The sequence below is a fragment of the Micromonospora sp. NPDC051924 genome (assembly GCF_055586005.1).
Window position 1 is genome coordinate 57,672 of the sequence record NZ_JBVJJA010000023.1, and the last position, 56,374, is coordinate 114,045.

General features: G+C 74.2%; 52 protein-coding genes and 1 riboswitch (2 of these 53 only partly in view). Of the genes, 31 read left to right on the top strand and 21 right to left on the bottom strand.

Translation table 11 applies throughout. The features are described from left to right. Positions 1 to 1,092, top strand: the 3' portion of a protein-coding gene (locus ACZ6S5_RS19400) for an SDR family NAD(P)-dependent oxidoreductase (RefSeq protein ID WP_466002225.1). It extends 420 nt beyond the left edge of the window; the window shows 1,092 of its 1,512 coding nt (coding positions 421–1,512); its start codon lies off the left edge, out of view; the stop codon is at positions 1,090 to 1,092. 17 nt (positions 1,093 to 1,109) lie between these two features. Next, a complete protein-coding gene (locus ACZ6S5_RS19405) occupies positions 1,110 to 2,825 on the top strand; it encodes a CDP-glycerol glycerophosphotransferase family protein (RefSeq protein ID WP_466002227.1) in 1,716 nt (571 codons plus the stop codon). 39 nt (positions 2,826 to 2,864) lie between these two features. On the opposite strand, the gene ACZ6S5_RS19410 is transcribed toward ACZ6S5_RS19405, so the two are convergent. Next, positions 2,865 to 3,701 carry an IS5 family transposase gene (locus tag ACZ6S5_RS19410; protein WP_466002229.1) on the bottom strand — a complete coding sequence of 279 codons (837 nt, stop codon included), beginning with the start codon at positions 3,699 to 3,701 and terminating at the stop codon, positions 2,865 to 2,867. 315 nt (positions 3,702 to 4,016) lie between these two features. On the opposite strand from ACZ6S5_RS19410, the gene ACZ6S5_RS19415 reads away from it, so the two are divergent. Both ACZ6S5_RS19415 and ACZ6S5_RS19420 read left to right on the top strand, forming a co-directional pair. Next, positions 4,017 to 4,652 (top strand): class I SAM-dependent methyltransferase, encoded by a 636-nt coding sequence (locus ACZ6S5_RS19415; RefSeq protein ID WP_466002231.1) that lies wholly within the window; start codon positions 4,017 to 4,019, stop codon positions 4,650 to 4,652. Between the two features lie 16 nt (positions 4,653 to 4,668). Next, complete coding sequence (locus tag ACZ6S5_RS19420; RefSeq protein WP_466002233.1) at positions 4,669 to 5,286, top strand: GyrI-like domain-containing protein; 618 nt, start codon at positions 4,669 to 4,671, stop codon at positions 5,284 to 5,286. 48 nt (positions 5,287 to 5,334) lie between these two features. On the opposite strand, the gene ACZ6S5_RS19425 is transcribed toward ACZ6S5_RS19420, so the two are convergent. The 5 genes from ACZ6S5_RS19425 to ACZ6S5_RS19445 all read right to left on the bottom strand — a co-directional run bounded on the left by ACZ6S5_RS19425 (position 5,335) and on the right by ACZ6S5_RS19445 (position 10,381). After that, positions 5,335 to 6,087: an alpha/beta fold hydrolase gene (locus tag ACZ6S5_RS19425; RefSeq protein ID WP_466002235.1), complete on the bottom strand. Its 753-nt coding sequence runs from the start codon at positions 6,085 to 6,087 to the stop codon at positions 5,335 to 5,337. Positions 6,088 to 6,205: 118 nt separating this feature from the next. Further along, positions 6,206 to 7,039, bottom strand: coding sequence for a C39 family peptidase (locus ACZ6S5_RS19430; protein ID WP_466002237.1), 834 nt, complete (start codon positions 7,037 to 7,039; stop codon positions 6,206 to 6,208). A gap of 195 nt (positions 7,040 to 7,234) precedes the next feature. Beyond that, positions 7,235 to 7,375, bottom strand: a riboswitch (cyclic di-AMP (ydaO/yuaA leader). Positions 7,376 to 7,662: 287 nt separating this feature from the next. Continuing rightward, entirely contained in the window at positions 7,663 to 8,448 is a 786-nt protein-coding gene (locus tag ACZ6S5_RS19435; protein ID WP_466002239.1) for a hypothetical protein, read from the bottom strand. 154 nt (positions 8,449 to 8,602) lie between these two features. Continuing rightward, on the bottom strand, positions 8,603 to 8,959 hold the full coding sequence (locus ACZ6S5_RS19440; protein WP_466002241.1) for a hypothetical protein: 357 nt from the start codon (positions 8,957 to 8,959) through the stop codon (positions 8,603 to 8,605). 243 nt (positions 8,960 to 9,202) lie between these two features. After that, entirely contained in the window at positions 9,203 to 10,381 is a 1,179-nt protein-coding gene (locus ACZ6S5_RS19445) for an acyltransferase family protein (RefSeq protein WP_466002243.1), read from the bottom strand. A gap of 180 nt (positions 10,382 to 10,561) precedes the next feature. Between ACZ6S5_RS19445 and ACZ6S5_RS19450 the strand changes: the two genes are divergently transcribed. The 4 genes from ACZ6S5_RS19450 (at position 10,562) to pseI (ending at position 14,641) form a co-directional block, all read left to right on the top strand. After that, complete coding sequence (locus ACZ6S5_RS19450; protein ID WP_466002334.1) at positions 10,562 to 11,887, top strand: polysaccharide pyruvyl transferase family protein; 1,326 nt, start codon at positions 10,562 to 10,564, stop codon at positions 11,885 to 11,887. A gap of 89 nt (positions 11,888 to 11,976) precedes the next feature. After that, on the top strand, positions 11,977 to 13,092 hold the full coding sequence (locus ACZ6S5_RS19455; protein WP_466002245.1) for a glycosyltransferase family 2 protein: 1,116 nt from the start codon (positions 11,977 to 11,979) through the stop codon (positions 13,090 to 13,092). Beyond that, positions 13,089 to 13,592, top strand: a complete 504-nt coding sequence (locus ACZ6S5_RS19460; protein WP_466002247.1) for a GNAT family N-acetyltransferase — start codon at positions 13,089 to 13,091, stop codon at positions 13,590 to 13,592. The genes ACZ6S5_RS19455 and ACZ6S5_RS19460 overlap by 4 nt, the downstream gene beginning before the upstream one ends. Then, positions 13,589 to 14,641: a pseudaminic acid synthase gene (gene pseI, locus ACZ6S5_RS19465; RefSeq protein ID WP_466002249.1), complete on the top strand. Its 1,053-nt coding sequence runs from the start codon at positions 13,589 to 13,591 to the stop codon at positions 14,639 to 14,641. The genes ACZ6S5_RS19460 and pseI overlap by 4 nt, the downstream gene beginning before the upstream one ends. Positions 14,642 to 14,740: 99 nt before the next feature. Here the strand turns inward: pseI and ACZ6S5_RS19470 are convergent, their stop codons facing one another. From ACZ6S5_RS19470 to ACZ6S5_RS19490, 5 genes are read right to left on the bottom strand one after another with little or no spacing between them, the layout of a single operon-like run. Beyond that, positions 14,741 to 15,964, bottom strand: a complete 1,224-nt coding sequence (locus ACZ6S5_RS19470) for an acyl-CoA reductase (protein ID WP_466002250.1) — start codon at positions 15,962 to 15,964, stop codon at positions 14,741 to 14,743. Continuing rightward, on the bottom strand, positions 15,961 to 17,010 hold the full coding sequence (locus ACZ6S5_RS19475; protein ID WP_466002252.1) for a LuxE/PaaK family acyltransferase: 1,050 nt from the start codon (positions 17,008 to 17,010) through the stop codon (positions 15,961 to 15,963). The genes ACZ6S5_RS19470 and ACZ6S5_RS19475 overlap by 4 nt, the downstream gene beginning before the upstream one ends. After that, positions 17,004 to 18,398 carry an AMP-binding protein gene (locus ACZ6S5_RS19480; protein WP_466002254.1) on the bottom strand — a complete coding sequence of 465 codons (1,395 nt, stop codon included), beginning with the start codon at positions 18,396 to 18,398 and terminating at the stop codon, positions 17,004 to 17,006. Before ACZ6S5_RS19480 ends, ACZ6S5_RS19475 begins: the two co-directional genes overlap by 7 nt. Then, entirely contained in the window at positions 18,395 to 19,147 is a 753-nt protein-coding gene (locus ACZ6S5_RS19485; protein ID WP_466002256.1) for an SDR family NAD(P)-dependent oxidoreductase, read from the bottom strand. Before ACZ6S5_RS19485 ends, ACZ6S5_RS19480 begins: the two co-directional genes overlap by 4 nt. Next, positions 19,128 to 19,370, bottom strand: coding sequence for an acyl carrier protein (locus ACZ6S5_RS19490; protein WP_466002258.1), 243 nt, complete (start codon positions 19,368 to 19,370; stop codon positions 19,128 to 19,130). The genes ACZ6S5_RS19485 and ACZ6S5_RS19490 overlap by 20 nt, the downstream gene beginning before the upstream one ends. A gap of 222 nt (positions 19,371 to 19,592) precedes the next feature. On the opposite strand from ACZ6S5_RS19490, the gene pseB reads away from it, so the two are divergent. The 6 genes from pseB to ACZ6S5_RS19520 are packed head-to-tail and all read left to right on the top strand — an operon-like array spanning position 19,593 to position 26,186. Then, positions 19,593 to 20,576 carry a UDP-N-acetylglucosamine 4,6-dehydratase (inverting) gene (gene pseB / locus ACZ6S5_RS19495; protein ID WP_466002260.1) on the top strand — a complete coding sequence of 328 codons (984 nt, stop codon included), beginning with the start codon at positions 19,593 to 19,595 and terminating at the stop codon, positions 20,574 to 20,576. Between the two features lie 2 nt (positions 20,577 to 20,578). Next, the gene (locus ACZ6S5_RS19500; protein WP_466002336.1) at positions 20,579 to 21,727 is read left to right on the top strand and encodes a DegT/DnrJ/EryC1/StrS family aminotransferase; all 1,149 of its coding nucleotides are present in this window, start codon (positions 20,579 to 20,581) and stop codon (positions 21,725 to 21,727) included. 11 nt (positions 21,728 to 21,738) lie between these two features. Beyond that, positions 21,739 to 22,581 (top strand): hypothetical protein, encoded by an 843-nt coding sequence (locus tag ACZ6S5_RS19505; RefSeq protein ID WP_466002262.1) that lies wholly within the window; start codon positions 21,739 to 21,741, stop codon positions 22,579 to 22,581. Beyond that, positions 22,571 to 24,406 carry a class I SAM-dependent methyltransferase gene (locus ACZ6S5_RS19510; protein WP_466002263.1) on the top strand — a complete coding sequence of 612 codons (1,836 nt, stop codon included), beginning with the start codon at positions 22,571 to 22,573 and terminating at the stop codon, positions 24,404 to 24,406. The genes ACZ6S5_RS19505 and ACZ6S5_RS19510 overlap by 11 nt, the downstream gene beginning before the upstream one ends. Continuing rightward, the gene (locus ACZ6S5_RS19515) at positions 24,403 to 25,134 is read left to right on the top strand and encodes a cytidylyltransferase domain-containing protein (RefSeq protein WP_466002265.1); all 732 of its coding nucleotides are present in this window, start codon (positions 24,403 to 24,405) and stop codon (positions 25,132 to 25,134) included. The genes ACZ6S5_RS19510 and ACZ6S5_RS19515 overlap by 4 nt, the downstream gene beginning before the upstream one ends. Continuing rightward, positions 25,131 to 26,186: a PseG/SpsG family protein gene (locus ACZ6S5_RS19520; protein ID WP_466002267.1), complete on the top strand. Its 1,056-nt coding sequence runs from the start codon at positions 25,131 to 25,133 to the stop codon at positions 26,184 to 26,186. The genes ACZ6S5_RS19515 and ACZ6S5_RS19520 overlap by 4 nt, the downstream gene beginning before the upstream one ends. A 109-nt stretch (positions 26,187 to 26,295) precedes the next feature. Here ACZ6S5_RS19520 and ACZ6S5_RS19525 read toward each other — a convergent pair whose 3' ends face one another. Further along, positions 26,296 to 28,266: a hypothetical protein gene (locus tag ACZ6S5_RS19525; protein WP_466002269.1), complete on the bottom strand. Its 1,971-nt coding sequence runs from the start codon at positions 28,264 to 28,266 to the stop codon at positions 26,296 to 26,298. 166 nt (positions 28,267 to 28,432) lie between these two features. Between ACZ6S5_RS19525 and ACZ6S5_RS19530 the strand changes: the two genes are divergently transcribed. The 4 genes from ACZ6S5_RS19530 (at position 28,433) to ACZ6S5_RS19545 (ending at position 33,379) form a co-directional block, all read left to right on the top strand. Beyond that, a complete protein-coding gene (locus tag ACZ6S5_RS19530) occupies positions 28,433 to 29,065 on the top strand; it encodes an alpha-ketoglutarate-dependent dioxygenase AlkB (RefSeq protein WP_466002270.1) in 633 nt (210 codons plus the stop codon). Positions 29,066 to 29,233: 168 nt separating this feature from the next. Continuing rightward, positions 29,234 to 30,691 (top strand): hypothetical protein, encoded by a 1,458-nt coding sequence (locus ACZ6S5_RS19535; protein WP_466002272.1) that lies wholly within the window; start codon positions 29,234 to 29,236, stop codon positions 30,689 to 30,691. A 2-nt stretch (positions 30,692 to 30,693) separates the two neighbouring features. Next, on the top strand, positions 30,694 to 31,917 hold the full coding sequence (locus tag ACZ6S5_RS19540) for a glycosyltransferase family 2 protein (RefSeq protein ID WP_466002274.1): 1,224 nt from the start codon (positions 30,694 to 30,696) through the stop codon (positions 31,915 to 31,917). Positions 31,918 to 32,032: 115 nt separating this feature from the next. Next, positions 32,033 to 33,379 (top strand): uracil-xanthine permease family protein, encoded by a 1,347-nt coding sequence (locus ACZ6S5_RS19545; RefSeq protein ID WP_466002276.1) that lies wholly within the window; start codon positions 32,033 to 32,035, stop codon positions 33,377 to 33,379. 91 nt (positions 33,380 to 33,470) lie between these two features. On the opposite strand, the gene ACZ6S5_RS19550 is transcribed toward ACZ6S5_RS19545, so the two are convergent. Further along, positions 33,471 to 35,960, bottom strand: a complete 2,490-nt coding sequence (locus ACZ6S5_RS19550) for a DNA gyrase/topoisomerase IV subunit A (protein WP_466002278.1) — start codon at positions 35,958 to 35,960, stop codon at positions 33,471 to 33,473. 31 nt (positions 35,961 to 35,991) lie between these two features. Further along, the gene (locus tag ACZ6S5_RS19555) at positions 35,992 to 38,049 is read right to left on the bottom strand and encodes a DNA gyrase/topoisomerase IV subunit B (protein ID WP_466002280.1); all 2,058 of its coding nucleotides are present in this window, start codon (positions 38,047 to 38,049) and stop codon (positions 35,992 to 35,994) included. Positions 38,050 to 38,241: 192 nt separating this feature from the next. Here ACZ6S5_RS19555 and ACZ6S5_RS19560 point away from each other — a divergent pair, with 192 nt between their 5' ends. Next, positions 38,242 to 38,898: a class I SAM-dependent methyltransferase gene (locus tag ACZ6S5_RS19560; RefSeq protein WP_466002282.1), complete on the top strand. Its 657-nt coding sequence runs from the start codon at positions 38,242 to 38,244 to the stop codon at positions 38,896 to 38,898. 89 nt (positions 38,899 to 38,987) lie between these two features. Here ACZ6S5_RS19560 and ACZ6S5_RS19565 read toward each other — a convergent pair whose 3' ends face one another. Beyond that, complete coding sequence (locus tag ACZ6S5_RS19565) at positions 38,988 to 39,428, bottom strand: RrF2 family transcriptional regulator (RefSeq protein WP_466002284.1); 441 nt, start codon at positions 39,426 to 39,428, stop codon at positions 38,988 to 38,990. Between the two features lie 162 nt (positions 39,429 to 39,590). On the opposite strand from ACZ6S5_RS19565, the gene ACZ6S5_RS19570 reads away from it, so the two are divergent. Beyond that, positions 39,591 to 40,799: a globin domain-containing protein gene (locus ACZ6S5_RS19570; RefSeq protein ID WP_466002286.1), complete on the top strand. Its 1,209-nt coding sequence runs from the start codon at positions 39,591 to 39,593 to the stop codon at positions 40,797 to 40,799. Between the two features lie 223 nt (positions 40,800 to 41,022). On the opposite strand, the gene ACZ6S5_RS19575 is transcribed toward ACZ6S5_RS19570, so the two are convergent. Both ACZ6S5_RS19575 and ACZ6S5_RS19580 read right to left on the bottom strand, forming a co-directional pair. After that, positions 41,023 to 41,823, bottom strand: a complete 801-nt coding sequence (locus tag ACZ6S5_RS19575; RefSeq protein WP_466002288.1) for a YwiC-like family protein — start codon at positions 41,821 to 41,823, stop codon at positions 41,023 to 41,025. Next, the gene (locus tag ACZ6S5_RS19580; protein ID WP_466002289.1) at positions 41,820 to 42,149 is read right to left on the bottom strand and encodes a cupin domain-containing protein; all 330 of its coding nucleotides are present in this window, start codon (positions 42,147 to 42,149) and stop codon (positions 41,820 to 41,822) included. The genes ACZ6S5_RS19575 and ACZ6S5_RS19580 overlap by 4 nt, the downstream gene beginning before the upstream one ends. A 196-nt stretch (positions 42,150 to 42,345) precedes the next feature. Between ACZ6S5_RS19580 and ACZ6S5_RS19585 the strand changes: the two genes are divergently transcribed. From ACZ6S5_RS19585 to ACZ6S5_RS19610, 6 genes are all read left to right on the top strand, one after another. After that, positions 42,346 to 43,998, top strand: coding sequence for a carbamoyltransferase family protein (locus ACZ6S5_RS19585; protein ID WP_466002291.1), 1,653 nt, complete (start codon positions 42,346 to 42,348; stop codon positions 43,996 to 43,998). 5 nt (positions 43,999 to 44,003) lie between these two features. Then, entirely contained in the window at positions 44,004 to 45,032 is a 1,029-nt protein-coding gene (locus tag ACZ6S5_RS19590) for a glycosyltransferase family 2 protein (RefSeq protein WP_466002338.1), read from the top strand. Positions 45,033 to 45,147: 115 nt separating this feature from the next. Beyond that, positions 45,148 to 46,365 (top strand): glycosyltransferase, encoded by a 1,218-nt coding sequence (locus ACZ6S5_RS19595; protein ID WP_466002293.1) that lies wholly within the window; start codon positions 45,148 to 45,150, stop codon positions 46,363 to 46,365. A gap of 83 nt (positions 46,366 to 46,448) precedes the next feature. Beyond that, positions 46,449 to 47,306: an alpha/beta hydrolase family protein gene (locus ACZ6S5_RS19600; RefSeq protein ID WP_466002295.1), complete on the top strand. Its 858-nt coding sequence runs from the start codon at positions 46,449 to 46,451 to the stop codon at positions 47,304 to 47,306. A gap of 79 nt (positions 47,307 to 47,385) precedes the next feature. Further along, positions 47,386 to 48,057 carry a hypothetical protein gene (locus ACZ6S5_RS19605; RefSeq protein WP_466002297.1) on the top strand — a complete coding sequence of 224 codons (672 nt, stop codon included), beginning with the start codon at positions 47,386 to 47,388 and terminating at the stop codon, positions 48,055 to 48,057. 139 nt (positions 48,058 to 48,196) lie between these two features. Beyond that, on the top strand, positions 48,197 to 48,583 hold the full coding sequence (locus ACZ6S5_RS19610) for a hypothetical protein (RefSeq protein ID WP_466002299.1): 387 nt from the start codon (positions 48,197 to 48,199) through the stop codon (positions 48,581 to 48,583). 116 nt (positions 48,584 to 48,699) lie between these two features. Here the strand turns inward: ACZ6S5_RS19610 and ACZ6S5_RS19615 are convergent, their stop codons facing one another. Both ACZ6S5_RS19615 and ACZ6S5_RS19620 read right to left on the bottom strand, forming a co-directional pair. Continuing rightward, positions 48,700 to 48,900, bottom strand: a complete 201-nt coding sequence (locus ACZ6S5_RS19615; RefSeq protein WP_466002301.1) for a GTPase activator — start codon at positions 48,898 to 48,900, stop codon at positions 48,700 to 48,702. Positions 48,901 to 48,972: 72 nt separating this feature from the next. Beyond that, complete coding sequence (locus ACZ6S5_RS19620; protein ID WP_466002302.1) at positions 48,973 to 49,875, bottom strand: DUF72 domain-containing protein; 903 nt, start codon at positions 49,873 to 49,875, stop codon at positions 48,973 to 48,975. Positions 49,876 to 49,996: 121 nt separating this feature from the next. On the opposite strand from ACZ6S5_RS19620, the gene ACZ6S5_RS19625 reads away from it, so the two are divergent. Both ACZ6S5_RS19625 and ACZ6S5_RS19630 read left to right on the top strand, forming a co-directional pair. Continuing rightward, a complete protein-coding gene (locus ACZ6S5_RS19625) occupies positions 49,997 to 50,503 on the top strand; it encodes a DinB family protein (RefSeq protein ID WP_466002304.1) in 507 nt (168 codons plus the stop codon). Positions 50,504 to 50,599: 96 nt separating this feature from the next. Then, positions 50,600 to 51,385, top strand: a complete 786-nt coding sequence (locus tag ACZ6S5_RS19630) for a hypothetical protein (protein ID WP_466002305.1) — start codon at positions 50,600 to 50,602, stop codon at positions 51,383 to 51,385. Positions 51,386 to 51,464: 79 nt separating this feature from the next. Here the strand turns inward: ACZ6S5_RS19630 and ACZ6S5_RS19635 are convergent, their stop codons facing one another. Then, on the bottom strand, positions 51,465 to 52,682 hold the full coding sequence (locus ACZ6S5_RS19635; RefSeq protein ID WP_466002306.1) for a S8 family peptidase: 1,218 nt from the start codon (positions 52,680 to 52,682) through the stop codon (positions 51,465 to 51,467). A gap of 291 nt (positions 52,683 to 52,973) precedes the next feature. Here ACZ6S5_RS19635 and shbA point away from each other — a divergent pair, with 291 nt between their 5' ends. The 3 genes from shbA to ACZ6S5_RS19650 all read left to right on the top strand — a co-directional run bounded on the left by shbA (position 52,974) and on the right by ACZ6S5_RS19650 (position 55,707). Continuing rightward, complete coding sequence (gene shbA / locus ACZ6S5_RS19640) at positions 52,974 to 53,546, top strand: RNA polymerase sigma factor ShbA (RefSeq protein ID WP_466002307.1); 573 nt, start codon at positions 52,974 to 52,976, stop codon at positions 53,544 to 53,546. Beyond that, complete coding sequence (locus tag ACZ6S5_RS19645; protein WP_466002308.1) at positions 53,543 to 54,856, top strand: DNA polymerase III subunit gamma/tau domain-containing protein; 1,314 nt, start codon at positions 53,543 to 53,545, stop codon at positions 54,854 to 54,856. The genes shbA and ACZ6S5_RS19645 overlap by 4 nt, the downstream gene beginning before the upstream one ends. A gap of 161 nt (positions 54,857 to 55,017) precedes the next feature. Further along, a complete protein-coding gene (locus tag ACZ6S5_RS19650; RefSeq protein WP_466002310.1) occupies positions 55,018 to 55,707 on the top strand; it encodes a Pr6Pr family membrane protein in 690 nt (229 codons plus the stop codon). Between the two features lie 101 nt (positions 55,708 to 55,808). Here the strand turns inward: ACZ6S5_RS19650 and ACZ6S5_RS19655 are convergent, their stop codons facing one another. Next, positions 55,809 to 56,374: the 3' end of an amylo-alpha-1,6-glucosidase gene (locus ACZ6S5_RS19655; RefSeq protein ID WP_466002312.1), read on the bottom strand. Its footprint extends 1,492 nt past the window's final position; only the last 566 of its 2,058 coding nucleotides appear in the window; its start codon lies off the right edge, out of view; the stop codon is at positions 55,809 to 55,811.

Sequence of the window (56,374 nt, forward strand, 5' to 3'; positions counted from 1 at the left end):
AACGCGCTCTGGACGTACTCGGCGGTCGACGTGGCGATCGCCTCCGCGGACACGATCATCCAGGTCGACGAGGAGGACTGCATCGTCGACATCCCGGTGCGGTCGACCCTGCGACGCGGGCAGACCCCGCAGGCGTTCCGCTCCGGCACCATTCGCGAGGCCTACCGCCTCGCCGAGGGCGACCCGAACTTCGCCGCCACCGACGACTGCGGCGTGGTGCTGCGCTACCTGCCCGGCACCCCGATCAAGGTGATCGACGGCTCCGACGAGAACATCAAGGTCACCCACCCGGTCGACGTGCACCTGGCGGACAAGCTCTTCCAGCTCGCCGCCGCCCAGGCGCCGCGGCTGAGCGACCACCGCAGCTACACCGAGGAGCTGGCCGGCCGCACCGTGGTCATCTTCGGCGGCAGCTACGGCATCGGTCACGACCTGGCCGAGCTGGCCCGCCGCTACGGCGCGCAGGTCTTCCCGTTCAGCCGGTCCAGCACCGGCACCCACGTCGAGCGCGCCCAGGACGTCGACGCCGCGCTGAAGACCGCCTTCGAGGCGACCGGCCGGATCGACTACGTGGTGGTCACCGCCGGCATCCTGGAAAAGGGTGCGCTGGCCGAGATGGACCAGGACACCATGGACCGGGTGCTCCAGGTCAACTTCGTCGGCCCGGTCATCGCCGCCCGGCAGTCCCTGCCGTACCTCCAGCAGACCAAGGGCCAGCTGCTGCTCTACACGTCCAGCTCGTACACCCGGGGCCGGGCCGAGTACGCGCTCTACTCCGCCACCAAGGCCGCGCTGGTCAACCTGACCCAGGCGCTCGCCGACGAGTGGGCCGAGTTCGGCGTACGGGTCAACTGCGTCAACCCGGAGCGCACCGCCACCCCGATGCGGACCAAGGCGTTCGGCGCGGAGCCGGAGCACACCCTGCTGTCGGCCGAGGCCGTCGCCCAGGCCTCCCTGGACGTGCTGATCTCCGAGCTGACCGGCCAGGTGATCGACGTACGCCGGGCGCCGGGTGAGCCGGTCGTAGCGGTGCCGGCCCAACCGACCGGCGGCGCGGACGACGAGCTCTCCAGCGGCGTCGACGCCGGCTGACGGAGGCGACCGGCGACATGCGTGGTGACCTGGTCCGGAAACTGCTCGCCCGGGTGCTGACCACCGGGCTGGCGGTGCTGGCGTTCCTCGTCGTGGCCCTCACCGGGGCGACCGGCTGGGGTCTGGCGATCGCCGTCGCCGCGCTGGCCGCCGCCGCGGTCGAGCGCCGGATCCGGCCGAACGCCGACGCCGTGGCCGAATCGGTCCTGATCGCCGCCGGCATCCTGGTCGGGTACGCGCGCCGGGTCGACCACACCTTCGACCCGGCGCTGGCGCTCGCCGCACCCGTCCTGCTCGGCCTGGTGCTGCTGGCGGGACCGCTGCGCGCCGCCGGCGCGCTGGAGATCCGGGCGGCCAACCTCCCGGTCCGCTCCTGGGCCCCCCGGGTCGCCGCCCGACTCGACGACGCGCTGCTCGGGCTGCTCGCCGTGGTGGCGGTGGCCGCTGGCCTCGACCTGCCGGCCTGGGTGGCGCTGGCCGCCGTCCTGCTGGTCGCGGCCGGCTGCGGCGCGACCGGGCTGGACCTGGCCCGGCGCCGGTTCCGGCCGCCGGCCGGGGGCGGCCCGGTGGGCCGGGCGCTGCGCCGGCATCAGCCGGAGTTCGTGCTCTACTTCTCCGCCCCACCCGGGTCGGAGTACCAGGTCACCATGTGGCTGCCCTACCTGGAGCGGATCGGCCGGCCGTTCATGGTCCTGGTCCGGGAGCCGGAGTACCTGTCCGTCATCGCCGCGGCGACCCGGGCGCCGGTGGTCTTCTGCCCGACACTCAAGGCCATGGACGAGGCGCTGGTGCCGAGCCTACGGGTGGCGTTCTACGTCAACCACGGCGCGAAGAACAGCCACTGCGTCCGCTTCTCCCGGCTCACCCACGTGCAGCTGCACCACGGCGACAGCGACAAGGCGCCCAGCGCCAACCCGGTCTCCGGCATCTTCGACAGGATCTTCGTCGCCGGCCCGGCCGCGATCGAGCGGTACGCCCGGGCCGGTGTGGAGATCCCGGCCGAGAAGTTCGTCGTCGTCGGCCGGCCACAGGTCGAGGCGATCGAGGTACGCCGGGAGCCGGCGCGCGGCCTGACCGCCCCGACCGTCCTCTACACCCCGACCTGGACGGGGCACCACGCCGACGCGAACTACTGCTCGTTGCCGGTGGCCGAGACCATGGTGCGCCGGCTGCTCGACCGGGGGGCCACGGTGATCCTCCGGGCCCACCCGTACACCGCGCAGAACCCCGCCTCGGCGCGACAGCTCGCCCGCCTCACCGAGCTGCTCACCGCGGACCGGGCCCGGTCCGGCCGGGCCCACCTGTGGGGCGCCGCGGCCGCCCGCGAGCTGACCCTGGCCGAGTGCGTGAACCGCTCCGACGCGTTGATCTCGGACGTCTCCGGGGTGATCTCCGACTACCTCTACTCCGGCAAGCCGTACGCGGTGACGGACATGGACGCCGACGGCACGGACTTCGTGGCGCGGTTCCCGCTCGCCGGCTCCGGCTACGTGCTGCGCCGGGACCTGTCCAACCTGGACGAGGTGCTGACCGACCTGCTCGACACCGACCCGAAGGCGGCGGACCGCTGGGTCACCCGGGCCCGCTACCTCGGCGACTTTCCCGACGACTCGTACGCCGAGGCGTTCCTCGACGCCGCCCGGCGGGAGCTCGAACCGCGCTGGAACCCGCCCACGCCGCGCGCCGCCGACGCGGTCACCCCGGACGGCTCGCCGCTCTTCCCGACCGCTTAGAGGGCGTCTGATTCACGTATTTTGCGAGTGATGCTGCCTTCAGTCGTGTCGCCAGGTTGGGGTGGTTTCGTTGGTGACGCGTTTGGTGAGGTTGTCGATCATGGCGATGCGGATCATGCTGGCGGAGTTGTCGGGTAGGGCTTCGTAGTCGCGGGCCAGGCGGCGGTGCAGCATGATCCAGCCGAGGGTGCGTTCGATGACCCATCGGCGTTTGACCACCGAGAATCCTTTGATGTGCGGGTCTTTGGCGACGACCTCGACGTCGATGCCGAGGGTGGCGCCGTGTTCGATGACCTTGTTCTTGAAGCCGGCGTCGACCCAGGTCTTGGCCAGGGCGGGATGAGCGGCTTTGGCCTGGTCGAGGAGGTTGATGCCGATGGTGTTGTCGCTGGCGCTGGCGGCGGTGACGATGACGGCGAGGAGCAGGCCGAGGGTGTCGGTGACGATGCCGCGTTTGCGTCCGACGATCTTCTTGCCGGCGTCGATGCCCTGGCTGGCCAGTGGTGCGTTGGTGGAGGTCTTCACGCTCTGGGTGTCGATCACGGCGGCCGTTGGTTGTGGGGTGCGTCCGGCCTTGGCGCGGGCCAGGCCGGTGAGGTCGTAGTTGAGCTGGGTGAAGAGGTCGTCGCCTGTCCAGGCGGTGAAGTAGCCGTAGACGGTCTGCCAGGGCGGGAAGTCGTGGGGCAGGTAGCGCCAGGCGATGCCGGTGCGGTTGACGTAGAGGATGGCGTTGAAGATCTCCCGCAGGTCGTGGGTGGCGGTACGTCCGCCGATCCCGGCGTCGGTGCGGGCCTGGCGCCAGGCGGTCAGCCGTGGTGCGATCAGCGCCCAGCGGGCGTCGGACAGGTCGGAGGGGTAGGCGGGTCGCTCGGCCACACGCCATGTCTACTGTGGACCACGGAGTGGATCGCAGTTGGGTCCGACGATTCCCGAACTTTCTGAACCAGACACGATCTGCGGATCAAAGCAGGGCATCTCGCATCGACATCAATCAGGTGAACCTGGTCCCAAAGGTGATCATTCGACCCTGCCGACGTCTCGCCGGCCAGACCCACGAAAGCAGCAATACGTAGTGGGAGTGATCAAAACGCCCAGTTAGGGCGCGTCTCACCGGACTTGTCGAGGCGAGCGCGGTGAAAGTCGTGCCGGGGCGGTCGCGGCGGGACACGCGACCGGTCCGTCCCGTTGATAATGATCGACATGACCGCGCGATACGACGAGGTGCTCGGCCCGCTGCGTGAGGCGTACGACGCGCGGGCGGCCGAGCGGGACGGGCTGATCAAGGAGCCGTGGAAGCTGGCGGAACGGCAGGCGTTCCGTGACCGGCTGGCGCCGGGCGCGCAGCTGCTGGAGATCGGCGCCGGCACCGGGCAGGACAGCGCCTACTTCCAACAGGAGGGCTTCGCCGTCGTCGCGGCTGACCTCTCGCCGGTGATGGTCGAGCACTGCCGGGCCAAGGACATCGAGGCCCACGTCATGGACTTCCTGCACCTGACCTTCCCGGCCGGCTCGTTCGACGCGGTGTTCGCGATGAACTGCCTGCTGCACGTGCCCAACCACGACCTGCCCGCAGTCCTGGCGGCGATCCGGGCGGTGCTGCGCCCCGGCGGGCTCTTCTTCGCCGGCATGTACGGCGGCAACGAAACCGCCGAAGGTCCCATCGACGGCGACGAGTACGTGCCACCGCGCTTCTTCTCGTGGCGCACCGATGAGCAGTTACTCGGCTTCGCCACCGCATGGTTCGACGTCGTGGACTTCCACCCCGTCGACGTCGGTCGCGGCCACCGGTTCCAGTCGCTGACGCTGCGCCGCCCGGACCCCGCATAGCGGAGTGGAGAGGACCATGGCGAAGTCGGACATCAAGCGGGATCGTAAGGACCTCTATGCCGCCCGCGCCGGCAGCTTCCAGCTCGTGGATGTGCCCGAGCTGCCGTTCCTGATGGTCGACGGCGAGGGCGACCCCAACACGTCAAAGTCCTACCAGGATGCGCTGGCAGCGTTGTACGCCGTTTCGTACGCGCTGAAGTTCGCCAGCAAGCAGCGGCTCGGCCGGGACCATGTCGTCGCTCCGCTGGAGGGCTTGTGGTCAGCCGATGATCCGGCCGCCTTCGTGACTCGGGCCAAAGGCGAGTGGCGATGGACCATGATGATCACACAGCCTGGGTGGATCACCGCTGACGTGGTGGACGAGGCGGTCCGGCTGGCCGCCACCAAGAAACACCTGCCGGCAGCGAACCAGATACGGTTCGAGCGGTACGCCGAGGGATTGTCCGTGCAGGCCCTGCACGTCGGCTCGTACGACGACGAGGGTCCCGTGCTCGAGCGCCTCCACCATGAGTTCATGCCGGCCAACGGCCTCACGTTCAACGGGCCGCACCACGAGATCTATCTCAGCGACCCGCGGAGGACCGAGCCGGCGAAGCTGCGGACCATCCTGCGCCAACCCGTGGCCCGTCGCTGACCACCACGCACGCGTTCCACCTCGGCCAGGTGCGACTGCATCAGGTCCTCACAGGTACGGGTCGAGCAGGGTGAGCACCGCCTCCGGGTCCTCGACGTGGGCGTTGTGGCCGAGCCCCGGCAACGTGGCGACCGGCACGCCCAGCTCCTTGAGCTGCGCGTCGGACACCATCGGATCCTGCTCGCCCCGGGCCAGCAGCACCGGCACGTCGGTCGCGGCGAGCAGGGCGGGCAGCCGCGGCTCCCCCACCGCGAAGGCGGCCGGGTCCATGGCCAGCCGCCAGCGGCCGTCCTCCCGGCGCAGCCCGGCGTCCACCACCGGATGGTCCGGGGCGAACAGCCCGGCCAGCCCGGAGACGCGCAGGTAGCGCCGGGCCGCCTCGTCCCGGCTGGCGAACCAGGTCACCGGCCGCCCGGCCAGCTCGCCGGCCTTCGCCAGCTCGGCCGGGGACCAGACGACCTTGATGCCCAGCCCCACCACGGCGTCCACCGGCAACCCCCGGGACCGCGCCGCCAGGGCCAGCGCCACCACTCCGCCGAGGGAGTGCCCGAGCACCACGAGGCGGTCCCGGGCACCGAGCCGTTCGGCGACCGGGCCGAGCCCCTCCAGCACCCGGCGGGCGAGGGCTTCGAAGGAGTATTCGGGCAGCGGCGGGGACCAGCCGTGGCCGGCCAGGTCGGGGGCGAGCCAGCGGCCCGCCCAGCGGCGCTCCAACAGCGGCGCCCAGGGCAGCCACACCTCGCCGGTGGCGCCCATGCCGTGCAACAGCAGCAGATGGCGGGTACCCGTCGCGTCACCCATACGGCGCAGTGTGCCATCGGACGGACACGACGCGCGAGACGGGACGGCCGTGGAGTCCGACAGACGACGTCGGGCCCCGGCTCGGGGGGGAGCCGGGGCCCGACGGGGCGGGGTGCGATCAGGCGGAGTAGCCGCGGGTGGCCATCCAGTTCGCCAGGTCGATGGTGCTCATCCAGTACGCCGGCACCGACGGGTCGGCCGAGTCGGCGATCCGGACGGTGCGGCCGTCGTTCTTGTAGCCGACCACCGCGATGTAGTGGCCGCCGGAGAAGGAGTGCCAGCCGCCGTCGGTGTCGGTGGCGTCGCCGACGATGTTGGCGACCACGCCACGGCCGTCGGTGACGGCCTTGACCACGTCGGCCTGGAGCTGGTCCATCTGGGCCGGGGTGGGGCTGCCGGGGATCATGTGGGTCCGCCACGGGTTGCCCTTGAGCATCTGGTTGAGCCCGCGGGTGGTGTCCTCGGCGGAGTTGGTGCCGTTCTCGCCGGCGTTCAGCGGGGCGACCATCGCGTCCTGGGTGGTCTCGACGCCGCTCGCGCTGAGCGCGTTGCGCACCGCGGCCGGGCCGCAGTTCCAGTAGGCGGTCTGCGCCTCGTAGGTGTAGTCGAGGACCTTGGTCGACGGGGGCTTCGGCTTGGCCTTCTTCGTGACGTCCGGGTCGGCCTTGGCGGTGCTGGCCTTCGCCGTGGGCGACGCGCTCGGCGAAGCGGACGGCGACGATGGTGCGGCGATCTTGGCCTCGGCGGCGACCTGACCCAGCTGCGGGGCCAACTCGGCGACGGCGGCGGTGTGCTGCTGGCGCACCGGCGAGTCGTTGGTGGCAGCCAGGGCGGCGCCGGTGCCGCCGGCCAGGACGAGCGCCGCGGCCGAGCCGGCGACGATCTGGTACGGGCGCTCGGTCGCGAGGCGGCGCAGCTGTCGCTTCAGGTGGTGCTTCACGTGTTCCTCCACGGGGGGCCGGAGCGGCACACGCCCGCCCGCCGCGCGGAGGAACTCACGCGCGTTCGTGGGGCGGGGTGGCCGCGGGAAGGGAAGCGCCCGGAGTGGCCGGGCTGCCGGGGGTGCTTGGACGCTGTCAGGCGAGCGCCGGCACCGGTGCGCCGTGGAGGCGGGGAGAGGATCGGGGGGTGGTCGGCACGAGGATGGGACTCCTTCCTACACCGCCTACCGGGTTAGCTGACGGATTCGGGCGGGAAGTACGCCCTACCGCGGCCGAAGCTCGCGGATTCACCCCGGTGTTGCACTGGGTCCCCGGTTCGTGAGATCACGATTGAGCGGGTCGGCACGGCGTCGCCTCTTGCGATCGAAAACCGCACCGGACGCGCCGACACTACCGGCGGGTACGCCACCTGCCAAGCGTCCCCACCTGCGTAAACCTCGAACATCATTACTCTGACCGGAACAGCCGATCACTGACGTTACTCAATGGGACGAGCAGTTATGTCGGAACTGTCGGGCAACAATCGGACATCGGGTAGCGAGCGGCCCGGAATTGCGGGAGTCGATCGCCCGAGCTGTTCCCGATGACCGTTTCGGGCATCCCGTGACGGGGCTCACCACATTCGGGTAACGATTCAGCCCACCCGGGCCGGGCGCCAGCGCGCACGGGTGGTCACGGCCGGGGCGGCCGGCACCGGAGCGGGCTGCCGGGTCACCGGCTCGGCCGACCGCGCCGGCACCACGCCCGGACGCAGTGCCGTGGCGGCCGCGTACGCCTCGGCGGCCAGGACGCGAGCCGCGTCGGCGGCCAACTCGGCGTCCCGCCACGCCCGCTGCTCCCGCTCGGCGGCGGTCCGCCAGCCGGAGCGCCGGTGCTCGCGTACCGCCCGGGCCAGGACGATCTCCTGCCCGGCCGGGTGCCGGCGGGGGTCCCAGCCGTTGCGGTGGGCGAGCACGTCGGCCAACTGCCGGGCGGTCAGGTCGCCCCGCCAGTGCGCCGCCATCGCGGCGTGGTGCAGCCAGCGCTCCCGGGCCGCGTACTCGGCCGGGGTGCGGGGTGTACGCGGCTCGGGCAGCGCGGCGGCGCCGGCGAGGCGGCGGGCGAGGACCTCGGCCTCGTCGTACGCCCGCCAGGCCTGCCCGACCTCGCCCTGGGCGGCGAGCCACTGCTCGCGGCGGCGGCGGGCGGTCTGCGCGGCCCCGGCGGCCGCCACCGCCACCTCGTCGGCGTACCGGCTCAGGTCGGCGCGGCGGGCGGCCTCCTCGGCGGCCGGATCGGGGGCCACCTCGGGCGGGGTGTCCCGCTCCGGCCGGGCGACCAGCACGGCGAGGACGCCGAGGGCGAGCAGGAGCAGCGCGGACCAGATGGCGGTGGCCTCGGGAACGGTGGTGAGGAAGTGGTGGAGAACGGTCTTTTCCATGATCGGCACCTCACGGGGAACGTCGTGGTGGAGAGGTCCGCACGGCCGGTGGCGCGGGGCGCGACCGTCGGGGATGCGCCGCCGGGCCGCCGCCGGGCGGGTGCGGGGGTGAGGTTCGGTGGTACGGCGAGGGTGGGCCGGAGCCGCCCGACGTTCAGCGGGCGGGCGGGGCCCGGGAGCCGACGGTCGCCGGGACCGCCCCGACCAGGACCTGCTCCCGGTCGACCGGGACCACCCGGACCGGGCGCTGCGGCGACGCCGGCACGCCGGCCGGGACGGTCGCGGCCAGGTCCGATCCCACGGTCCGTCCGACGGGGTCGGACCGGCGGATCACCGACCGGTGGGCGGCGCCGGGAAGGGCGGAACCGCCCTGGACGACGTGCTCGGCCGGGACACCGGATGGCCGGGGCGCGGCGTGCGCGGTCGCGCCGACGGGCAGCGAGGCGGCACCGAGCGAGAAGGCGACGACCACGGCCAGGCTGGCCAGCATGCGGGCGGTCCAGCGCGCCACCCACCACACGGGACAGGTGAGCGCAATCGGGAGCACGGCTCCAACCTACCGCCGCCGCCGCCACGCTCGCACCGTCGAACGGCGTGTCGCGCCACCCTCGTCCACCACACCGCCCACTGTGGACATCACCCCGCCGCACGCAGGTTCCGAGGCGCCTCATTCACGGAAAGAGTGGCCTCCGGGCGTGGAATGGCCACGCTTTCCGTGAATCAGTGCCCATCTTGGCGCGGCGGCGGGCTCCGCTCAGGCCCGGTCGCGCCGGCCGGCGTACTCGACGGGGCGCGGCGGGGCGGGGAGCGCGACCGGCCCGGCGGGGGCCGGGACCGACGGCGCGGCGGCCCGCGCGCGGACCCGACGGGACGATCCCAGTCGGCGCATGATCGGTAGCTCCACCCACCGGTGCAGGGCGGCGGCGAGCAGCAGGTTGACCAGCAGGAAGCCGAGCGCGAAGAGCGGCCCCCACCAGCCGCGCAGGCCCTCCCCCCAGTCGCCGGTGAGCCGCAGCACGGTCCGCATCACCAGGACGTGCACCAGGTAGAAGGCGAACGAAACCTCACCGAGCCAGACCATCGGGCGGGACCGCCACGGCGTCCGCCGACCGCGCACGTCCGCGTCCGCGGCGGCGGTGATGACCAGGAGGTACGCGACCGCGAGCAGGGCCGCCCAGAACTCGGCGCGGATCCACTGCGCGGCCACCGCCCAGGTGACGACGAAGAGCAGGCTGGCCACGGTCAGGTTCGGCCCCCGCCAGCGGCCCCGACGCATCAGCTCGGCCGCGGCGACGCCCATCCAGAACTCCAGCGACCGGACGACCGGGAAGATCTGGGTGAACCACCACCGGCCTTCCTCCGGCACCAGCAGCTGGCCGGGCCAGAGGGCCAGGATGAGCAGGGGTGCGGCGACCACCGCCGCCCACAGCAGGCCGGTCCGGGCGCGGCGCAGGTGCGGCAGCACGAACGGCAGGCAGAGGTAGAAGGCCAGCTCGCAGGAGAGCGACCAGCTCACGTTGTTGACGCTGTAGAAGTAGCCGTCGAGCGGGATCCAGGCCTGCAGCAGGAAGAGGTTGCCGAGCGCGGCCCACGGCGGGACCGGGTCGGCGAACCAGAACGCGACGGCCAGCGCCACCACGAACGTCACCAGGTGGTTCGGGTAGATCTTGGCCAGCCGGCGACGCAGGAAGGTCCGCCGGGGCTCGCCGTCCCGGTACGACCAGACCAGCACAAAGCCACTGAGGACGAAGAAGAACTCCACCCCGGACAGGCCGAGGGCGAACACCTTGTCCACCACCGCCTTGACGTCGGGCTCGGCGATGATCCGCATGGTGCCGACGTGGAAGCCGAAGACCAGCAGGGCGGCGATCCAGCGCAGCCCGGTCAGCGAGGGCAGCCGGGCCGGACGGGCCGGCGGCGGGGCAGCGGTCATTCCGGCGACCCTACCGGCGTGCCGTCCGAACCGGGAAAACTCATCCGCGCGGGGGAGCCGCCGGGGGGTGTCGATGCACTACACTCCCTGTTTCTTGCGTTTTTCTTGCAGTTCAGCACGACACGGGGGGCGGTCCGCCGGCCGCTCGCACGGTGCCCAGGACGAGAGGTGGACACCGCCATGCACCAGCGGATCCTGCTGCGTGCCCGGAAGGGCCCGTTCGACGTGGTCAGCCCCGAGGAGACCTTCGAACGGAACTGGATCGGCGACAACAACGGCAACCTGGTCTTCGGCCACGCGGCCCACAAGTTGCTCGCCACCTCGACCGCGGAGATCACCCCGACCGAGTTCCGGGCCGACTCGTACGACCCGCGGGAGCTCAACGAGCGGTACGACGTCTTCGTGGTGCCGCTGGCCAACGCGTTCCGGCGCAGCTACGTCGACCGACTCCAGTCGATGACCCGGATGATCGAGAAGCTGAAGATACCGGTGGTGGTGCTCGGCGTCGGCGCGCAGACGAACGTGCACGGCGACCGGGAGTACCTGCGGCCGATCGACGACGCGGTGAAGGCCTTCTGCCGGGCGGTGCTGGACCGCTCGCACACCATCGGCGTACGCGGCGAGGTCACCGAGGACTACCTGCGCGCGCTCGGCTTCTCGGCGGTCGAGCAGATCGGCTGCCCGTCGATGTTCCTGCACGGCGACAGCCTGCGCATCGAGAAGGGCAAGGCGGCGCTGGACCGGGAGGACCGGGTCGCCCTGACCATCTCGCCGTACGTCAAGTCGATGGCCAAGATCGTCACGGCCCACCACGAGCGCTACCCGAACCTGCGCTACCTCCCGCAGGACCTGCGGACCCTGGGCACCCTGCTCTACGGGGACGCCCTGGAGCACCGGGGCAAGAGCAGCGCCATGCCGGTGCACAGCACCCATCCGCTCTTCCTCGAGGACAGGGTGCGGATGTTCGTCGACCCGTGGACCTGGATCGACTACCTCTCCGGTTTCGACTTCGCGTTCGGCACCCGGATCCACGGCACCATCACCGCGCTGCAGGCGGGCACCCCCGGATACCTCTTCGCCCACGACTCCCGCACCCTGGAGCTGGCCCGCTACTTCGGCATCCCCCACCGGATCATGGGGGACGTGCCGGCCGACGTCGACGCCGCCGAACTCTACGCGGAGGCCGACTACACCGCGCTCAACGACGGGCACAAGGCCCGCTTCGAGGCGATGATCCGTTTCCTCGACCGGCACGACCTGGGCAACGCGTTCGCCGACGGGGACAGCGCGGCCCGCTTCGACCGGCAGGTCCGGGAGACGTCGTTCCCGCCGGCGGTCCGGCCGCTGCACACCCTCGGCTGGGACGAGCTGCAGACCCGCCTGCAGTGGCTGCGCGACCAGCACACCGATGCCCAGCGGGAGGTCGCCGCGCTGCGCGGGATCCGCCTGCACACCCGGGTCAAGGAGGCGGTGAACGGCCGGGTGCGGCGGTTGCTCGGCCGTTAACCCGCCGCTGGGAGGGTGTTCAGCCAGCTCACCTCCGGGGGCAACGTCAGGTTTCGGGCCCGTCCACCCGGAGCCTCGATCGTGTCCGGGTGGTCACCGAGACTCGACACCCACTGCTGAGTGTCGTCGTGCCCGTGCACGGCGTGGAAGCGCACCTGCACCAGTGCCTCGACTCGATCCTCGGCGGCCTCGGCGCCGCCGACGCGGCCGACGTCGAACTGGTCGCGGTCGACGACGCCTCGCCCGACCGGTGCGGGGAGATGCTGCGGGCGTACGCCGCCCACCGGCCGGCGGTGCGCATCGTGGCGCTGCCGCACAACGTGGGCCTCGGCCTGGCCCGTAACGCCGGCCTGGACGAGGCGACCGGCCGGTACGTCTGGTTCGTGGACAGCGACGACTGGCTGCCGCCGGGCTCGGTGCCGGCGGTGCTGGCCCGGCTGCGCGCCGACCGGCCGGACGTGCTGCTGCTGGACCACCTCCGGGTGCACCACGACGGCCGGCTGGAGCCCGACGCCAGCAGCCCGCTGCTGCGCGGGGTGGACGGCTGCGTGGGGCTGACCGAGCGGCCCGAGCTGCTCCGGGTCCAGCACACCGCCTGGAACAAGGTGGTCCGCCGGGCCTTCCTGACCGAACTGGGCCTGCGCTTCCACCCCGGCTGGTACGAGGACATCCCGTTCAGCCACCCGCTGCTGATCGCGGCGGAGCGGATCGCGGTGCTGGACCGGATCTGCTACCGCTACCGCCAGGGCCGGCCCGGCGCGATCACCTCCACCCGCAGCGACCGGCACTTCGACGCGTTCGACCAGTACGACCGGCTCTTCGGGTGGCTGTCGGCCACCCACCCGGCCGACGCCGGCCTGCGGGCCGAACTGTTCGCGCTGATGGTCAGCCACCTGCTGGTCGTGGTCGGCAACGACCACCGGATGCCGGCGGAGCTGCGCCGCCCGTTCTTCCGGCGGCTGGCCGGGCACTACCGCCGCTACCGGCCGGCGGGCGGCTATCCGCGCCCCGGCGGGGTGGGCGGGCTCAAGCACCGCCTGGTCGCGGCGGACAGCTACCTGGCGTACGCGGCGCTGCGGGCGGCGCACCGGATCGCCGGCCGGCTGCGCCCCGCCCGGCCGGCACCCGCCACGACGGCGTCGACGGAGCCGGCGGCGGTGGCCGTGCCCGCGGGGCAGCCCGGCGCGCTGGCGGGGCGGCAGTGACCGCGACGCTGCGCCCGGCCGGGACCGGGGACCTCGACCGGATGCGCCGCTGGCGCAACCATCCCCAGGTGCGCGGGGTGAGCCTGACCCGGCACGAGATCGGCCCGGAGGAGCACCTCGCCTGGTGGGAGGCGGTCCGCGTGGACCCGGACCGGCGGGTGCTCGTCCACCTGCACCACGGCCGCCCGGCCGGCGTGGTCACCTTCACCGGCGTGACGTCGGCGGAGAAGACGCTGACCTGGGGCTTCTATCTCGACATCGACGGTCTCGAGGAGCGCGGCGAGCTGCTGCCGGCGTGGCTGGGGTTGCAGCGGGCGGCGATCGCGCACGCCTTCGAGGTGCTCGGGGCCCGGACCCTCGGCGGGGAGACCCTCGCCGACAACACGCCGGTGCTGGCGCTGCACCGGCGCTTCGGTTTCCGGATCGTCCGCCGTTACCAGCGGGAGATCGACGGTACGCCGCACCAGGTGGTGTGGACGGAAGTGAGCAGGGGAACATGACCAGCACAGTGAAGATCGGGCCGCACCTGGTAGGCCCCGGCGAGCCGCCGCTCGTGGTTGCCGAGATGTCCGGCAACCACAACGGCGACCTGGACCGGGCGCTGCGGATCGTGGACGCGGTGGCGGAGAGCGGCGCGCAGGCGCTCAAGCTGCAGACGTACACCCCGGACACGATCACCATCGACCACGACGGCCCGGCCTTCCGGATCTCCGACGGGCACGACCTGTGGGGCGGGGAGAACCTCTACCAGCTCTTCCGGCGCGCGCACACGCCGTACGAGTGGCACGGGCCGATCTTCGAGCGGGCCCGCCGGCACGGGCTGACCGTCTTCTCGTCGCCGTTCGACCACACGGCGGTGGCGCTGCTGGAGGAGCTGGGCGCGCCGGCGTACAAGATCGCCTCGTCGGAGCTGGTGGACCTGCCGCTGATCCGGCTGGTGGCGAGCACCGGCAAGCCGCTGGTCATCTCCACCGGCATGGCCACCCTGGCCGAGATCGACGCCGCCGTCCGGGCGGCCCGGGAGGGCGGCGCCGACGGCGTGGTGCTGCTCGCCTGCACCGCCTCCTATCCGGCGCCGCCGCAGGACAGCAACCTGCGCCGGGTGCCGGTGCTGGCCGACGCGTTCGGCCTGCCGGTCGGGCTCTCCGATCACACGCCGGGCATCGGCGTGCCGGTGGCCTCGGTGGCGCTGGGCGCCTGCCTGATCGAGAAGCACGTCACCCTGTCCCGGGCCGACGGCGGCGTGGACTCGGACTTCTCGCTGGAACCGGCGGAGCTGGCCGCGCTGCGGGTGGAGACCGAGCGGGCCTGGGCCGCGCTGGGCAGCGCGGTGGTCGGCCCCACCCCGACGGAACGGGAGGGCCTGCGGTTCCGCCGCTCGCTGCACGTGGTCGCCGACGTCCGCGCGGGCGAGCCGGTGACCGGCGCGAACGTCCGGTCCATCCGGCCGGCCGGGGGCCTGCACCCGGACGAGCTGGACCGGGTGCTGGGCCGGACCTTCACCCGCGACGTGCCCCGCGGCACCCCGCTGTCCTGGGACCAGATCTGACCGGCGCGATACGGGGGCCCGGGACGGCGTGCGCCTTCCCGGGCCCTCGTCGTCGGTGGCCCCGGCCGGCACACCGCTCCGGCCGGGACCGCCCGGCGGTCAGCCGTCGACGGTGACCAGCCGGACGAACTCCCGCAGCAGGTCGTGCCCGTCCCAGACCGGCGCGAAGGTCAGCGCGGCGCCGAACGGCACGATCCGGTCCACCCCCCGGCCGCCGAACCGGCGGGCCAGCTCCACCAGCTCGTCGCGGACGAAGCCGAAGTGGGTGAGGGTCTGGTCGCGCCGCCGCACGAACGGCACCAGGTCCGCCAGCTCGGGCACGGTGACGAAGGGGAAGGTGCCGGCGCCCAGCCAGTGCCGGGGGGTGGCCGACACGTCGGTCAGCTCCAGTGTGGCCAGCGCGTTGCGGTGGAACTGCATCCGCCGCACTCCCCCGTCGGCGGCCAGCCCGTACGCGCCGACCCGCTTCTCCACCGCCATCGCCGCGTCCACGTCCCAGCCGCGCTCGCGGACCACCTCGTCGAGCAGCGCGACGAACTCGGCACGCACCTGCTCGGCCGGTTCGGCCGCGCCCACCAGGAACACCGTGCGCGGCGAGGCGCAGGCCGCCTGGTCGAACCAGTACGCGTCGTTGGCGAAGCCGATGGCCGCGTCCCGGCGCCGCCGCAGCGAGGCCGCCGCCCAGCCGGGCGCCGACAGCACGGCGAACGACGACCGGTCCGGGAAGGTGAGGTCCCGGGCGGCCGGCGCGAGCGGATGCCGCCGGAGGTTCTCCACCGCCCGGTCGCCGCCCCAGATGACCCGCAGGTCGCACGCGGCGCTCAGCCGCGCGGTCACCGCGTCATCGTGGCCGTAGGTGACCATGCGCTGGGTCCGCGCGATCACCGGGTCGGCCTCGGCGAGGCCGGCGTTGAGCGCCTCCAGCACGGCGTCAGCGGCGGCCGCCGAGCGCGGCGAGACCCGGACCACGTTGGTGTTGCCGGCCAGCGCGGAGAGCGCCCACGAGTAGACGAAGATGGTGTCGACGTTGGCCGGCGGGACGTGGAACACCCGGCCCCGGGGGAAGGCGAGGGTGCCCGGCCCGAGCGTGCCGCGCAGCCGGTCGACGGCGCGCAGCAGCTCCCGGCGGCGCAGGAAGAAGCCGAGCGACCCCAGCTCCGGGTGCCGCCGGGCCAGCGCCGGGGCGAGCAGCCGGCCGGAGACCGCGGCCAGGAAGTCCACCATTCTCGGGTCGCCCACGGTCAGCGGCTCCGCCCCGTCCGGGGCCAGCAGGTCCGCCACCGGCACCGTCCCGCCGGCCGGGAAACGCATCCGCACGGTCACTCCGTACCTCCCTGATAGGTGTCGCTGCATCCGCGGGCCTCGGCCCGGGGCAGCCGGCCGAGCACGCTGAACCGCTTGCCGGGCCAGTGCCCGTCGTCGACGCCGTGCACCACGCCGAGGTCCTCGGTGAGCAGCACGTGCCCCGGGTACGAGGTGGGCAGCGTGCTCACCACCTCGATCACCCCCGGCGTGCCGACCGGGGCCTCCCGCCAGGTCACCGGGTCGCGGATGATCACGTCGGCGAAGTCCGGGCAGTAGAGCGAGCCGCCCTCCGGGCCCTCCAGGAAGACCGTGCCGATCTGCTCCACCATGCCGTAAAAGTTGTGGATCCGGGTCAGGCCGGTGTCCGCGCCGAGCCGGCGGCGGAACTCGGCGTTGTCCACGGCCCGGTCGACGAGCTTCTTCCAGCCGCCGGAGTGCACCAGGATGCCCTGGGACAGGTCGAGCCCGTGCGCGCGGGCCACCTCGTAGAGGTAGGTCCAGACCATGAAGGTGAACCCGAAGATCAGGAAGGGCTCCCGGCCGTGCCGGTCCAGGAACGCCCGCAGCGCGTCGACGTCCGGCCGGTCGTCGGCGTCGAGCAGCCAGAGGTGGTCCCGGCCGAAGTTGACCATGCCCAGCGCGCCCGCGCCCCGGGCCGAGTAGGAGCGGCGGTCGCCCACCACCCCGGCGCGGTCCACCACCAGCATCGGCAGCCGGCGCGGACCGAGCACGGTCGCGAGGGTCCGGGCGAGCATCCGCGACTGGGTGGCCGCCGCCTCCCGGTCCAGGTGGATCCGGCTCACCTCGCCGGTGGTGCCGCTGGAGGTGAGCACCCGGATCACCTGGTCCTCCGGGACGCTCACCAACGTCCGGGTCTTGAACAGCCGGACCGGCAGCCAGGGCAGGTCGGCCACCGTCGCCGCGTCGCCGCTCGCGCCGAGGGCGTCCAGGATCCGGGCGTACGGCGGGCAGGCCCGCCGGTGGTGGTCCACCAGCGCGGTCAGCTCGTCGCGCAGCCGCTTCTCCTTCTCCGGCTGGGTCAGCGTGAACACGTCGGTCAGCACTGGTCCTCCAGGGCTCGGTAGTCGGGCTTGCCGGTGGCGGTCAGGGGCAGCGCGTCGACGCTGCGCACCAGCACCCCGGAGGAGTGCGTGCCCAGCCCCTCGGCGACCTCGGCACGGATCCGGGCCAGCCGGTCGTCGTCGGCGCCCTCGGCGACCACCACGAGACGGTCCGCACCGGCCACGGCCGCGACCGGGCCGTGGTGTCCGAGGGACCGCTCGACGTCGTCGAGGTTGACCCGCACCCCGAACACCTTGGCGATCCGCTTGGTCCGGCCGGTGACGTGCAGGAAGCCGTCGGCGTCCAGCCGGCCCAGGTCGCCGGTGCGCAGCACGCCGCCCAGGTCGTCGCCGCGGGCCAGGTCGGCGGCGGTCTCCGCGTACCCCATCATCACGTTCGGTCCGCGGTAGACGATCTCGCCGGTCCGTCCCGGTTCGGTGGTCTCGCGCCGGTCGCCGGGGTCGACGGCGACCGCGCCGCCGGGCACCGGCCGGCCGACCGAGCCGAGCTTCTCGGGCAGCCGGTCGGCGGGCAGGACGGTCATCCGCGCGGTCGCCTCGGTCTGCCCGTACATGACGAAGAGACGGCCGCCCACCGCGGCCATCCGCCGGTGGAAGTCCTCGACCAGGTCGGGGTGCAGCCGGCCGCCGGCCTGGGTGAGCGTCCGCAGCCGGCGATGGCGGGCCGGGTCGAAGCGGAGCCGGCGCAGCATCTCGTACTGGTACGGCACCGCGGCCAGCGAGGTGACCCCGTGCCGGTCCACGGCGGACCAGAAGTCCCGCGCGGTGAGCGGGTGCTCCTCGACCAGCACGCTGGCCCCGGCGTGCAGGTGGCTGGTGAGCACGGACAGCCCGAAGGTGTAGTGCAGCGGGAGGCTAGTCGGCGCCACCTCGTCGCCGTCCAGGCCGAGCGCCGTGGCGATCGCCGCCGCGTTGGCCAGCACCGCGGTACGGGAGAGCCGGACCAGCTTCGGGCTGCCGGTCGAGCCGGAGGTGGTCAGCAGCAGGGCCAGGTCGGGGTGGGGGGCCGGTCCCGGCTCTCCCGCCCGGCGCTGGTGGTCGCCCAGCCGCGGGTCGGTGCCCGGTCGATAGCCGGGCACCGGTTCACCGCCGGTGAGCAGCACTGCCGGGCGGAACCGGTCGGCCAGGTCGGCCAGCCGGTCCGCGCCGGTGCGCGGGTCGACCAGCGCGACCGGCCGGCCGGCGCGCAGCGCGGCGAGGAAGCGCAGGATCGCGTCCACCGTGGTCGGCATGGCGGCCAGCACCACACCGGGCGGCTGCCGGTCCAGCGCGGCGGCGAGGTCGGCGACCCGGTCGCGCAGCGCGGCGCCGCCGAGCGTGGCGCCGGCCGCGTCGACCAGGCGGGCGTCGGGATGCAGCAGGCCGGTCACGGGGTGAGCCCGCCGTCCACCCCGACGACCTGACCGGTCACGAAGCTCGCCGCCGGGGACAGCAGGAACGCGACCACCTCGGCGACCTCCTCCGCTTCCCCGAGCCGACCGAGTGGGGTGGCCGCGGCCCGGGCCTTGCGGCCGTCGTCGTCGAGGTCGGCCAGCAGGTCGGTACGGATGAACCCGGGCGCCACGGCGTTCACCCGGATCCCGACCGGACCGAGTTCCTTGGCGGCGGCCCGGGTCAGCCCCTCGACGGCGGCCTTGCTGGCCGCGTAGACGGCCTGGCCGGCGGCGCCGGCCGTGCCGACCAGCGAGGCGGTGAGCACCGCAGCGGGCCGTTGCCCGCGCCGCAGCAGCCGCGCGCCCTGCTGGAGGGTGTGCGCGGCGCCGGCCGCGTTGACCGCGAAGAGCCGGTCGATCGTGGCGTCGGCGACCGAGCCGAGCAGCCCGGCCTCGTGCACGCCGGCGTTGACGACGAGGGCGTCCAGCCGCCGCCAGCGCGTGAACACGGTCCGGACCAGGGCGCGTACCTGCTCGGGGTCGGCGACGTCGCCGGCCACCGCCAGGTGCGGCCCGCCGGGCAGCGCCGCGGCCACCTCCTCGGCCGCGCCGAGGGTACGGCCGTGCACCGCGACCGCGTACCCGTCGGCGGCGAGGCGGGCCGCGACGGCCCGGCCGATCCCCCGCGTGGACCCGGTGACCAGCGCGTACCGCGCGGGGGCCGGTTCAGTCGGCGAGGACGACACCGTGCTTCTCCAGGATCTGCCGGGCGCGGTCGAAGGAGCTGAGGTCGATCACCTCGTCGGTGTCGAGCATGACCCCGAACTCGTCCTCGATCGCGGCGACCAGCGACATGTGCGCGAGCGAGTCCCACTTCTCGTTGCCGCGATATTCCAATTCGTCCACCGGAAATTCATCTGGCAATTCCAGAGCGTTTCGGAAGACGGTCCTGAGCTGTTCAAGTTCCACTGCGGCTCTCCTCACCCACCGGCTCGCACGGCCGGGTCGACGGCCGAGTGTAGCCGAGGAAAAGTCCCGTCCATCAGGGCGATGAACTGGGAAAAAGTGTTTGCCCGCAAGGCGATCGGCATTCATCCGGCCTGCCACCGGAGTTCATCATCGGGCGTCGAGATGTTTACCGACCGCACCTAGCGTGCCAACGCATCCAGCAGACCAGGAACGGAGCACCAATTGAGCGCGTTGAATGGTTCGTCCATTCTGATCACCGGGGGGACGGGCTCCTTCGGGAAGACCTTCCTCCGACACGTCCTCGCCGAGGCCGCGCCGGCCCGGGTGGTGGTGTTCTCCCGGGACGAGCTCAAGCAGTACGAGCTGCGCCAGGAACTGGGCGACGACCCGCGACTGCGCTGGTTCATCGGCGACATCCGGGACCGGCACCGGCTGACCCGGGCGATGCACGGCGTCGACCACGTGGTGCACGCCGCCGCCCTCAAGCAGGTCGACACCGCCGAGTACAACCCCTCGGAGTTCATCGCCACCAACATCACCGGGTCGCAGCACGTCGTCGACGCGGCGATCGAGGCCGGGGTGCGGAAGGTCATCGCCCTCTCCACCGACAAGGCGTCCAGCCCGATCAACCTGTACGGCGCCACCAAGCTGGTGGGCGACAAGCTGTTCGTCTCGGCCAACCACTACGCCGCGCACCACCCGACCCGCTTCGCCGTGGTCCGCTACGGCAACGTGATGGGCAGCCGCGGCTCGGTGGTGCCGCTGTTCCGCCGGCTCGCCGCCGAGGGGAAGAGCCTGCCGATCACCGACAAGCGGATGACCCGGTTCTGGATCACCCTGGACCAGGCCGTCCGGTTCGTCCTCGACTCGTTCGACCAGATGCAGGGCGGTGAGCTGTTCGTCCCGCGCATCCCCAGCATGCGGATCCTCGACCTGGTCGAGGCGGTGGCGCCGGACGCCACCACCCACGAGGTGGGCATCCGCCCGGGCGAGAAGCTGCACGAGGAGATGATCGCGCCGGACGACAGCCGCCGGACGCTGCGCGCGGCCGACCGGTTCATCGTGCAGCCGACCATCGCCACCTGGGGCTACCAGCCGCCGGCTGGCTGCGAGCCGGTGCCGGACGGGTTCGCGTACCAGTCGGACCGCAACGACCAGTGGCTCAGCCCGGATCAGCTGCGGGAGATGCTGGGGATCAGCGCGTGACGATGCTCCCGTACGGCCGTCAGTCCATCGTCGAGGAGGACGTCGCCGCGGTCGCCGAGGTGCTGCGCGGCGACTGGCTCACCACCGGCCCGCAGGTGGCGGCGTTCGAGGACGACCTGGCCCGCTGGACCGGCGGGGTCGGCTGCGCGGTGGTGTCCAACGGCACCGCGGCGCTGCACACCGCGTACGCGGCGGCCGGGGTCGGTCCCGGCGACGAGGTGGTGGTGCCGCCGATGACCTTCGCCGCCACCGCCAGCACCGCCATGGCCCTCGGCGCGACGGTGGTCTTCGCCGACGTCGAGGAGGAGACCTTGACCCTCGACCCGGCGGCGGCCGCCGCCGCGGTCACCTCCCGCACCCGGGTGGTGTCGGCGGTGGACTACGCCGGCCACCCCGCCGACTACGACGCCCTGCGGCTGGCCCTCGCGGGCAGCGACGCGCTGCTGCTCGCCGATGCCGCCCATTCGATCGGCGCCGCCTACCACGGCCGGCCGGTCGGCTCGCTGGCCGACCTGACCACCTTCTCGTTCTTCCCGACGAAGAACCTCACCACCGCCGAGGGCGGCGCGGTCGCGGCCACCGACCCGGCGGTGCTGGAGCGGGCCCGCCGGTTCCGCAACCACGGCCTGGTGCGCGACCGAGCCGAGCAGCGCCGGCCGGACGAGGGCGGCTGGCACCAGGAGGTGCACGAGTTCGGTCTCAACTACCGACTGCCCGACGTGCTCTGCGCGCTCGGCCGCAGCCAGCTGCGCCGGCTCGGCGACTTCCTCGCCGCCCGGGAACGCCTGGTCCGCCGCTACGACGAGGCCCTCGCCGACCTGCCCGGGGTGCTGCTCCCGGCCCGCCGGTCCTGGGCCCGGCCGGCCTGGCACCTCTACCCGGTCCGGGTGCTCGACGGGCGGCGTCGCGAGGTCTACGACCGGATGCGGGCGGCCGGAATCGGCGTGCAGGTCAACTACATCCCGGTGCACTGGCATCCCGCCTTCGCCGACCTCGGCTACCGGCGCGGGTCCTGCCCGGTCGCCGAATCCTTCTACGAGCAGCAGCTCTCCCTGCCGCTGTACCCGGGGCTCAGCGACGTCGACCAGGAGCGGGTCGTCGACGCCCTCGCCGCCGCCCTGCGGGGCGCGCCGGCAGCGAGCACGGCCTGAGACGGAAACCGATGCATCACGCCAACCACTTCTACGGCCACGCCCACGTGCTGGCCCGCTGGTGCGGGCTCGGCGACCGGCACCCGCCCCGGATCAACGGCTACGTCCAGCACGGCTGGAACATCGGCGACGGGCTGGCGCCCGGCCACCCGTACGCCGAGCGGACGCCGAGCCTGCTCTGGTCCGAGCAGACCCGCCGCCGGGCCTGGGCGGTGGGCCGGCGCAACGTCGTGGTCGTCGGGGCACCGTTCACCTACCTGCTCGCGCTGCGGCCGGAGGAGGCGGAGCCGGTCGAGCGGGAGGGCACCATCTGGTACCCGTTCCACGGCTGGGAGGGGCAGCACGTCAAGGGCGACCACCGGGAGCTGATCGCCCGGATCCGGGACACCGAGCCGGGCCCGGTCACCGTCTGCCTCTACTGGCACGAGTACGGCATGCGCCGGGTGCGCCGACTCTACGAACGCGCCGGGTTCCGGGTCATCTGCCACGGCTACCGCGGCCACTGGTGGCGGGACACCGATCCGCTCTTCCTCGACAAGCAGCTCACCGAGCTGCGCCGGCACAAGCGGGTCGCCTCCAACCGGCTGACCAGCGCCATCTTCTACGGCATCGCCGCCGGCTGCGAGCCGGCCGTCTACGGCGACCCGATGGTGCTCGCCGACGAGGACCCCACCTTCGGCGGCACCGCCCGCATCCGCCGCCAGTGGCCGGAGCTGCACGGCGAGTCGGTGGACCTGCCCACCGCCGTCGAGATCGCCCGCGCCGAACTGGGCACCGACCACCGCTGCGCCCCGGCTGAGCTGCGTGAGCTGCTCGGCTGGGCGCACCTCCAGGAGAACGACGTTGACGACTGACACTGCCCAGGCCCGGCGGATCATCCTGCCGGGCGGCGAGATGCTGGCCTGGTCCGACCTGCGTTCCGACGGGCCGGCCGGCGGCGGGCCGCTCGCCGCGCTCGCCGCCCGCGTGGTGCCCGCCGGCGCCCGGGTGCTGCTGGCCGGGCCGCACGAGCCGGCGTTCCTCGACCGGCTGGCGCACGCCGAGGTGACCTGCCTGCTCCGCAGCCACCTGGACGGGGCGGCGCTGGCCAACCTCGCCGCCGACCGCGCGGTCCGGGTGATCGTCGGCGGGCCGGCCGGGCTGCCGGCCGGCGAGACGTACGACGTGGTGATCGCGGCGTCGGGGTTGGACCCGGTGGAGTCGGTCGAGGGCGCCCGGCTCGGCTGGGACGGGGTGCTGGCCACCCTCGTCGGCGCGCTGCGCCCGGGCGGCACCCTGCTGCTGCGCCTGGACAACCCGGTGGGCCTGCACCGGATCGTCGACGTCTCCCCCTGGTACGCCGACCGCGACGACGCCGCGTGGACGGTCGACGGGGTGCTGGACGCCGGCCACCCGGCCAACCTCGACCAGCTCCGCCACCGGCTCACCGACGCCGGCCTCACCCCGGACGCCTGCTTCGCCGGGTACCCGCACCCGGCGGCGGTGACCGCGCTGGTGGCTACCGGGGAACTCGACCGAGGGACGTCCGCCGGGCTGTTCGACGCCGTGCTGCACGGCGCCTGCACCGGCGGGTACGCCGACCGGTCCGTGCTCCAGGACCCGGCCCGGCTCACCGTCGACGCCCTGCACGCCGGGCTCGGCAGCGCGCTCGCACCGGCCTGGGTGGTCCTCGCCCGGCGGGACGCCGTCCCCGTGGCGGACCGGCCGGACCGGGCCGACCTGCCGGTGGCGCTGGCCCAGACCGGGCCGCCCGGGGTCGGGGTGATCGAGGTCGTGGCCGCGGCGCACGGCTGGCACTGGCGGGTCACCGACCCGCCGGCGCGGTCCGAGCCGGCCGCCGGACCGTACGCCAGCCGCACCGTCGCGTACCGGGACGCGGGCGCGCTGACCGGGCCGGTACCGGCCGGCCGGCTGCTGCGCACCCTGCTGCTGGACGCCTGCCTGCGCCGGGACCTGGACACGCTGCGCACGCTGCTGACCGGGTACGCGCGCTGGCTCGACTCGTCCGCCGTGGACGGCCGGATCTCCGGCGCCCCGGCGCTGGCCGGGGTGGACAACGTGGTGGTGGCCGGCGACGAGTTCGCCGTACTCGACCCGAGCTGGCGGGCCGCCGAGCCGCTCCCGGTGGACATCGCCCTGGCGCGCGGCCTGTGGCGGTTCGCCACCGTGCTGCTGACCGGCGGGTACGCCCACCCGTGGTCCTCGACCCTCGACCTGGCCGGGCTCACCGTTGTCCTCGGCGGGATGGCCGGCCGGGAGCTGGACCGGACCACGGTGGCGGCGGCGGTGGAGACCGAGGCTGCGGTCGTCGCCGCGCTGCGCGGCTTGGACGCGAAGGGCCGGCTGAAGCTCGCCGACGAGCTGGGCGCGCTGGAACCGACGTCGCCGCCGCCCGGCCCGGAGAGCTACCAGCAGCTGCGCGAGGCGTGGCTGCGCCAGCGCGAGGAGCTGGGCCGGGTGCGCGCGGTGCTGGGCTGGACCGAGGACCTGCTGACCAGCCGGGAGCGGGCGCTGCGCCGGGCCGACGGCATGATCAACCTGCTCAACGGGTCGGTCAGCTACCGGGTGGGCCGGCTCGTCATCACCCCGGCCCGGTGGGCCAGGCGGGCCGCCCGGGCGGCGAAGCGACGACTGCGCGCGGCGCTGCGCCGCCGGGTGGTCCGGGAGGAGCAGCAGTGACCCGCATCGTCGGCATCGTCCAGGCCCGGATGGGCTCCTCCCGGTTGCCCGGCAAGGTGCTGCGCCCGCTGGCCGGCCGGAGCGTCCTCGGCCGGGTGGTCCGCGCCGCCAGGGAGAGCGGCGTCCTCGCCGACCTCGTGGTGGCGACCAGCACCGAGCCGGCCGACGACGCGGTCGCCGCCGAGTGCGCCCGCCTCGACGTGCCCTGCCACCGCGGGCCCGTCGACGACGTGCTCGACCGTTTCGTCGGCGCGCTGGACGCCCATCCCGGGGACGCGGTGGCCCGGTTCACCGCCGACTGCCCGCTGCTCGACCCGGAGATCATCCGGCTGGTCGCGGACGTCTACCGGGCGGTCCCGGCGCTCGACTACGTCAGCACGTCGATTGCCCGTACCCTGCCCCGAGGGGTGGACGTGGAGATCATCGACGCGGCGGCGCTGCGCACCCTGCACCGGCTCGCCACCGACCACCACCGGGTGCACGTCACCTCGTACGCGTACACCCATCCGGAGCTGTTCCGGGTGCTCGGGGTGACCCTCACCCCGGACCGCTCCGACCTGCGGCTCACCCTGGACACCGAACAGGACTGGGTGCTGGTGCGGGCCGTGACCGACCACTTCGGCGACGTCAGCGTGCCGCTGGCGAAGCTCGCCGACTGGCTCGCCGGCCAGCCGGGCCTGCGCGCGCTGAACGCCGGGGTCCGGCAGAAGCGGCTGGAGGAGTCGTGACCGGAATCCGCGTCGGACTGCGCTGCGACGCGGGACCGCGCCGCGGGGTCGGCCACCTGGTCCGCTGCCTCGCCCTCGGCGAGGAGTTCCTCGCCCGGGGCGCCCGCGTGGAGCTGCTCGGCGGCGTGGCCGGCGTGGACTGGGCGGCCCGGCAGCTCGCCGCCCGGGGCATCCCGCACCACCCCGGCCCGGACACCCCGGCCGGGCTGGTCACGGTCGCCCGCGAGCACGGGCTGGACGTGCTGGTCCTCGACTCGTACGAGCTGGATCCGGCCTGCGCCGGGGCGCTGCGCGCCGCCGGGATCCGTACCCTCGCCGTGGTGGACGGCGACACCCGCGGCCAGGACGCCGACCTGTACCTGGACCAGAACCTCGGCGCCGGCACGGTCGCGCCGGCCGGCCGGCTGCTCGCCGGCACCCGGTACGCCCTGCTCCGCCGGGAGGTGCTCAGCCGGCGACCGGCCGCCCCGCGACCGCCGGCGCCGGTCGCCCGGCCCCGGGTGCTCGCCTTCTTCGGCGGCACCGACGCGGTCGGCGCCGCGCCGCCGCTGACCCGACTGCTGCTCGCCACCGGGCAGCCGATGGAACTGACCGTGGTGGTCGCCCGGGAGCCGCTGGCTGCCGAGCTGGCGGCGGTACGCCCCGCCCGGGGCCAGACCCTGCGGCTGGTCCCGCCCACCGACGCGCTGCCCGAGCTGATCGCCGGGGCGGACCTGGTGGTCTCCGCCGCCGGCACGTCCACCTGGGAGCTCTGCTGCCTCGGCGTCCCGTCGGCGCTGGTCAGCGTGGTGGACAACCAGCGGGAGTCGTACCACCGGGTGATCCGGGAGGGGGTCGCGGCCGGGCTCGGCGAACTGCCCACACTGGTCGCCGACGGGCCGGACGGTCAGGCCGCCCGGGCCGGCGCGGTCCGGACGTTGCGTGAGCTGCTCACCTCCGCCGACCGGCGGGCCACCCTCGCCGCCCGGGCCTGGTCCATCGTGGACGGCCAGGGCCGCTCCCGGGTGGTCGACGCGGTCCTCGCCCTACTCGCCGCCCCCGCCCCCCGCTGACCAGCGGGCGGCCGGGGTCCAAGATCAACTCGCCGAGCGGCAGGTCGCGCCTTCGATCACGCCGGACACCCCGACCTGCCGCAACCCGCGCACCGACGCCGGGGCGGGGTCAACGGAGGCGGTCCAGGCGGACCCGGGTACGCAGGTCGGGGCGGTCGGTGAGCAGCTGGCGCACCGCCGCCTCGGCGTCGTCGTCGACGGCGAGGAAGTGGACGCGGCCGGGCACCGCCGCCACCACCGCCGCCGAGCGGGCCGGCTCGGCCAGCGGGAGGTTGTAGTACGCGGGCCCGGACGTCCCGGCGGTGCCCTGGAGGGTGGCGACGAAGAGGCTGCACAGGTAGCCCTCGCGCCGCTTCCCGCTGGCCACCACGGTCACCGTGCCGGGCTCGACCGGCGCCTGGACGAGCGCTCGGACGGTCAGATCGGCCGGGCGGGGACGGGCCAGCGTCCCCGACCACCAGGCCGAGGCCCAGGTGGTGCTGCGGTTGCCGAACGGCTGGGCGAAGATGCCGGTCCCCCGGGGCAGGCCGGCCACCCCGGCCGCGGCGACCACCACGGCCGCCGCCACCAGCAGCCGGGCGAGCGGCCCCGGCCGCCGGCCGGCCGCGGTCCACGGCGGAGGCAGCAGCAGGGCCAGCGCGCCGATCCCCACGAGCAGCAGCATCAGCAGCAGGTGCAGGGTCTTGCCGTAGTAGTAGCGTGGTGCGGTGCCGAGGACGTGGAACCAGATCCGGACCCCGAGCACGAAGACCAGGGCGGTGCCGAGCGCGCCGGCGTACCGCCGCCACACGGGAAGGCGCAGGCCGCCAGCGAGCAGGCCGGCGCCGACCAGCGCGGTGAGCGCCAGGAACGCGTCGTAGCGCGGCTCCACCGCACCGCCGGTGGCGACGTTGTCGAGCTGGTCGGTGTTGAGCAGGCCGCCGATGCTGGTCAGCGGGGTCAGCGGCACGGCGACCAGGGCCACCCCGGCGAGCAGCAGCGGGCGGCGCAGCATCGCCCGGCGCTGCCGGACCAGCCAGGCCAGCACCAGCAGCCCCACCACCGGCAGGAACATCAGGTACGCGAAGCCGACGCCGACGCAGAGCGCGCCGACCAGCAGGAGCTGGGTGCCGGTGCCGGCGACCGGCCGGCAGAGCAGCGCCACCAGCAGCGCGGACAGCGCCAGGCCGAGGGTCTCGCCCGGGTAGCCGTACACCACGAATCGGGCCAGCTCCGAGCCGAGGCAGAGCGCGGTCACCACGCCGGCGACGGCCCAGGTCCGCGCCGGGTCGAGCTGCCGCCCGGCGATCCGGGTCGCGGCCCAGACCAGGGCGAGCACCAGCAGGGCGTAGGCCGACAGCGCCCAGCCGAGGTAGTGGTCGAGCGCGTCGACCGGGTCGGCCGGCCCGGTGGACGAGCGCAGGAAGGTGTCCAGCAGCGCGGCGGTGAGGTGGAACCCCTGCGGGTACCAGGTCATCGCCTCCGGCGCGATCCGCGCCGCGGCCTGCGGGTCGGTGAAGAGGTACCCGCCGACCGCACGGATCCCCTCCACGGCGGCCAGGTGCCGGCTGTTGTCCTCGCCGATCATCGCGTACGCCAGCCGCCCGGCCAGGTCACCCGCGCGCAGGTACGGCCAGCCGAGCGCGACCGCCGCGGCCACCCCCGCCAGCACCGGAGGCAGGTCGACCGGGGCGGGCCGGGGCCAGCGGGGGCGCCGGCCGGTGGCCAGGCCGACACCGAGCAGGACGGTGCCCGCGGTGCCGGCCACCGGCACCGGGTGCAGTCCCCACGGCCAGGCGGAGAAGAGCAGACCGGCGGCGGCGACCACGCCGAGCAGCAGGGCCGTGGCCAGCACCAGCCGGTCGAGCAGGGTACGGCCGCCGCGCAGCAGCCCGGCGGTCAGCGCCAGCACCAGCGGCGGCAGCACGGCGGCCACGCCCAGCGCGTACGCCAGGAGAGGCAGCAGCCAGGCGGCGGCGAGCCCGAGCGCGACGACGGCGACCCGGCGGGCCGGTCGGCGCGGCGACGGCGGCGCGGGCGGCCGGTCCGGGTTCGCCGCCGGGCGGGGTGCCGCCGGCACGCGGGTCGGGCTGCTCTGCACGGGTCGTCTCTCCTCGGTGCCACCCGCCCGGGGCCGGACGGCGGGGCCCCACGCTAGGCGGGCCGTGGCGACGGACGGCGACGACGACGTGTGCGGCAGGTGGCCGTCGGGCAACGAGATGCCGCCACTCGTACACCTGTGCCAACCCGGCGGGTAGGGTGAGGGGATGACCGGCACCGCCTACCAGCCGTCGATGCTCGACCTCACCGCGTCCCCGTCGCTGGGCCCGCTGGCGGGCCGGCTGCGCCGGCACCCGCTGAGCCGGGGCGCCTGGGTCGACCACCTCCCGGGCTGGGTCGCCGGTTCCGACCAGGTCTTCGAGACCCTGCTGCGGGAGGTCCCCTGGCGGGCCGAGCGCCGCACCATGTACGAGGCCGAGGTGGATGTGCCCCGGCTGCTCTGCTGGTACGGCGCCGGCCGAGAGCTGCCGCACCCGGTCCTCGACGCGGCGCGGACCGCGCTGACCGGGCACTACGCGCCGGAGCTGGGCGAGCCCTTCGTCACCGCGGGCATGTGCCTCTACCGCTCGGGCCGGGACAGCGTCGCCTGGCACGGGGACACGCTGGGCCGCTCGGCGCACTCCGACACCATGGTCGCCATCGTCTCCTTCGGATCCCCCCGCGCCCTGCTGCTACGCCCCCGGGGCGGCGGCGAGAGCCTGCGCTTCCCGCTCGGGCACGGCGACCTGATCGTGATGGGCGGCTCGTGCCAGCGCACCTGGGAGCATGCCGTGCCCAAAACCGCCCGCCCGGTCGGGCCCCGGGTCAGCGTCCAGTTCCGGCCGGTCGGCGTCGCCTGACCGTCGGCCGGCGGTGCCCGGCCGGCCGATCCACCCTCAGCCGGTAACACAGAGTTAACGCGCGGGGCGATTCGCGACACCAACCAGAGCGCGCACCGTGTTAGCTTGACCACGCCCAGTCAGTCTGCGCGTAATCGGGGGATCACCGTGCCTGATGGAGGGTCGGCCGTGCCCGCGGCCGGCGGCCGGCCCACCCTCGCCGCCCGCGCCCGCCGCCACCTCGGCCTGCTCGTGCTGCTGACGGTGGGGGTCGGGCTGCGGGTGACGATGATGGCCGCCTATCCGCCCGCGCTCTGGTTCGCGGGCGACTCGGGCGCGTACGTCCGCAACTCGCAACTGTGGCCGGAGCTGACGGCGCGCTGGACGTACCCGTGGCTGATCAAGACGTTCGAGTGGACCGGCAGTTTCGCCACCCTGGTGGCCGTGCAGCACCTCGCCGGACTCGGCCTCGGGGTGGCCACCTACCTGCTGCTGCGCCGCCGCCTCGCCGCCTCCGGATGGGTGGCGACGCTGGCCGCCGCCCCGATCCTGCTGGACGCCCGGCAGCTCACCCTGGAGCAGTACCTGCTCACCGAGACGCTCTTCACCACCGCGCTGGCCGTCGCGGCGCTGGTCCTGGCCTGGAAGGAGCGGCCCGGGCCGGTCGCCGGGTTCGGCGCGGGCGTGGCGATCGCGGTGGCCATGTCGACCCGGCCGACGGGGATCGTCGGGCTCGCCGTGCTGCTGCTCCTCCTGCTGGTCCCGTGGCGCGGCTGGCGGGCGCCGGTGGCGTACCTGCTCGGCGTCCTCGCCTTCTTCGGCGTCGTGTTCCTGAACGTCGGCACGGTCAAGGACACGCTCGGCACCGAGGGCGGCAGGTTCCTCTACGGACGGACCGCGCACTTCGCCGACTGCGACCGGCTGGACCTCGCCCCCGAGTTGCGCCGGCTCTGCCCCACCCAGCCGCTGGACCAGCGGCCGGAACGGCCGGACTGGTTCATCTGGAACAAGGACAGCCCGATCCGCAACGCGGAACGCCCGGAGGACCTCGACGCGTTCGCCACCGCGGTGATTCGGCAGCAGCCCGGCGACTACGTGGCCGAGGTGGCCGCCGACACCGCCCGCTACTTCTGGCCGCACCGGCTCGGGCCGATGGAGTCGTGCCTGGCCAACTGGTGGGTGCCGCAGCCCGCCCCGACCAACTGGACGGCGGACCCCAACTGTGTGCCCCGGCTGGCGGACCCGCATTACGACTGGCGGCCCGCGCCGGCCGAGGTGACGCCGGCGAACGCGGCCAGCCGCTTCCTGCACGGCTACGGCCGGTACGGCACCACCCCGCCCCCGCTCGTCGCGGCGATGACCCTGCTCGCCCTGTTCGGCGCGCTCTGGCCGCGGCGTGGACGACCGCGGCTGAGCGTGCTCGCCCTCGGCTACGCCGCCATCGGCGTCGGGATCATGGCCTTCTCCGTCGCCACGTCGATGTTCGACTACCGCTACGGCCTGCCGGCGCTGGCCTTCCTGCCGATCGCTGCGGCGACCGGCTGGCAGCGGCTCCGGTCCACCTCCGCACCGACCGCACCGCCCGCGCCCGACCTCGACGACGAGCCGGAGCAGCCCGCAGCCACTCTCACCGGAAGCAACGGGTGACGATGACGAACGAACCGGAGATCGAGGTCACGGTGCTCCTGCCCTGTCTCGACGAGGCGGAGACGCTCGAGGTCTGCGTTCGCAAGGCGCTGCGCTCGCTGGCGGAGTGCGGGGTGGTCGGGGAGGTGCTGGTCTCCGACAACGGGTCCACCGACGGGTCGCAGGAGATCGCCGCGCGGGCCGGGGCCCGGGTGGTGCACGCCCCGATCCGCGGCTACGGCGGCGCGCTGCTGCACGGCATCGAGCAGGCCCGCGGCCGGTACGTCGTCATGGCCGACGCCGACGACTCGTACGCGCTCTCGGAGCTGGGCCCGTTCGTCGAGTCGCTGCGGGCCGGGCACGACGTGGTCATGGGCAACCGCTTCCATGGCGGGATCGCCACCGGCGCGATGCCCCCGCTGCACCGATACCTGGGCAACCCGGTGCTGAGCTGGCTGGGCCGCCGGCTGTTCGGCCTGGGCAGGGTCGGCGACTTCCACTGCGGCATGCGCGGCTTCAACGCCGAGCGGATCCGCGCGCTCGGTCTCTGCATGCCCGGCATGGAGTTCGCCTCCGAGCTGGTGGTCCGCGCCGCGCTGGCCGGCTACGACATCGTCGAGGTGCCGACCACCCTCTCCCCGGACGGCCGGTCCCGCCCGCCGCACCTGCGTACCTGGCGGGACGGCTGGCGGCACCTGCGGTTCCTGCTGGTGTTCGCGCCGCGCAAGACGCTGGTCCGGCCGGGCCTCGTGATCGCGCTGCTCGGCCTGGTCGGGGTGGGCGCGCTCACCCCGGGCCCGCTCGACCTCGGCGCGGTCGAACTGGACGTCAACAGCCTCGTGTACGCCTGCCTGATGGTGCTGGTCGGGGCGCAGCTCGCGATCTTCGGCGGACTGGCCGAGATCTACGGCCGGCAGGAACGGCTGGTCCCGCGGCGCAGCACCGACCGGTGGATCCGGTTCCTGCGGCTGGAGACCAGCGTGACGATCGGCCTGCTGCTGCTCGCCGCCGGCACGGTGGGCACGGTGGGGGCGGTCTGGCACTGGGGGCTGGTCGGCTTCGACCACCTCGACCCGCACACCACGCTGCGGGTGGTGCTCCCGTCGGCGACGGCGGTGGGGCTGGGCGTGGTGGTGCTCTTCTCCGGCCTGGTCGGCAGCCTGCTCACGCTGCGCCCGGTCCAGCCCGTGCCCGCCCTGGTCCGGCAGGCCGGCCCCGAGCGGGAGCAGGTGCTGACCCGGCCCTGACCGACCCGGCCGGTGGTACGCCCCGGGGCTGTCCCGCAGGTCACGCGGGGGCCGTGCTACAAACGACTCTCAGGGTGATCACGCCCCCGTCACCTGACGACGCGAAGGGCGCAGCATGACCCAGTCCCCCACCGAACCACGATCCCGCTGGTCCCCCTGGAGCCTGCACGGCGACGGCCGGTCGGTACGCCCCGGCGACGTGGTGCACCCGGACGAGCGGCTCTCCTGGCCGCGTACGGTCGGCGTCGGCGTGCAGCACGTGGTGGCGATGTTCGGCGCCACCTTCACCGTGCCGCTGATCACCGGCTTCCCGCCGGCCACCACGCTCTTCTTCTCCGGGTTGGGCACGCTGCTCTTCCTGCTGATCACCGGCAACCGGCTGCCCTCGTACCTGGGCTCGTCGTTCGCCTTCATCGCCCCGGTGCTGGCCGCGAAGACCGGCGGCGGCATCGGCGCGGCGCTCGGCGGCATCGTGGTGGCCGGCGCGGCGCTGGCCCTGGTCGGCGTGGTGGTGCAGGTGGCCGGGTCGCGCTGGATCGACGCGTTGATGCCGCCGGTGGTGACCGGCGCGATCGTCGCGCTGATCGGGCTCAACCTCGCCCCGGTCGCCTGGGACGGCGGCGGCAGCGGCACCGGGGTGAAAGCGCAGCCGCTGATCGCGGTGGTCACCCTGGCCGCGATCCTGGTCGCCACGGTGGTCTTCCGGGGCTTCCTGGCCCGGCTGTCCATCCTGCTCGGCGTGGTGATCGGCTGGGTGCTCGCCGCAGTGCTCGGCCAGCTCGACCCGAAGGCGGTCACCGGGCTGAAGGAGGCCGCCTGGGTGGGCCTGCCGCAGTTCCATGCCCCCGGCTTCAGCCTGCGCGCGGTGGTGCTGGTCATCCCGGTGATCCTGGTGCTGATCGCGGAGAACGCCGGGCACGTCAAGGCGGTGGCCGCGATGACCGGCCGCAACCTCGACAAGGACATGGGCCGGGCGTTCCTCGGCGACGGCCTGGCCACCGTGCTCGCCGGCTCGGGCGGCGGCTCGGGCACCACCACGTACGCCGAGAACATCGGCGTGATGGCGGCGACCCGGGTCTACTCGACCGCCGCGTACTGGGTGGCCGGGGTGGCGGCGGTGCTGCTCGGCCTCTGCCCGAAGTTCGGCGCGCTGATCCTGACCGTGCCGGCCGGGGTGCTGGGCGGCGCGACCACCGCGCTGTACGGCCTGATCGCCGTCCTCGGCGCCCGGATCTGGATCGAGGGCCGGGTGGACTTCCACGACCCGGTCAACCTGATGACCGCCGCGGTCGCGGTGATCATCGGCGCGGCGAACTACACCCTCACCGCCGGCGACCTGTCGTTCAACGGCATCGCCCTGGGCACCGCCGCCGCCCTGGTCGTCTACCACGGCATGCGCCTGATCGCCCGCCTCCGTGGCACCACGGCGGAATCCCGCCGAGGCCCCGAACCCGAACTCTGACCCGGGCGGGCCGGCAACGAGATGCGGCATGTCGCGCCTTTCCCCTGCCGGGAGGGCGCGACATGCCGCAATCGAGGACCGCTGGTGGTCGTCAGTCGCGTTCGATCTGGTGGCCGACGACCGTCGGGCCGAGCATGACGGCGAAGCCGGAGCCGTCGCGGCGCGGGTCCGCCGGGGGCAGCTCCACCGGATCGCCGTTGGCGGTCGCGCCGACCGGGCGAGGGCCGACCCAGGCCACCGCCAGGTCCACCTCGCCCTTGAGGAACCGCTGGGCGCGCACCCCGCCGGTCGCCCGCCCCTTCGCCGGGTAGGCCTTGAACGGCGTCACCTTGACCGTGGCGCCGGTCGAGGTGACCACCATCGGCTGCCCGTGCGACGGGTCGTCGGTGCGGACCGCGCCGAAGAAGACCACCTTCGCCTCCCCCGGCAGGTTGATGCCGGCCATGCCGCCGCCCTTGATGCCCTGCGGCCGGACCACGGACGCCGCGAAGCGCAGCAACGACGCCTCGGAGGAGACGAACGCCAGGGCCTCGCTCCCGTCGGTGAGCCAGGTCGCCCCGACCACCTCGTCGCCGTCGCGCAGCGAGATCACCTCGAACTCGTCCGAGCGGACCGGCCACTCGGGCGCGCAGACCTTCACCACGCCCTGCCGGGTGCCCAGCGCCAGGCCGGGTGAGCCCTCGGCGGGCGCGCCGAGCGGGGCCAGCCCGACCACGGCCTCCCCGGGCTCCAGCGGCACCAGCTCGGCGGCGGACATCCCGCCGCGCAGCGACACCGTGCCGGACTGCTCGGGCAGCACGGGCAGCGGCAGTACGTCGATCTTGAAGGCGCGTCCGGCGCTGGTGACCAGGAGCACCCGGCCCCGGGCGGTGGAGTGCACGACCGCGCGTACCGCGTCGTGCTTGACCCGGCCGCTGCGCCGCCGCGCCTCGGCGGCCTCCTCCGACTCGGCCGCGGTCCGGGCGACCAGCCCGGTGGCGGAGAGGATCACCTGGCACGGGTCGTCGGCCACCTCCAGGGGCCCGGCCGGTACGGAGGCCGCGAGGACCTCCTTGAGGTCGCCGTCGACCAGGGTGGTGCGGCGCGGTGCGTCGAACTGCTTGACCACGGCGGCCAGCTCGTCGGAAACCAGCTTCCGCAGCACCTTCTCGTCGTCGAGGATCTTCGACAGCTCGGCGATCTCGCCGCGCAGCTTCTCCTGCTCGGCCTCCAGCTCCAGCCGGTCGTACTTGGTCAGCCGGCGCAGCGGGGTGTCCAGGATGTAGGTGGCCTGGATCTCGGAGAGCTTGAACTTCTGGATCAGGCCGTCCTTGGCGGCCTGGGCGTCCTCGCTGGCCCGGATCAGCTTGACCACCTTGTCGATGTCGAGCAGGGCGATCAGCAGACCGTCGACCAGGTGCAGGCGTTCCTCGCGCTTGCGCTTGCGGTACGCGCTGCGCCGGGTCACCACCTCGTACCGGTGGGCGAGGAAGACCTCCAGCAGCTCCTTGAGCCCCAGGGTCTGCGGCTGCCCGTCCACCAGGACCAGGTTGTTCACGCCGAAGGACTGCTCCAGCGGGGTGAGCCGGTAGAGGTCGGCCAGCAGCGCCTGCGGGTTGACCCCGACCTTGCACTCGATGACCAGCCGGGTGCCGTTCTCCCGGTCGGTGAGGTCCTTCACGTCGGCGATGCCGGCCAGCCGCTTGGTCTTGTTGACCTCGTTGGTGATGGCCGCGATGACCTTCTCCGCGCCCACGCCGTACGGCAGTTCGGTGACCGTGATGGCCTGCCGGCCCCGGCTGCCCTCCAGCGGGCCGGTCTCCACCCGGGCGCGCATCCGCACCACGCCCCGCCCGGTCTCGTACGCCCGGCGCACCTCGTCGAGGCCGAGCAGCAGGCCGCCGGTGGGCAGGTCGGGGCCGGGGACGAACTCCATCAGCTTGTCCAACGTGGCGTCCGGGTGGTTGATCAGCCAGCGGGCCGCCTGGACGACCTCGCCCAGGTTGTGCGGGATCATGTTGGTGGCCATGCCGACCGCGATCCCGGACGCGCCGTTGACCAGCAGGTTGGGGAAGGCCGCCGGCAGCACGGTGGGCTGGGTGAGCGAGCCGTCGTAGTTGGGCTCGACGTCGACGGTGTCCTCGCCCAGCTCGCCGACGAGCAGCATCGCCTCCCGGGACATCCGGGCCTCGGTGTAGCGGGCGGCGGCCGGGCCGTCGTCCGGGGAGCCGAAGTTGCCGTGCCCGTCGATCAGCGGCGCGTTCAGCGAGAAGTCCTGGGCGAGCCGGACCATCGCGTCGTAGATCGCGGCGTCGCCGTGCGGGTGGTACTTACCCATCACGTCGCCGACGATCCGGGCGGACTTCACGTGGCCCCGGTCGGGGCGGTGGCCCTGCTCGTACATCGACCAGAGGATGCGCCGGTGCACCGGCTTCAGGCCGTCCCGCGCGTCCGGCAGGGCGCGGGAGTGGATGACCGAGAAGGCGTACTCCAGGTAGGAGTCGGAAACCTCGGTGACCAGCGGGTTGTCGAAGACCCGCGCGCCGGCCTGGTCGAACGCGGACAGGTCGGCGCGGGCGCGGTCGTCCCTACGGCGTGCCATGGTTCAGCTTCCTTCCGAACGGACCCGGTGGTCAGGCATCGATGGCTTCGCGGTCGACCCGGTCGGCCGACTCGATGAGCCAGTTGCGGCGGGGTTCGACCTTCTCCCCCATGAGCAGCTCGAGGATCCGCTCGGCGGCCTCGACGTCGTCGAGGGTGATCCGGCGGACCGCCCGGGTGGCCGGGTTCATCGTGGTCTCCCACAGTTCGTCGGCGTCCATCTCGCCGAGACCCTTGAACCGCGGGATCGGGGTCACGATCTGCTTGCCGGCCTTCTCCAGCTTGCGGACCGTCGCCTCCATCTCGGCCTGGGTGTAGGTGTAGATCGTCTGCGGGTTGCGCCCCCTGGTGGTGATCTTGTGCAGGGGCGGCATCGCCGCGTAGAGCCGGCCGGCCTCGATCAGCGGCCGCATGTAGCGGGCGAAGAGCGTGATCAGCAGGGTACGGATGTGCGCGCCGTCGACGTCCGCGTCAGCCATGATGAGCACCCGGCCGTAGCGCATGGCGGAGAGGTCGAAGGTACGCCCCGAACCCGCCCCGAGCACCTGCACGATCGCCGCGCACTCGGCGTTGTCCAGCACCTGCTGGAGGTTCGCCTTCTGCACGTTGAGGATCTTGCCGCGGATCGGCAGCAGGGCCTGGTATTCCGAGGAGCGGGCCATCCGGCTGGTGCCGAGCGCGCTGTCGCCCTCGACGATGAACAGCTCGCTGCGGTCCACGCCGGTGGCCCGGCAGTCGACCAGCTTGGCCGGCATCGATGCGCCTTCCAGGGCGGTCTTGCGCCGGGCGGCGTCCTTCTGCTGCTTCTGGGTGAGCCGGACCCGGGCCGCGTCGACGATCTTCTGCAGCACCGTCCGGGCCTCGGCCTTGGTCCTGCGGTCCTCCAGCCAGGCCTTGAGGTGCTGCTCGACCAGCCCCTGGAGCACCTTGGTGATGCCGGCGGTCGAGAGCTCGTCCTTGGTCTGCGAGGTGAACTGCGGCTCCGGGATCCGCACGTGCACCACCGCGGTCATGCCCTCCAGGACGTCGTCCAGGGTGGGCGCGTCCTCCTTGGGCTTGAGCAGGCCACGGGTGTTGCGGGCGGCCTCGGCCAGGGTCCGCACCAGGGCCCGCTCGAAGCCCTTGCGGTGGGTGCCGCCGTGCGCGTTGCGGATCGTGTTGGTGAAGCACTCGACGGTGCGCTCGTAGCCGGTGCCCCAGCGGAACGCCACCTCGACCTCGGCCCGGCGTTGCACGTTGGACTGCATCACGCCGTTGGCGTCGGCGGCGTTCTCCCGGTAGGTCCCCTCGCCGGTGACCAGCAGGGTCCCGGAGACGGGCCGGTCGCCGGCCGGGGCCAGGTATTCCACCATGTCGGTGAGGCCGTTGGGGAAGTGGAAGCTCTCCTTGGCGGCCTGGTCGCCGGTCTCGTCGCGCAGCGTGTAGGCCACACCGGGGACGAGGAAGGCGGTGTTGCGCAGCTTGAGCCGGACCGCCTCGATGTCGAGCTTTGCCCCGGTCTCGAAGTAGCGCGGGTCGTGCCACCAGCGGATCGAGGTGCCGGTGCGCTGGCCGCGCTTCATCGCGCCGACGATCTGCAGGCCGGGGCCGGGGGTGAACGGCGCGTCCGGGCCGGCCCCGTCGAAGACCCCCGGTACGCCGTGCCGGAAGGACATCGAGTGGATCTTGCCGCCACGGCGGACGGTGACGTCGAACCGCCGGGACAGCGCGTTGACCGCCGAGGCGCCCACGCCGTGCAGGCCGCCGGAGGTCTTGTAGCCCGAGCCACCGAACTTGCCGCCGGCGTGCAGCCGGGTCAGCACCAGCTCGACCCCGGAGATGCCGGACTTGGCGTGCACGTCGGTGGGGATGCCCCGGCCGTCGTCGTCGACCTGCACCGAGCCGTCGGCGTGCAGGATCACCTCGACCTTGGTGGCGTGACCCCCGACACCCTCGTCGGTGGAGTTGTCGAGGATCTCGTTGACGAGGTGACCCACGCCACGGCTGTCGGTCGAGCCGATGTACATGCCGGGGCGCTTGCGGACGGCATCGAGGCCTTCCAGGTGCGTCAGGTCGTCGGCCCCGTACAGGGTCTCAGGCTGTGCGGTCAACTGGTCGTACTCCCAGGTCTCGGCGGTGTGGTGCCGCTCACCGTGTCGAACCCCAAGTCGATCGCCACGCGCGGCGCGCCGGAGCGAGCCTAGCCCGGCACCCCGACAGAGCTGTGGCACCCGGTGCGGTGCGTTGTCCGGTTACACTCCGGCGGCCGCCCGTCACGGGCGGGCCGGAGCGAGGAGGCGTCCGTGCACGACAACGATCCGACCCGCCGGTTGTCTTCCCGATCGCTCGCCGAGGGCGACCCGACCGGCCGGTTCGAGCGGCTCTACGCCGATGCCGAGCGGGGCGCCGCCGAAGTGCCCTGGGACCGGGACGCCCCGCACTCCCTGCTCGCCGAGTGGACCGGGCGGACCCGGCCGGACGGGTCGGGCCGGCGGGCGGTGGTGGTCGGCTGCGGCTTCGGCCGGGACGCCGAGCACCTGGCCGCCGTCGGTTTCGCCACGGTCGCCTTCGACATCTCCCCCACCGCGGTGCGGACCGCGCGCCGCCGCCACGCCGGCTCCCCGGTCCGGTACGAGACCGCCGACCTGCTCGACCCGCCCGCCGACTGGCTCGGCGCCTTCGACCTGGTGCTGGAGAGCATGAACGTGCAGGCGCTGCCGGTGCAGCTGCGGGAGCGGGCGGTCCCGGCGGTCGGCCGGCTGGTCGCACCGGGCGGGACGCTGCTGGCGATCGCGGCCGGCCGGCGCGACGGCGAGCAGGTGGACGGCCCGCCGTGGCCGCTGACCCGGGCCGAGCTCGACGCCTTCGCCGCCGGGCCGCTCACTCCCGTCCGGGTAGAGGAGGTCGTCGCGCCGGACGGCGGGCTCCGCTGGCGCGCCGAGTTCCGCCGGGCCGGCTGACCCACCCGAGGCACGGATGGGCATCCCACCGGGTTATCCGCGCCGGCCGCGTCGGGACGGGACGGCGAAGAGCGGGTCCGAGACGGACGTCAGGCGGAGGCCCCGGCCGAGACGCCGAGACTGAGCAGCAACGGGCGCGCGGCGCCGTCGACCAGGTCGCCGAGGCGTACGCCGTCGAGCACGGCGAGGAAGGCGGCCTGGGCCCGGCGCAGCTCGCCCCGGAGCCGGCAGGCCCCGAGCAGCGGGCAGGTGGGCTGCTCGCAGTTGACCACCTCGTCGGCGCCCTCGAAGGCGCGCACCACGTGCCCCACGGTCAGCTCGGCGGCGCGCTCGGCGAAGGCCACCCCGCCGGACCGGCCCCGGATGGTCACCAGCACCCCGAGCCGCTGCAACCGCTGCACCACCTTGGCCACGTGGCTGCGCGGCAGCGAGAGCTGGGTGGCGAGCTCGTCCACCGTCGTCCGGGTCTCGGACGCGGCGGTGAGCATGGCGATCCGAAGTGCCATGTCCGTCGAGCGGTTGAGCTTCACACCATCGACCCTAACCACCGGAACCACCTCGCGAAACAGACCGAGCGTCCGGTTACGCGATGTGATCCAGACGACCCTCGCCCCGGGACCTTCGACCCTAAAGAGGAATCCTAGATTCCTGTTCATTGGGGGTCGACCCGTTCAAAGCACCAAGGAGTAGTCGTGCTCTCGGAATCCTCAGCAGCCGTGGTGACGGCGACCCTGCCCGCCGTCCAGGCCCACGGTGAAGCGATCACCGGCCGGTTCTACCAGCGGATGTTCGACGCCCACCCGGAACTGCTGGACATCTTCAACCGGGGCAACCAGGCCACCGGGCAGCAGAAGGCCGCGCTCGCCGCCGCCGTGGTCGCGTACGCCGAGCACCTGACCGGCGCCACCACCGTCCCGTGGGGGCCGATCCTGGACCGGATCGCGCACAAGCACGCCTCGCTCGGCATCACCGCCACCCAGTACCCGATCGTCGGCCGGCACCTGCTCGCCGCGGTCGGCGAGGTGCTCGGCGACGCCGTCACGCCGGCCGTCGTGGCCGCCTGGGACGAGGTCTACTGGCTGCTGGCCTGCGAGCTGATCGCCCGGGAGGCGCGCCTCTTCACCGCCGCGGGAGTGCCGGAGAACGGCGCGGTGTGGCGGGAGTGGCGCGTGGTGGAGAAGGTCCGGGAGACCGCCGACGTGGCGTCGTTCACCCTGGTCCCGGCCGACGGCGACGCGGTGCCCGAATTCACCCCGGGCCAGTACGTCTCGGTCGCCGTCGACCTGGACGGCGGCCGGGGGCAGCAGATCCGGCAGTACAGCCTCTCCGGCCGCCCCGGCGCCGCCCACTGGCAGATCACCGTCAAGCGGGTACGCGGCGTCGACGGCGGCCCCGACGGCATGGTCTCCAGCTTCCTGCACGAGCGGGTGGCCGCCGGCGACACGCTCCGGCTCAGCCCGCCGTTCGGCGAGGTCAGCGCGATCGGCGACGGCGAGCCGCTGCTGCTGGTCAGCGCCGGCATCGGCCTCACCCCGGCGATGGCGGCGCTGGAGCACCTGGCCGCCACCGAGCCCGAGCGCCCGGTGGCGCTGGTGCACGCCGACCGGACCGGCGCGGCCCACGCCCGGCGCCACGAGCTGGTCGGGTTGCAGGAGCGGCTGCCCAACCTGTCCGTCCGCCTCTGGTACGAGGACGCCGCCGACGCCGAACTGGCCGGGCTGAAGGCCGAGGTCGCGGGCGGGCTGGTCGACCCCGCGCTGATCCCGCTCGCCCCGGAGGCGTACGTGCACCTGTGCGGGCCGGTGCCGTTCATGTCCCTGGTCCGGGGCGGCCTGCTGCGCCGGGGCGTGCCGGCCGAGCGGATCGCGTACGAGGTGTTCGGCCCGGGCATGCTGCGCTGAGCCCCACCGCGACGCGACCGGGCCGGTGTCGGGCAATTCCGACACCGGCCCGGTCATCCGGCAGTCCCGATACCGGCCCGCCAGCCTTGTCCGGCCCAAGCGGCCGTCCCGGCCGGGCATCCCTGCCGTCGAGCCCACGCCACGCGGGGTGCCGGGTGCCCGGGAAACCGCGACCTGCCGCAACGCGGTGTCGAATCATGCGCCGCAGGGGCGAGCGGCGAGGTCAGGCCCAGTGGGCGACCACCGCGGCGAACACCAGCAGCGCGCCGGCCAGCTCGGCCATCCCGACCTGGACCGGAGCCAGCCGCCGGCCGGGCAGCAACGCCGCGCGGAGCAGCAGCACCGCGAAGACCGCCGCCACCGCCGGCCCCCAGCCGGCAACCACCGCCACCGCCAGCGCCGCCAGGTGGTACGCGAGCGAGGCCCACCGGTATCCGGCGCTCCCCCGCTCCCGGATCATCGTCTTGACGTAGAGCACGGTGCCGACCAGGTACGCGCCCACCGCCGTCGCCACCCCGGCCAGGGCGGCCGGCGGAACCCCGGCGACGGCGGCCACCACGAACACCACGAGCACGCTCTGCGCCACCGAGGCGAGGTCGTTGAGCAGGGCCCGCTCCCGGCGACGCCGGGCGTGGACGGCGTTGACCGCGACCAGCACGGCGTAGAGCGGGGCGTAGCCGAGCACCGCGGGCCGGGCGAGCAGCACCGGAAGACCCAGCAGCGCGGTCGCCCCGCCGTAGACCAGCAGCTGCGGGCGGACCCGGGCGGGGCGGCCGGTCTTCACCGCCAGCAGGGTGTAGTAGGAGAAGAGGTAACCGGCGAGCCACGCACCGAGCAGCGGCAGGTGCGGCCAGCGCGGCCCGGCCACACCGATCGCCATGGCGTACGGGAGCAGCAGCATCGCCCAGGCCCCGTGCTGTGGCGGCAGCCAACGGTGCCGCCGGGCCCGGGTCGGGCGGGTGGCGCGCGGCGCGCGTCCGGCGGCGGCGCGGCCGGCGGGCCGCGTCGGGGTGACGGCGCTCATCCTCGGGCGACCGTGAGCAGCACCACCGAGTCCTCGTCGGCGTGCAGCGCGTGCCGGGCGTCCGGAATCACCAGCAGGTCCCCCGCCGAACCGGGCCAGGACCGGTCCTGGGCGACCAGCCGGACCCGACCGCGCAGCACCTGGAGCGTCGCGTCACCGGGACTGGCGTGCTCCGCCAGCGCGTGCCCGGCGACCAGGGCGACCAGCGTCTGCCGCAGCGAGGTCGTGGGGCCGCCGTGCACCGTCCGGGCACTGCGCCCGCTGTCGGTGGCCCGGGCCAGGGCGAGCTGCTCCTCGGCGAGCACGGAGAGCGACGACGGCGACACGGGGCACCTCCCGATCGGGGCGGACAGGCGGCCAGGAACAGGAGCCACCTCTACCTCTTTACCTAGCCTGGCCAGTTCCCGGGCCCACAACCAGGGACTTTGGTCCCAATTTCGAATCTCCACAGCCGACATCGGGCGGGGAGAAGAAGTCGATGATCTACAGGTTAGGCCGGATCGGCAAGGGTAGGGATCTCCCATGCGCGTCCTTGGAATCAACGCGATCTTCCACGATCCGGCGGCCGCCCTGGTGGTCGACGGGACGGTGGTGGCCGCCGCCGAAGAGGAGCGGTTCAGCCGCCGCAAGCACGGCAAGCGTCCGGTGCCCTTCTCCGCCTGGGAGCTGCCCGAGTTGTCGGCCGCGTGGTGCCTGGACAGCGCGGGGATCGACGTCGACAGTCTCGACGCGGTCGCGTACTCCTTCGACCCCGGGCTCTGCCGGGACGCCGCCGAGCTGGGGCTCAGCGACCCCTGGGACTGGCTGCGGGTCGACTACGCCCAGCGGGCCCCGCAGTTCCTCGCCGCCGCACTGCCCGGTCTCGACCCGGAGAAGGTCCGGTTCGTGCCGCACCACGTGGCGCACGCCGCCTCCGCCGGGCTGGCCGCCCCGCCGGCCGGCGACGACACCGCCGTGCTGGTCCTCGACGGTCGTGGCGAGGTGGCCAGCCACCTGGCCGGCGTCTACCGCGAGGGCCGCCTGTCGCCCCTGCACTCGCAGCAGCTGCCGCACTCGCTCGGCCTGCTCTACGAGGACCTGACCCGGCACCTCGGCTTCCTGCACTCCAGCGACGAGTACAAGGTGATGGCGCTGGCGTCGTACGGCACCCCGAAGCACCTCGGCATGCTCCGCGACCTGGTCCGGGTCACCGACGACGGCGGCTTCCGGGTCGAGCGGATCGACTGGGCCAGCATGGCCAAGGCGCGCACCGCCGACGGTGAGATGACCGACGAGCACGCCGACCTCGCCGCCAGCGTGCAGAGCCGGCTGGAGGAGGTCATCCTCGACCTCGCCCGCTGGCTCCACGACGCCTCCGGTGGCGCGTCCACCCTCGCCATGGCCGGCGGGGTGGCGCTGAACTGCGTGGCCAACGCCCGGATCGCGGCCGAGGGGCCGTACCGGGCCGTCTGGGTGCAGCCGGCGGCCGGCGACGCGGGCACGGCGCTGGGCGCGGCCCTGCACGTGGCCGGCGAACTGGGCGACCGGTCCACCGCGATGGCCGGGGCGGACCTGGGCCGCGGCTGGTCGGACGAGGAGCTCGAGGCCGAGCTGCGCCGGGCGGCGCTGCCGTACACCCGGCCGGCGTCGATCGCCGCCGAGGCGGCCCGGGTGCTCGCCGACAACGGCATCGTCGCCTGGTACCAGGGGCGCAGCGAGTACGGCCCGCGGGCGCTGGGCCACCGGTCGCTGCTCGCCCATCCCGGCGACCCGGACACCACCCGCCGGATGAACGACGTGAAGGGGCGGGAGCAGTTCCGGCCGATCGCCCCGATGGTCCGCGCGGAACGCTTCGCGGAGATCTTCGAGGGTGTCTACCCCAGCCCGTACATGCTCTTCGTGCACCGGGTGAAGCCGGAGTGGCGGGACCGCGTCCCGGCCGTCACCCACGTCGACGGCACCGCCCGGGTGCAGACCGTGCACCCGGAGACCGAACCGGTGGTGGCCGAGCTGCTGGCCGAGTTCGAGCGCCGTACCGGCCTGCCGGTGGTGGTGAACACCTCGCTGAACACCGCCGGGCGGCCGATGGTGGACACCCCGCGCGAGGCGATGGAGCTGTTCGGCTCCGCGCCGGTGGACCTGCTCGCCCTCGGCCCGTTCGCGGTGCACCGGCGGGCGCTGGGCGGTGCCCGTTGATCAGCGTGGTGGTGCCCACGCTCGGCCGGCCCAGCCTCGCCACGCTGCTGGACGCCCTCGCCGGCCAGCTCGACGAGCTACCCGAACCCGAACTGCTGCTGGTCGACGACCGGCGCCACGACACCTCCGAGGAGACCGGGGAACTGGCGGTGCCGGGGGTGCTCGCGGCGTACACCAAGGTGCTGACCGGGCGCGGCGCGGGCCCGGCGGCGGCCCGCAACCTGGGCTGGCGCACGGCCCGCGGCGAGTGGGTGGTCTTCCTCGACGACGACGTGGTGCCGGCGCCGGACTGGGCCCGACGGCTCCGCGACGACCTGGCCGCGGCCGACCGGGTCGGCGGCGTGCAGGGCGTGGTCGAGGTGCCGCTGCCGGCGCACCGCCGCCCCACCGACTGGGAGCGCGGCACCGCCGGCCTGGCCGACGGAAAGTGGATCACCGCCGACATGGCGTACCGCCGGGCCGCGCTGGCCGCCGTCGGCGGTTTCGACGAGCGGTTCCCCCGGGCCTACCGGGAGGACGCCGAGCTGGCCCACCGGGTCCGGCGGGCCGGCTGGGAGCTGGTCCGCGGCCGGCGGCGGCTGACCCATCCGGTACGCCCGGAGAGCCGCTGGATCAGCCTGCGCACCCAGCGCGGCAACGCCGACGACGCGCTGCTGCGCCGGCTGTACGGCCGGTCCTGGCGCACCGACCTCGACCTGCCCCCGGGCCGGCGGCCCCGGCACGTCGCGGTCGCCACGGCCGGCGCCCTCGCGCTGGCCGCCACCGTGCTACGCGCCGGCCCCGCCCGGTCCGAACCGGCCCGGCGGGCGCCCGGCGTCCTGGCCGGGCTGGCGGGACTGGCCTGGACGGCCGGCACCACCGAGTTCGCCCGGGTCCGCGTCGCGCCGGGCCCACGGACCCCGGACGAGGTCGCCACCATGCTGGTGACCAGCGCGCTCATCCCGCCGCTGGCCGTCACCCACTGGCTCCGCGGCTGGTGGCGCGCCCGCGCGGTGCCGGCCGGGTCGCTCGTCGGCCCAGAGGCGGAGAGTTGATGTTTACGCCGCCTGCCCCGGGCAACTGCTCCGGCATGACTCGCGCGAGGGGACAAGGAACGTTTCGGCTCGACCGGTTCCTCGCCGACCGGGACCGACTGATGGAGGGGGAAACATGCGCATCGCGATGATCTCGGAGCACGCCAGCCCGCTCGCCGTCCTCGGTGAGGAGGACGCCGGCGGCCAGAACACCCACGTGGCGGAAGTCGCGGCCGCGCTGGTCGGCGAGGGGCACGACGTCCGCGTCTACACCCGCCGCGACTCCACCACCCTGCCCGAGTCGGTGTCCACCGCGGACGGTTACCAGGTGTGCCACGTACCGGCCGGACCGGCCCGGCGGGTGCCCAAGGACGAGCTGCTGCCGTACATGGGGGAGTTCGGCAGCTGGCTGGCCGACGCCTGGCGGCGCGGCGACTGGACCCCGGAGGTGGCGCACGCGCACTTCTGGATGAGCGGGCTGGCCACCGTGCACGCCGGCCGGCGGACCGGGGTGCCGACGGTGCTGACGTACCACGCCCTCGGCACGGTGAAGCGGCGCCACCAGGGCGCCAGCGACACCAGCCCACCAGGGCGGATCGGCTACGAGCGGGCGCTCGGCCGGGCCGTCGACCGGGTGGTCGTGCAGTGCGAGGACGAGGTCCGCGAACTGGTGCGGATGGGCGTACCCCGGTCCCGGATGGCGCTGGTCCCCGCCGGCGTCAACCAGGCCGTCTTCCGCCCGGACGGCCCGGTCGCGCCGCGCGACCCGGCCCGGCCGCGGATTGTCACCGTGGGTCGGATGGTGGAACGCAAGGGCTTCCTCGACGTGGTGCGGGCGCTGCCCGCGGTGCCGGACGCCGAGTGCGTGGTGGTCGGCGGCCCGCCCGCCGAACTGCTCCCCGCCGACTCCTTCGCCCGGCGGCTGCGGGCCCTCGCCGAGTCGTGCGGCGTCGCCGACCGGGTGAAGCTGATCGGCGCGGTGCCCCGCGCGGAGATGGGACGCTGGTACCGGTCGGCGGACGTGCTGGTCGCCGCCCCCGGGTACGAGCCGTTCGGCCTCACCCCGCTGGAGGGGATGGCCTGCGGGGTGCCGGTGGTCGGCACCGACGTCGGCGGCATCGCCGACACCGTGGTGGACGGGCTCACCGGCGACCTGGTGCCGCCGCGCGACTCCCGCGCGCTGGGCACCGCCATCCGCCGGCTCCTCGCCGACAAGGTCCGCCGCTTCGCGTACGCCACGGCGGCGCTGGACCGGATCCGCAGCCGGTACTCCTGGAAGCGCTGCGCCGAGCAGCTCGGCGCCGTCTACGCCTCGCTGGCCACGGTCACCCGGCCCGCCCCGGCGGTGGCTTGATGACCCGGCACGACACCCTCCGACGCGCCCGCTGAGCCACCCCTTTGCTACCCGTCGGTAGCCTTCCGCCGTACGCTGAGCCGGTGAGCGCGGAGTACACCCAGGAGTTCGTCGACGTCGACGGGGCACGGATCGGCGTCCAGGTCTACCCGGAGCCGGCCGGGGCGCCCGGCGCGCCGGCGGTGCTCATCTGGCCGGCGATGGGCGTCCGGGCCCGCTACTACCGGCCGCTGGCCGCCGCGCTGCGCGACGCCGGCCTCGCCGTGATCGTCGCCGACCTGCGTGGCACCGGGGAGAGCACCCCGACGCCCGCCCGCACCTGCCGGTACGGCTACGCGGAACTGGCCGCCGACGTCGGCGCGGTGCTGGACGCGCTCAAGCCGCGGCTGGACGGGCGTACCCGGCTGCTGCTCGGGCACTCCCTGGGCGGGCAGGTCGCGGTGCTGCACCAGGCCCTGCACGACGCGGACCGGGTGGACGGGCTCGCCCTGGTGGCGGTCGGCGTCCCGTGGTGGCGCGGGTACCCGGGGCTGCGCGGCTGGGGCGTACTGCCGTACACCCAGGGGATCGCCGCGGTGGCCCGGCTGCTCGGCGTCTGGCCAGGCTGGGGGTTCGGCGGCCGGCAGGCGCGCGGGGTGATCCGGGACTGGGCGCACACCGCGCGGACCGGCCGGTTCCCGGTGCTGGACGGCGTCGACGCCGAGGCGGCGGTGGCCCGGGTACGCACCCCGGTGCTGGCGGTGAGCGTGGACGACGACCAGTACACCCCGCACGAGACGCTGGACCACCTCTGCGGCAAGTTCGCCGCCGCCCCGGTCACCCGGCACCGCTACACCGTCGCTGAGGCGGGCGCCCCGCTGGACCACTTCACCTGGGTACGCGCCGCCACCCCGCTGGCCGCCCGGGTGGCCGCGTTCGCCGCCGCCCTGCCGCACCGTTGAGCCCGCCCCGGAAATCGGGCGCGTAGCCGGCCGCAGGACGGGTATGCGGCACCGCCCGAACACGGCGGAGGGGGATCTGATGTCCGAACGGCACACGGCGTTGCGCTCCATGCACGATCTGGGCCTCGCGGCCTGGTTCGGCGGCTCACTGATGGGTGCGCTCGGCGTCAACGGGGCGGCGGCACAGCTCGAGGACTCCACGCAACGCCTGCCGGTGGCATCCGCCGGCTGGGCGCGGTGGACCCCGGTCAACGCGGCGGCGATCGGCGCCCACCTGGCCGGCGCGGTCGGCGAACTGGTCACCGAGAGTCCGCGGGTCGCCGCCCAGTCCGGGGTGGCGCGGATGAGCGCCGTGAAGACCGCGCTGACCGTGGGCGCGCTGGCGGTGACCGGCTACAGCCGGCTGCTCGGCATGAAGCTGGAGCGGGCGGGCGGCCCGTCCGTCGAGGGGGCCACCGAACCGAACTACCAGACGCCGGCGAACGTCGCCGCCAGTCAGCGGCAGATGAAGCTGCTGCAGTGGGCGATCCCGGCGATGACCGGCGCGCTGGTCGTGGTCTCGGCGTACATGGGCGAGCAGCAGAAGCCGGGCCAGGTGTTCCGGGGCCTGCTCAGCCGGGCGGGTGGGCTGATGGCCGCGCCGAAGACGCTCGGGAAGGTCGCCGCCGTGGCCACGCCCGGGCCGAAGACCGTCGGCACGGTCGCCGCGATGGGGGCGGCGAAGCGACGCCTGATGATGGCGGGCCGGTGACCCGTCGCGTGGCCGGCGACCCACATCGGGGTGGGTCGCCGGCCACGCGGCGTACCCGGGCGTCCGGCGCGGCCGGCATGACCGGGCGGACGGCGGGCAATCAGCGCGGGCATGGGTAACCCAGCCAGGTGAGGTGGCCATGAGCAGCAAGGACCGATCGGGTACGGGCGAGGGGCCGGAGTCGGTCGCCCCGTGGGGCACCACCGACGGCTTCGACGCGGACCCGCCGTGGGGCGCGGACGAGGACGCGCCGATGGACGAGGGCAGCGAGGACAACGCGGTCGCGGAGGGACACCGCGGGGAGCGCCGCGCGGCGGGCGCCGGTCCGGGCGGCCCGAAGGCCGGCCGGCACGGGTTCGGCCCGGTCGAGCCCACCCGCTACCCGGAGGCGGGACCGGGCGCGCCGCCGGACCCGGCGCCGTCCGGGCGTACCTTCCCGGACGACACCGCCGGTGGGGACCTGGCGGACAACGCGCTGGAGGAGGCCACTGGCATGCATCCCGAGGGGTTCCGCCGGCGCGGCTGACCGGCACGCGGACGGGTCTCGCCGGACGGGACAACGCACGGCGCGTCCGCGCCGACGACCGTGGTCCGTCGTGGACGCGTGTCCGGGAGGAGCCCGCTGCGGCCCGGCGACGCCGGTCAGGAGCCGGTGCCGTCCTCCCCCGGCGTCCCCATCGCCGGCGGCTCGGGCCGCGCCTCCGGTGCTTCGGCCACCGGGTGGCCGGTGTCGTCCACCAGGCCCGGCGCCATGCTGCCGCCGTGCGCCTCCTCGGCCTCCCGGGTGGCCCGGGGATCCCGGTCGTCCCGTCGGTCGACCGCCTCGTCCCGCCGCTCGTCCACCCTCCGCCCCCTCGCCTCGACCCTCGGCACCGCCCGTACCCGGCCAGGCCTGGGGAAAACCCGCCGACCGGGTCAGGAGCCGGCGGCGGCCGGCTGGCCGGCGGGCGCGACGCCGAGCAGCTCGGCGAGCCGGGCCGCGTCCCGCGGGGCCTGGTCGTCGCAGCAGTTGTTCATCAGCACGTGCAGCTCGGCGCACTGGTCGGCCAGCTCGTGCAGCAGCACGGACCAGCGGCGCAGCTCCTCCGCGCCGTAGGCGTACCGGAACCTCTCCTGCTTGTCGCCGCTCTCCCAGGCGGTGCTGTGCCCGTGGAAGCGGACCACCGCGAGGTCCGTGGTGGCGACGAGGATCGGCGGCACCGACGAGACGTGCCCCTGCGGCATGTCCACGCAGACGTAGCCGAGTCCGTGCTCGCGCAGGAACGTCACCGTGTCCACCACCGCGTCGTCGGCGAACCAGGAGGAGTGCCGCAGCTCGACGGCGACCCGGAAGGGCCGGCACCGCCGGGCCGCCGCCAGGATCCGCCGCCGGGCCGCGTCGCCCCGGGCCAGCCAGGGCGGGAACTGGAGCAGCACCGCGCCGAGCCGGTCGGCCGCCGCGAGCGGCGCCAGCGCCGCGTGAAACCGGTCCCAGAGCTCGTCGTACGCCCCGGCGGGCAGGTCGCGCCAGCGGATCCGGCTCGCGCCGCCGGCCGGCCGCAGCTCCCGGGGCAGCGCGGCGACCGGCGTGTGGTGGCCGGTGAACAGGCGGAACGCCTTGACGTCGAAGATGAATCCGGGCGGGGTGGCGGCCACCCAGCCCGCGACGGTCTCCGGCAGCGGGATCGCGTAGTACGACGTGTCCACCTCGACCAGGCCGAACCGCTCCGCGTAGAAGCCGAGTCGACCGGCGGGGGTGTTGACGGCGCGGGGGTACCAGCCGGAGCGGACCAGCATCTGGTCGGCCCAGGAGGACGTGCCCACCTTGATGACACCCATGTAATTCAGTGCACCGCGATCGGGACGAATCGGCAACCGGGGGCGGCCCGGGGTGGAGTGGCCGGAAGTGTCGGTGGCGGGGCGTACGGTGTCCCCGGTCCTCGACGGAAAGGCGGGCGGCATGAGAGCCTCCGACCAGATCCTCACCGGCGAGCGGGCGGACCTGCTCGCCACGCTGCGCCGGCACCGCGGCTTCCTCCGGCAGACCGTGCAGGGCCTGACCGACGAGCAGGCCGGCGCGCGCAGCACCGTCAGCGAACTCTGCCTCGGCGGGCTGATCAAACACGTGGCGACCACCGAGGAACGGTGGATGTGGTTCGCCGTGGGCGGCGCCGAGGCGATGCAGAGCGAGCCGATCGACTGGGTCGGCCAGTTCCGGATGGCGGAGGGCGAGAGCCTCGCCGGGCTGCTCGCCGAGTTCGACCGGGTGGCCGAGGCGACCGACGCGCTGGTCGCCACCCTCGACCTCGACGCGGCCCATCCGCTGCCGGTCGCCCCGTGGTTCGAGCCGGGGGCGAGCTGGTCGGTCCGCCGGGTGCTGCTGCACGTGATCGCGGAGACCGCGCAGCACGCCGGTCACGCCGACATCCTCCGCGAGTCGATCGACGGGGCCAAGACCATGGGGTGAAACCCCCGCACAGTGACGGACCTCACCGTCCGAGACCGGTCGCGGGCGGAGCGCCGATGTGACGTCACAACCCGGGGCGGCGCTGATCGACACGAGATGAACGCACACCGCATGGACCAGGAGACCGTCGAGCGCCTGCTCGTCGGTCCCGTCGCCGACGCGCAGGACGGTCCGGAGGTGCTCGTCCAACTCCTGGCCGCCGTCCGCGCCGCTCCCTACCCGCACGAGCTGAGCGGCGAGGCCGCCGCCCTCCAGGCGTTCCGCATGGCGCGAGCCGGCTCGGTGCCGGTGCTGGCGTCCCGTCCGCAGCGACGGTCGCTCGCCAACCTGCTCGGCGCCAAGGTCGCGCTGGCCGCCCTGCTCGCCGCCGCCACCGGCGGCGTGGCGCTGGCCGCCGTCACCGGGACGCTGCCCGGCCCGCTGGGCCACGAACCGGGCACCACGCCGAGCGCCAGCACGGAAGGCCGCCCCACCCCGACGTCCGGTCCGGACGCCTCCGGCACCCCGGGCGCCGACCTGACCGATCGGCCCGGCGGCACCGCGTCGCTGAAGGGGCTCTGCACCGCCTACCGGAGCGAGTCGGGCGAGAACCGACGCAAGGCGCTGGAGTCCCCGCGCTTTGCCGAGCTGGTCACGGCGGCGGGCGGCCGGGACGAGGTCGCCGGCTACTGCGACCGGCTGTTCGACGGGAGCGGCACCCCGAACGGGTCCACCGGCGGCGGGTCGAAGCGACCGGACGCCGAGCCGAGCGGCCGGGTCACCGGCCGGCCGGAGCGGACACCGTCCGCCCCGGCGGCTTCTGTCACCCCGACGTCGCGACCGAGCGAACCGGCGGGTCCGGCGATCAACCAGCCCGCCTCGGTCGGTCCGACGCAGCACTGAGCCACGCCCGGCCCCCGACGGCCGGACAGGCCTCGGCCGTGCCGACCCGGGCGGGTCGGCACGGCCGAGGGGGCGACGGTCAGAAGGTGGCGACGTTCAGCAGCTTCTCCTGGATGCCGTCCGGGTCGCCGGCCGGCCAGCTGTAGTTGGTCGTACCGGCCGCCTGGAGGGCCGACTTGACCGCGCTCGGAGTGGCGGTCGGGTGGGTCGCCTTGTAGAGGGCGGCGCCACCGGCGGCGTGCGGGCTGGCCATCGAGGTGCCGGAGATGGTGTTGTAGCCGCCGCCCTTCCAGGTCGAGTAGATGCAGACACCCGGGGCCATCAGGTCGACGTCGGCGCCGTAGTTGGAGAAGTCGGCGATGGTGTCGTCCACATCGGTGCGGCAGGTGGACGCCGCGCCGCCGCCCGGCAGGCCGTTGAAGTCGGCCAGCGCGGAGACGGTGATGACCTCGTCGTACGCGGCCGGCACGTGGTTGGCCGCGTTGTCGGTCTCGTTGCCGGCGGCCACGACGTACGTCACGCCGGCCGTGACCGACCTGCAGATCGCCTCGTGCATGGCGTCCTTGTTGCTGCCGCAGGCGCTGTCGGAACCCGAGCCGCCGAGGCTCATGTTGGCGACCTCGATCTCGCTGGCGTGCGCCGTCACGTAGTCGATGCCGCAGATGATGTCGGAGAAGGTACCGCTGCCGGCGTTGTTGAGCACCCGGACCGGCCACACCCGGGCACCGGGGGCCATGCCGACCGCGCCGATCCCGTTGTCCAGCGCGCCGATGGTGCCGGCGACGTGCGAGCCGTGCCCGTTGCCGTCGTTGGCGCTGTTGCCGGTGGAGCAGTTCTTCGCCCCGGCGGTGTAGACGTTCAGGTCGGGGTGGGTCAGGTCGATGCCGGTGTCAATGACCGCGACGTCGACGTTGACCCGCTCGTCCACACCGTTGATCTTCGCGGTCGGGCTCAGTTCCGCGTCGGCCCGGTTGATCCCCGTCGGCGTGGTCTGCGCGTCGGCCGTGGCCACCCCGTCAGGCTGGACGAAGAGCACCCGGGCGTCGCGGGCGATGCGGGCGGCGGCGGTGGCGCTCATCCGGGCCGAGTAGCCGCGCAGGGCGTGCTCGTAGACGTGGCCGACGGTGGCGCCCGTCGCCCGCGCCTGTTCGGCGGCGACCGATGACGAGTTCGCGTCGGCGCGGAGGACGACGATGTAGCCGGTCTCCGCCTCGGCGCGCGGGGCGGCGTTGGCGCCGGTCGCCGAGGCGGCGACGACGATGCCGGTGAGCATCGCGACGCCCAGTGTCTTGCGCATGGGGTTCCTCTCCACGTGCGGTCGGGCCGGTCGGCCCAGGCAGAGGCTGGCGCACCCGACGGGCCACGGACCAGAGCTCGTAGTCATTCGTTATTGGAAATATATAAATTCAGGCGAAAAGCCGCGCAACGATGGACCCGGCGTTGGAAACGCCAGGTCGGGCGGGCGGCAGGCCGCTCCTGTCGGGTTATCGCCGCCGGCCGGTGCGGCGTTTCAACCCGCCCCTTGGCGGTAGGCCGGTGGCCGGATACCGTCGAGCCACGCCACAGCGGAAGGGCCTCGTTGACCTCGATGGACACACCGGATCCCGACCTCGTCCGGCGGGCCGTGGCCGGTGATCCGGTGGCGGTGGCGCGGGTGCTCGCCCAGATCAGGCCGATCGCGGTGCGCTACAGCCTGGCCCGGCTGGGACACGTCGGCGCCGGGGGCGCCACGGCGGAGGACGTCGCCCAGGAGGTCTGCCTCGCCGTGCTGCGCGCGCTTCCCCGGTTCACCGACCAGGGCCGTCCGTTCCTCGCCTTCGTGTACGGCATCGCTGCCCGCAAGGTGGCCGACGCCTGCCGAGCCGCCAGCCGCGACCGCACCGAGAGCGTCGCCGACCTGCCCGACACCGCCGATCCCGCGCCCGGCCCGGAGCCCCGGGCGCTCACCGCCGACCTCGGCGTCCGACTCTCCGGGCTGCTGGCCCAGTTGCCGGCGACCCACCGGGAGATCCTGGTGCTCCGCCTGGCGGTCGGGATGACGGCCGACGAGGTCGGTACGGTGCTCGGTATGACCGCTGGTGCCGTACGGCTGGCGCAGCATCGGGCGTTGACCCGGCTGCGCGCCCTCGCCGGTGACTCGCTGGCGGGGGTGCTGCGGTGAGCGACGACGCCCGGCCCACGCCGGAGCGCGAGGATCCGGTGCTGCGCGACGATGAGTTGCTCGAGGCGCTGCGTCGCGGCGCGCCACCGCCGCCCGACGACCCGGTGGCCGCCCTGCTGGCCGGCTGGCACACCGAGATCGAGAGCCGCGCCGCCCGGCTGGAGGCCGCCACCCGCCCGGCGCCCGACGCGCCGCAGCCGGCCAGCTCGACACCGCCGTCCGACCTGGACGGTCGTACCCGCGGCGCCGCCGACCTGGACGGTGACCCCGGCGAAGCCACCGACCGGGACGGTGACCGCGGCGGGGCCACCGACCAGGACGGCGGCACCGGCGGACCGGCCGACCGGGCGGGCCACGGGTCCGGGCCACGGCGGGCGCGATCCGGCGCCGCTCGGACGTCCCGCCGTCGGGCACGGATCCTGTCCGGGGCGGCCCTCACCCTCGTGACGATGACGGGCGGGGTCTGGCTGGGCTCGGCCCGGGCCGAGCCGGACGGGCTGCTCTGGCCGGTCACCGAACTGGTCTGGACGGAGCGGGCCGAGTCGCTCACCGCCGAACGCGAGATCGACCGGCTCCTCGACCAGGCGCGACGTGACCTGGGCGCCGGCCGGTACGCCGAGGCCCGTGGGGACCTGGAACGGGCTGCCGTCCTCCTCGCCCACCTCGGCGACGATCGGCGCGCCGACCGGCTGCGGACCGATCTCGACGACCTGCGGGACCGCCTGCCGGCACCCGCCAGGCCGGAGAGCCCCGCCCTACCGCCGCGCCTGCCGGGCGTCCCGAGCGCGCCACCGACCGATCCGCCGACGGACGGCGCGGGTGCCACGTCGCCGTCCGCGGTGTCGCCCCCGAACGACTCGTCCGCCCCGGAACGTCCGGTGGCGCCACCGGGCCGGCCGACGCACCCGTCGCCGACGACCTCGCCCGCCGCGGCCACTCCCGCCCTCGACACCGACCAGCCGACACGCCCGGCCAGACCCACCGGCCGGCCGACGGACGGGCCGGGCGGTCCGGCCGGCCGGCCGACGGACGGGCCGGCGGCCACCGGGCGGCCGGACGACACCCGGGCCCACCCCACCACGGACGCCGGCCGGCCGACGCACTCCGCGCCGACCCGACCCACCACCGACGCCGCTCGGCCGACGCGCTCCGCGGCGGCCGGACCCAGCACCGACGCCGATCGGTCGACCCGCTCGGCGCCGTCCGGCCCCGCCTCGGCGGACGGGACCGGGACGGCCGTCACCTCCCGGGCGCTGGCGGACCCGGACGACGGCCCGACCCCGGCGGCCGCCCCGGCGCCGGAGGCGTGAGCCCGGGCGGCGCGGTCAGGTCCGGCTGGTGAGGGCGGCGAGGGCGGTGTCGACGTACGCCGCCCGGGCGGTCGCGTCGTCCGGCACGAACTCCGGCATCCGGAGTGGATCGAGCACGATCTCACCCGAAAGCCGGGCGGCCGGGCTGGTAGCTTGCCACGGTGACTCCGCGGCGTCGACGATGGGTGATCCCCTTCCGCCTGGCCATCGTGCTCAGCGTGGTGGCCGGCATCGTGCTCACCGCCCTCGGCCCGGCGACGGTGACCGGGCTGCTGCCCTACTTCACCATCCAGAGCAACGTGGCGGTCGGCGTTTTCGCCGGGTACGCCGCCTGGCGGGCCTGGCAGGACCGACCGGAGCCGCCGTCGGCGCTCAAGGGCGCGGTGACCCTCTACATCACCATCACCGGCACGGTCTACCACCTGGTGCTGGCCAACCCGGCCAGCCCGTTCGCGATGGTGCAGCCGCACCGCGAGCCGGGCGAGTGGTGGGGCAACCAGTTCCTGCACACCGTCGTGCCGCTGCTGGCGATCGCCGACTGGGCGCTGTTCGACCGGCGCGGCCGGCTGCGCCTGCGGTACGCGGCCTGGTGGCTGGCGTTCCCGGTGGCGTACCTCGGGTTCGCCCTGGTGCGCGGGCTGATCGTGCACCGCTACCCGTACCCGTTCATCGACGCCGGCCAGCTGGGCTACGACGGGGTCGGCCTCTCCTCGCTCTTCTTCGCGTTCGCGTTCTGGCTGCTCGGGCTCCTCTTCGTGGGGATCGACAAGGGCCTGGCCCGGCGTACCCCGGCGGTGCCGGCACCGTCCGGCGCGGAGGAGCCCGGCCGGATCCCGGCCGCGCCGCGGTGAGCCCGGTACTCGGAGGAGGCGCTGCTCGCCACGCGCGACCCGGCCGTGGCGGCACAGGTCTCGGCCGCCTACGACCTGCTCCCGTTCGGCTGAGCCGTCGATCAGCGCACCCGGCGCCGGCCACGGGTCCCCCGGTCCCGGCCGAACGAGTCGGCGCGTCCCCACCGGCCCGGGATGTCCAGCAGCTCGATCCGGCCGTACCCCTCGGGGACGGCCGGGTCCACCAGCAGGTTGTCGCCGCACGGGCGCAGCCCGAGCATGGTCGCGAGCAGCATGAGCAGCCCTCCGGAGGCCCACGACTGCGGCCGGCCGGCGGCCGGTAGCTGGACCGGGTACTTGGTCACCGTGCGGGAATAGCCGGCGATCACCTCCGGCACCGAGCCACCGAGCGTCTCCACCATCGCGAACATCCCGTCGGCGATCCGGGCCGCCTCCCGGTCGTACCCGTAGCGGCGCAGACCCGCCGCGATCAGCGCGTTGTCGGACGGCCAGACCGAGCCCAGGTGCGCGCCGACCGGGTTGTACGGCCGCTGCCCGTCGGCGTACGTCCGCACGCCCCAGCCGGAGAAGAGCTCCGGCCCGCCCAGGTGCGCCGCGAGCGCCCCGGCCCGCTCCGGCTCGACGATCCCGGTGTACAGCAGGTGGCCGAGCCCGGAGGTGAGCGCGT

Bases quoted from the DNA above. Each gene is read 5' to 3' on its own strand.
- ACZ6S5_RS19405 (WP_466002227.1), top strand. From the start codon at position 1,110: ATGCGTGGTGACCTGGTCCGGAAACTGCTCGCCCGGGTGCTGACCACC.
- ACZ6S5_RS19415 (WP_466002231.1), top strand. From the start codon at position 4,017: ATGATCGACATGACCGCGCGATACGACGAGGTGCTCGGCCCGCTGCGT.
- ACZ6S5_RS19420 (WP_466002233.1), top strand. From the start codon at position 4,669: ATGGCGAAGTCGGACATCAAGCGGGATCGTAAGGACCTCTATGCCGCC.
- ACZ6S5_RS19425 (WP_466002235.1), bottom strand. From the start codon at position 6,087: ATGGGTGACGCGACGGGTACCCGCCATCTGCTGCTGTTGCACGGCATG.
- ACZ6S5_RS19435 (WP_466002239.1), bottom strand. From the start codon at position 8,448: ATGGAAAAGACCGTTCTCCACCACTTCCTCACCACCGTTCCCGAGGCC.
- ACZ6S5_RS19445 (WP_466002243.1), bottom strand. From the start codon at position 10,381: ATGACCGCTGCCCCGCCGCCGGCCCGTCCGGCCCGGCTGCCCTCGCTG.
- ACZ6S5_RS19450 (WP_466002334.1), top strand. From the start codon at position 10,562: ATGCACCAGCGGATCCTGCTGCGTGCCCGGAAGGGCCCGTTCGACGTG.
- pseI (WP_466002249.1), top strand. From the start codon at position 13,589: ATGACCAGCACAGTGAAGATCGGGCCGCACCTGGTAGGCCCCGGCGAG.
- ACZ6S5_RS19500 (WP_466002336.1), top strand. From the start codon at position 20,579: ATGCTCCCGTACGGCCGTCAGTCCATCGTCGAGGAGGACGTCGCCGCG.
- ACZ6S5_RS19505 (WP_466002262.1), top strand. From the start codon at position 21,739: ATGCATCACGCCAACCACTTCTACGGCCACGCCCACGTGCTGGCCCGC.
- ACZ6S5_RS19530 (WP_466002270.1), top strand. From the start codon at position 28,433: ATGACCGGCACCGCCTACCAGCCGTCGATGCTCGACCTCACCGCGTCC.
- ACZ6S5_RS19540 (WP_466002274.1), top strand. From the start codon at position 30,694: ATGACGAACGAACCGGAGATCGAGGTCACGGTGCTCCTGCCCTGTCTC.
- ACZ6S5_RS19545 (WP_466002276.1), top strand. From the start codon at position 32,033: ATGACCCAGTCCCCCACCGAACCACGATCCCGCTGGTCCCCCTGGAGC.
- ACZ6S5_RS19550 (WP_466002278.1), bottom strand. From the start codon at position 35,960: ATGGCACGCCGTAGGGACGACCGCGCCCGCGCCGACCTGTCCGCGTTC.
- ACZ6S5_RS19575 (WP_466002288.1), bottom strand. From the start codon at position 41,823: ATGAGCGCCGTCACCCCGACGCGGCCCGCCGGCCGCGCCGCCGCCGGA.
- ACZ6S5_RS19585 (WP_466002291.1), top strand. From the start codon at position 42,346: ATGCGCGTCCTTGGAATCAACGCGATCTTCCACGATCCGGCGGCCGCC.
- ACZ6S5_RS19595 (WP_466002293.1), top strand. From the start codon at position 45,148: ATGCGCATCGCGATGATCTCGGAGCACGCCAGCCCGCTCGCCGTCCTC.
- ACZ6S5_RS19605 (WP_466002297.1), top strand. From the start codon at position 47,386: ATGTCCGAACGGCACACGGCGTTGCGCTCCATGCACGATCTGGGCCTC.
- ACZ6S5_RS19610 (WP_466002299.1), top strand. From the start codon at position 48,197: ATGAGCAGCAAGGACCGATCGGGTACGGGCGAGGGGCCGGAGTCGGTC.
- ACZ6S5_RS19620 (WP_466002302.1), bottom strand. From the start codon at position 49,875: ATGGGTGTCATCAAGGTGGGCACGTCCTCCTGGGCCGACCAGATGCTG.
- ACZ6S5_RS19625 (WP_466002304.1), top strand. From the start codon at position 49,997: ATGAGAGCCTCCGACCAGATCCTCACCGGCGAGCGGGCGGACCTGCTC.
- ACZ6S5_RS19630 (WP_466002305.1), top strand. From the start codon at position 50,600: ATGAACGCACACCGCATGGACCAGGAGACCGTCGAGCGCCTGCTCGTC.
- ACZ6S5_RS19635 (WP_466002306.1), bottom strand. From the start codon at position 52,682: ATGCGCAAGACACTGGGCGTCGCGATGCTCACCGGCATCGTCGTCGCC.
- shbA (WP_466002307.1), top strand. From the start codon at position 52,974: ATGGACACACCGGATCCCGACCTCGTCCGGCGGGCCGTGGCCGGTGAT.